This window comes from Bradyrhizobium sp. CW1, from assembly GCF_023100665.1.
Taxonomy (GTDB): domain Bacteria; phylum Pseudomonadota; class Alphaproteobacteria; order Rhizobiales; family Xanthobacteraceae; genus Bradyrhizobium; species Bradyrhizobium canariense_D.
On record NZ_CP064684.1, the window covers coordinates 3,196,456 to 3,250,412 of the forward strand.

Consider the following 53,957-nt stretch of genomic DNA (forward strand, 5'->3'; position numbering starts at 1 on the left):
GCTCGCAGTCGATCCGACGATCTGACTTGCCATGATGGAGGAAGAAGCTTGTCCCAGCGCGCAGGCCTTCACGTCATGGGCGAAGTCAGTGACCTTCTCGCCCTCCATCTTGAGGTCGACCTTGACGGTCGACCCGCACAGCTTGGAATGGGCGGTGGCAGTGGCATCGGGATCCGGCAACCGCCCGAGCCGCGGAATATTCCCGGCCAGTTCGATGATCCGCTTGTTATAAATGTCGTTCAGCATGTGATGGAGTCCAGCAGGACCGGCCTTGGCGTGCGCCGTCCACGGCCCTATATAAGGTCGGAACTGGCGGAAAAACAGTCCAGCGCCGCAGCGATGGTGTGATCCAGAACCGTGCTGCCGGCGTTATAATTTGAAGACCTTTTCGCCGAAACTGTTCTCTCAGGCGTCCGGCGGCTCGCCGCCCCGTCTGCCGGTGACACTCCGGCCGCAAGGCCGTCGAACGGAGTCGACATGGACGCTACCATCAAATCCATCCGCCCCAACAAGCCCTCCGATCGGCAGCCCGAGAGCCGTCCGGCGGAGCTCGATCCTTCCGAATTCCTTGCAGCCGCCGTCCGCGCCGACCAGCCGCGCCCGGCGCGCGCCGAGGCCGAGCAGGCGGTGAAGACGCTGCTTGCCTATATCGGCGAGAACACCAACCGCGAGGGACTGCTCGACACGCCGCGCCGCGTGGTCGAGGCTTTCGACGAACTCTATCAGGGCTACCACCAGTGCCCGGCCGAGGTGCTCGATCGCACCTTCGGCGAGACCGCCGGCTATGACGACTTCGTCCTTGTGCGCGACATCGAGTTCACCTCTCAATGCGAGCATCACATGATGCCGTTCTACGGCAAGGCGCACATTGCCTATACGCCGGTGGAACGCGTGGTCGGCCTGTCGAAGCTTGCGCGCCTCACCGACATCTTCGCCCGCCGGCTCCAGACCCAGGAGCACATGACCGCGCAGATCGCGGCAGCGATCGACGAGATCCTCAAGCCGCGCGGCGTTGCCGTGCTGATCGAGGCCGAGCATACCTGCATGTCGGTGCGCGGCGTCGCCAAGCATGGTGCCTCCACCTTCACCAGCCGCTTCACCGGCATGTTCCGCGACAATCCGGCGGAACAGGCGCGTTTTCTGTCCCTGGTGCGAGGCCTGCAGCGCTGACCTCGCGAATAGACCGGCGAGGGCGTTGTGTCCGCTCACTCCCATGAAACCGAGGAAGGTCTCGCCTTCCTTCCGAGATTCGATGCGGCCGGGCTCGTCACGGTCGTCGCGACCGAATTTTCCACCGGCGACGTGCTGATGGTCGCGCACATGAATGACGAGGCGCTGCGCAAGACCATCGCGACCGGCGAAGCCTGGTACTTCAGCCGCTCGCGCAATGCCTTGTGGCGAAAAGGTGAGACCTCAGGTCAGACCCAGCGCGTGCTCGAGATCCGCACCGATTGCGATCAGGATGCGGTCTGGCTGCGCGTCGAGCAGATCGGCGCTGCGTGTCACACCGGCCGCCGGTCCTGCTTCTACCGCAAGGTCGAGGCCGAAGACGGCGGCGCCAGGCTCGTCTTTGTCGATGCGGACAGGCTGTTCGATCCGGACGCGGTGTACAAGAAGTAGTCCTGCCGTCATGCGGAGGGCGGCGCTGGCGGCCCGAATTTACCCCGCATTAACCATATCTGTCCCACGGTGAGACGACAGGGCGTCGAATTGCCGGCGCGCCTCAACGCCATGCGGGCGGGCACTTCATCATGTCGGTCGACAATTCCAGTGTCTCACAGGCGGCGGTCCTTGATCCGTCGCGGGCACGCGTCGCCAGTGCGATCAAGCAGGCCTCGAACGTAGGTGGCGTCAGCTTCCAGTACATGCTGACCACCGCCAAGATGGAATCGGATTTCGATCCCACGGCGGGGGCGACTACGTCATCCGCGCACGGGCTCTACCAGTTCATCGACCAGACCTGGCTTGGCACGGTGAAGGAAGCGGGCACCCAGCTCGGCTATGGCAACTATTCGGACGCCATCACCAGGACGTCGTCGGGCACCTACACCGTCGATGATCCCGCGATGAAGCGGTCGATCATGAAGCTGCGCGACGATCCGGAGGCCGCCTCCAGCATGGCGGCTGCGCTGACGCAGTCGAACAGCTTCAAGCTCACCGGCCTGCTCGGCCGCAGGCCGTCCGACAGCGAACTCTACATGGCGCATTTCATGGGCGTCGGCGGCGCCGCGAAACTGATCGCCAATGCCGAGGACAATCCGCAAGCGGTTGGCGCGCGGTTGTTTCCTAACGCGGCGTCCGCCAATCGCTCGATCTTCTACGCCAAGGACGGCCGCGCGCGCAGCATCTCCGAGGTCTATTCCGTGCTGGATGCACGCTACGCCGGCGCGGCAAATTCGAAAACCACCCGCAGCGCGATGGCGATGTATGGCGGCACGCCGTCGACCACGCAGGTCGCGAGCGCCAACGGCGTACAGCCTGCCGCGCCGCTGATCGACAATGCCGCGTATCTCCAGACCTTTCCGAACACACGCGCGGTGATGCCGGTCAGCGCGACAGCGCCAACGACGATCGCGGACAATGCGCCAATCACGCCGGTGTTTCGCTCGATCTATCAGCCCGGCGACACCACCCAGCCGGTCTCGACGACCGTGCAGAAATTGTGGGGCAACAATGCCTCGCTCACCTCGGTCGCACCCGCGACCTCGGTCCCATCGGCAACGCCCGACCTCCGGCCGCCCCAGCCGCTTGATCTCTTCAGCGATCGCAGCGGCACGTTCTCAAGCTAATACGCACTCCCGTATCTCGGACACGTCGCAGCGTGAACGCTGCTGCGCAGGGCCAGACGTGAACCGGCCGCCTTTGTTCCCTTAACAAAACGTCAATAAAACCAGCCAGTTATGGTGAACGCTTTGTTAAGCGTCGTGGTTTATTTTGTGTTGCAGGTGACAAGCCGTCACCGCTTCGTCTTCGTTGCGTAAGCCGGAAGCACCATGATCGTTCGGCAGTTCATCAATTGGATCAGGACGGCGCCCGCCGGCGAGCGGGCCGAGGCGACGCGGGCACTGGCCCGGGCCTGGTTGATCTCAGACCTTTCCCATGACGACCGTATTGCCGCTGAAGGCGCGCTTCTGATGCTGCTCGACGATCCCTCGCCGCTGGTGCGGCAGGCGATGGCCGAGGCGTTCGCGCGCAGTACCGAAGCGCCGGCGTCGATCGTGCGGGCGCTGTCGGCGGACCAGCCGACCGTCGCGCTGCCCGTGCTCGAACATTCTCCGCTGCTGATCGACGCCGATCTCGTCGACATCGTCGCGACCGGCAACGACGAGGTGCAGTGCGCGGTCGCGCGCCGCATCGCGCTGCCGGTATCGGTCTGCGCCGCCATTGCCGAAGTCGGCTGCGCGGCGGCAGCGCTCGAGCTGATCGAAAATCCTCATGCCGAGCTTGCGCCCTTCTCCTGGGATCGCATCGTCGAGCGTCACGGCCATCTCGCCGCGATCCGCGAGGCGATGCTGGTGCTGGAGGATCTGCCGTCTGCCACGCGCGCCGCGCTGGTGGCCAAACTCTCGGAGACGCTGGCCCAATTCGTCGTAGCCCGGAACTGGCTGACTGCCGACCGCGCCGAGCGCATCGCGACCGAGGCGCGCGACCGCTCCACCATGAACATTGCGGCGCGCTCGCGCGGCGAAGACATGGAAGGGCTTGTTCGGCACCTGCGCATCACCGGCCAGCTCACCGCGGGTCTCATTCTGCGCGCGCTGCTGTCGAGCAATCTCGACCTGTTCGATGCGGCGCTGGCTGAGCTCGCCGAGCTGCCGCTGGCGCGCGTGTCCGCGCTGCTGCACGATCGCGGCGGCAACAGCCTGCACGCGCTGCTCCGCCGCGCCGGGCTTCCCGAGGCGACGTTTGCAGCCTTCCAGGTCGCGCTCGATGCCTGCCACGAGCAGGGCTTCGTCGACAGCGACGACAATGCAGCAAGGCTGCGCCGCCGCATGGTCGAGCGCGTGCTCACCCATTGCGAGACCGACCGCGGCGCGACCGAGCCGCTGATGGTCCTGCTCCGCCGCTTCGCCACCGAATCCGCGCGCGAAGAGGCAAGGCTGTTCTGCGACGAGCTGGTCGCGGACGAGACGGTTGATCCGGTCTATGACGATCTGATTGCGGCGTAACGAGACGTGTAGGGTGGGCAAAAGGCGCATTGCGCCGTGCCCACCGTCTCTCCGCACAATTCATGTCGATTGGTGGGCACGCTTCGCTTTGCCCACCCTACAACACCTCGCGAACGGCGAAGCTACCCCGCCGGCGCGATACTCGGTGCCAGGATCACCTCGAGATGCTCGGGGCGATCGCGGTTGGCGTCGGCGAGATAGTCATCGGCGACCTTGCGCAGGCGCCGGCTGAGTTCGGCGGAGACGCTGATGCTGTCGAGCTTGGTGTTCTCGTGCACGATGGCAAGGATGGCGTTGATGTGGTGCGTGAACAGCTCGGCCGGTACCTTTTCGAGATCGGGCGCGTGCTCGATGACGCGGCACAGGCTCTCGGCTACGCCCGCCGCCGCCGGATAGCCGAAAGTCGCGGCATCGCCCTTGATGTCGTGCGCGGCGCGAAACAACTCGTCGCGCCTGTCCTTGCTGAAGCCGTCGTGCCGGATGGCGACGTAGGCGGCCGACAGCCGGTTGATCTCGGTCGCCATCCAGTCCTTGAACTCGCCAGCAAGGCCCGCGAGCGCCTGTTCGGCGCGGCCGATCGGATCGTCCATGTCTTTGTCTTCGACGCGGCGCAGGACCGACCTCAGCGGGTTGGGCTGCGTGATGATTTGATGCGTGGCGAAGGCCGTGATCTCGATGTCTCTTGCGCTGTTCTTCGCCATGATATCGGCCTCGATCGTGAGAGACGTTGCGCTAGATGGAGGAGCGGGCCTTGTCGAGCAGCGAGGGCTGCTGCAGCACCTCGTGCTTTTCGCCGACGCGGCGCTCGGGGCCCATATAGGCTGAGTTGATGTTGCGGCGGCGGTCCGGGCCGAAATAGGTCTTGGTCTTGATGAAGGGGCGGGGACTGGCGACCACGTTGAGGATGCGCTGGTAGAGCCCCTTGGCCGAGATCGGCTTGGCCAGAAATTCGGTGACGCCGGCATCGCGCGCCACCGTGACGCGGCGCTTCTCGGAATGGCCGGTCAGCATGATGATCGGCGCGTAGGGATTGCCCTTGGATTCCGGCTGCCGGATCATCTGCGCCAGCTCGAGCCCATCGAAGATCGGCATCGCCCAGTCGGTGATGACGATGTCGGGCACGTAATGGCTGTACATTTCCAGCGCCGTGGCGCCGTCCTCGGCCTCGTAGACTTCACGCGCGCCAAAGGAATGCAGCAGCGTGCGCAGGATGCGGCGCATGTGCGGATTGTCGTCGCAGACGAGGAAACGCAGCTTGTTGAAATCGATGCGGAACATGGAGCCCGGGCCGAAGTGGTCAACTTTCGTTAACCATATCTCGCCGGGGGTTAATGAAGGGTTGCGATCGGCAGTCCGACGAGGCGGCTCAGGAGCCGAACTGTTCGCGCAGAATGCGCTCTTCCAGGCTGTGACCGGGGTCGAACAGCATGCGCATCGAGATGGTCTTGTCGGACAGCACCTCGACGCGGCGAACATCGCGCACCTCGTCGTGGTCGGCGACCGCCGCCACGGGGCGCTTGTCGCCCTCCAGCACCTCAATCACGACATAAGCCGTGTTCGGCAGCAGCGCGCCGCGCCAGCGTCGTGGGCGGAAGGCGCTGATCGGCGTCAGCGCCAGCAGCGCGGCATTGATCGGCAGGATCGGTCCCTGGGCGGACAGATTGTAGGCGGTCGAGCCAGCCGGCGTTGCCACCATGATGCCGTCGGCGATCAGCTCGGACATGCGCTCGCGCTCGTCGATCAGGATCCGCAGGCGCGCGGCCTGGTAGGTCTGCCGGAACAGGGCGACCTCGTTGATGGCGTGATGCAGGTGGACGCGGTCGTTGGCATCGGTCGCGCGCATCAGGAGGGGGTGGATTTCTGATTCCTGCGCGGCCTCGAGGCGGGCTCGAAGATCGACGGTCGAGTACTCGTTCATCAGGAAGCCGACGGTGCCGCGGTGCATGCCGTAGATCGGCTTGCCCGTATGCATGTGCTGATGCAGCGTCTGGAGCATGAGCCCGTCGCCGCCGAGTGCGACCACGATGTCGGCGTCCTTCGGATCGCAATTGCCGAAGTCCCTGGTGAGCTGGCCGAAGGCGGCTTGCGCCTCGCTGCTCGGGCTGGCGACGAAGGCGATCTGGTCGTATCGCGCTGGCTTGGTCATGGTTTCCGGGCAGGGCCGCTGGCTCGAGAAAGTTCCGCCGGGCTCGTCTAACGATCTCGACCCCGATTGTCGAGGATGACCACCCTTCACAGCAGTCCGGCAACTGCCCATTCCGATTTGAGGATGAAACCGGGTCGATTTGTGGCCCACCGGGCTCTTCAGGCGCCGCCGGAGCCATGATCCCCCAAACCGTCGCAATTCCGCGCTAGCCTTGCGGTCCGCACCGGTGGTCGTCGCCGGGCAGGGAGAACGACCATGAATATGAATATGCCGGTGCTCCGCCGTGCGACCCTGGTGCTGGCGGTATCGGCATTCGCGCTCGCAGGATTGGCGCGCGCCGACGATCCGCCGCAGCCGCGCGCCGAGGCGGCAGCGCCAGCCGGACAGAAGGGCGGGCGCGGCGGCGCACAAAGCGCGTCGCAGAATGCATCGCCATCCGCCGAGCCGCACCGTCTTCCGTCGGATTCGACCACGAAGCAGAAACTCGATCTTCCCGGCCGCAGCCTCAATTTCGCAGCGACCGCTGGTTCGATCCGCGTGTTCGACGGCAAGGGTGAGCCGGTGGCCGACATCGCCTATACATCCTATGAGCTCGACGGCGCAGACCGTGCGACGCGCCCGGTGACGTTCCTGTTCAATGGCGGGCCCGGTGCGTCGTCGGCATGGCTCCAGTTCGGCGCGGCCGGGCCGTGGCGGCTGCCGCTCGATGGCGAAGCGCTGTCGCCGTCCGCCTCGCCCGAGGTGAAGCCGAACGCGGAGACCTGGCTCGATTTCACCGATCTCGTCTTCATCGACCCCGTCAGCACCGGCTACAGCCGCTTCGTCGCGACCGGCGATGACGCGCGCAAATCGTTCTACTCCGTCGACGGCGACGTCAATTCGATCGCGTTGGTGATCCGCCGCTGGCTCGAGAAGCACGAGCGGCTGACCTCGCCGAAATACGTCGCCGGCGAAAGCTATGGCGGCATTCGCGGGCCGAAGGTGGTGCGCCAGTTGCAGCTCCAGCACGGCGTCGGCGTCAGGGGATTGATCCTGGTGTCGCCGCTCCTGGACTTCCGCGAATTCACCGGCACCAGCCTCCTGCAATATGTCGCGACGCTGCCGAGCTATGTGGCGGTGGCGCGCGCGGCGAAAGGCCCGGTCAAGCGCGCCGATCTCGCCGACGTCGAGGCTTACGCGCGCGGCGAATTCCTGGCCGACCTCGTCAAGGGCGAGGCGGACAAGGAGGCCACCAATCGTCTTGCCGACAAGGTCGCCGAGCTCACCGGCATCGACCAGGCGGTGAGCCGTCGGCTTGCCGGCCGCTTCGACGTCGGCGAATTCCGCCGCGAATTCGACCGCAAGAACGGCAAGGTGACGGGGCGCTACGATGGTTCGGTGCGCGGCTTCGATCCCTATCCGGATTCGAGCAGCTCGCGATTCGGTGATCCCTCCGGCGATGCGCTGCAGGCGCCGCTGACGAGTGCGGCGGTTGACCTGTTGACACACAAGCTCAACTGGCGGCCCGACGGCTCCTACGAGGTGTTGAACGGCGCCGTCGAAGGCCACTGGGATTTCGGCCGCGGCATCAACCCGCCGCAGTCGGTCTCCGAGCTGCGCCAGATCCTCGCCACCGATGCGAAGCTGAACGTGCTGGTCGCGCACGGCCTGTTCGATCTCGCCACCCCCTATTTCGGATCGAAGCGGGTGCTCGACCAGTTGCCGGCCTTCGCAACGCAGCGGGTCAAGTTCGTGGTCTATCCCGGCGGCCACATGTTCTATTCGCGCGACGGCTCGCGGCAGGCTCTTCGGAGCGAAGTCGAGACTCTCATTCGGGAGTAGGCCGTCGCGTGCGCGGCTTGTATCTTCGTCCGATCTCACGCGCCACGACGGCCGCAGGCTTGATGTTGGCGCCCGCGATCCAGACGTCACTGACCTTGCCGCGCTTGTCGCGGACGCGGCGGACCGGCTCGCCGTGGCTGGAGTAGCCGGCGGCCCAGGCGAGCTTGCCGGTGTCGCGGCCGGTGACCTCGATCTCGGCGGCGTCCATGAACGGGTTGTTGAACTGGGGATTGGCGACCAGCACGCGGTTGCCGACCGGCACGAGGTCGTTCGCGCCCCAGATCGTCCACCAACGGCCGGTCCAGTCGCGCACGCGGCGGTCGGGTGCACCACGGGACTGGAAGACGCGCAGGATCTGCATCGCGCCGTCCATCCAGAACGGGGCCGCGCCGTCGATGGAGTTGCTGAGGATGCTGATCGCGAGCTCGCAAGCGGGGATGGAGCAGGTCCTGGAGATGTAACCTTGAAAGCCGCCGCCATGGCCCAACCAATCCCAGCCGTCGGTTTTGCCGGCGTTGACGCCGAGGCCGTAATAGGCCTCGAAGCTTTGCGGCACGCGCCAATGGTTTCGCGTCATCTCGCGGCGGCTTGCGACCGATAGCACGCTCTTTTTCGCATTGGGCGCGAGCTGCGCGTAGAAGCGGGCGGTATCGGCGGCGGTCGCGATGAAGCCGGCGGCGGAGGCCATCGCGTGCGCGGGATTGTCGCCGGGGATCACGCATCGCGCTCCGTACGGCAGCTTGCGAGTGTGGCCGCGCGCGAACGACGCGCCCTTGGGAAGCGGCGCGTCCGGCTCGGTCTCGCGCAGGCCCGCAGGTTCGATGATCTCGCGCTTGATCCAGACCGGGTAGGGCTCCTTCGTCACGGCCTCGATGACGAGACCGATCAGCCCAAAGCCGTGATTGGAATATTTGAAGCGTGTGCCCGGCTCGATTGCGGTCGGCCGCTTCAATTCCGCGAGCAGCTCGCTCGCGTCGAGATAGGGACGGCTGTCGATGAACTGGCCGGAATCGGCGCCGTCGCGCGTCAGTCCCGCGCTGTGCGAGAGCACTTGCGCAATCGTCGTTTCGGCGACGCGCGGATGCAGGCCGGCGACATATTGGCCGATGGGATCGTCGAGCCGGAGCTTGCGCTGCTCGCGCAGCTTCATGACGCCGGCCGAGGTGAAGCTCTTCGAGTGCGAGGCGATGCGGAAGCGGTGGCGCGGGGTGAGCTTCTCGCCGGTGTCGAGATTGGCGAGGCCGAACGCATGCTCGGCAACCACCTCGCCGCGATGGACGAAGGCAACCATGACGCCCGGCTGCTGGATTGTGGTGTGCTGGAATTCAATCCAGGAGCCGATGTAGTCGATCGCGGATCGCAGCCACTTGTCCATTGCGCACCGATTTACCAGGAGAGTGTTTGATGCGAGAGGCTAACCGAGAACGCAGAACGGGCACAACCCTGAGGTTGTGCCCGTTCGTCCCATTCGGAGATGCGATGTTCTGTTCTTAATAGACCAGCGTCGCTCCGGTCGGCTTGTCGAGCGCGGCGGCGAGCGAGCGATATTCGGAGCTGTCGGTGCCGGCGAGCGAGGCGAGCTTGTTCAGGTGATACTGCGCCTGCTCGCGGTTGCCCTGCTCGAGCTGCCAGAGGCCATAATACTGCCAGGTGCGGACGTGGTTCGGATCGTCCTTCAGCGCGAGCTCGTAATAGACCTTCGACGACTGGTAGTCGCCGAGCTTGCGATAGGAGTAGCCGATCAGATTGGCGACGTCGGCGACGTCGTCGCACTTGAGCGACTTCAGCTGGCCGATCGCGCCGGTGTAGTCGTGATTGTCATAGATCGTGGTGTAGGCGGTGCGATAGGCAGCAAGGAATTTCGGATCGCTGACCGAGGAGCTCTTCTTCTTGCCCTTCTTGGTCGAGGTGTCGGATTTCGGTGGCGAGGAGGGCTCATCGCTGCCGGCGGCATAGGCGCTGGTCAGCACCGGCGCCGCTGCCAACGACAAGGCGACAAGTCCCGGCACAAGAAGCATTGAGAGTTTGCGCATATAAGTTCTCCGGTATGGAACGTGGCGATCCTACACGATTGCCCAAAGACCGGAACACCCATCAGGCAAAAACATTCCCGGCATCCTGGCCTAGGGCGGATGACAAACTTGTCATCCAGATGAACGGGAGCCTGCTGTGGGCTTCAGATTGGGTTCAGTGCGAGCCTCCTAGCATTACAGTTGCTTTTTTGATTTGAAGTGGGCGCGTTGAGCGGCAGCCTGGTGAGCTCTGCGCCAGAAGGACCATGCGATGATGTGTGCGGGTTGAATCCGCTTCCGCGCAAGTCTGATAGCAATGCGGCGGATTTCCTGGATTGACCAACGGATCAGTGGTGGGGTGGTTATGTTTTGGCTTTTGCCGGGGGGCGCCGTTTCGTTTTTTTGGGCGGTGGCGGATTAGCGCGATGTCGGATCGCGGCCATCATGGCGAAGGCGAGCATCACCAAGGACACATGACGGTGCCAGCCATGCCAGGATCTGCTCTCGTTGTGATCGAGCCCGAACTCGTTTTTCGCCGTTTCAAAGCTGTCCTCGATCGCCCATCGATGGCCTTCGACCGCGACCAGCGTTTCAATGGCTGTTCCCGCTGGGCACCAGGTGGTGAAGAAGGCGAGGTCATCATCGGCAATGCGACGACGGATCAGTAGACCGCGTGTCCACAAACCGTCATTTGCACTGTTGGACTGCTCGGCCTCGAGATCCGCCAATTCGAGATAACACCAATCGTGCAGCCGCGGTCCTTTGGTTCCGGCTCCCGCCGACAGGCGCTTCCAGTCGGATGAGCGCCGCGTCCGGGCGAGGTCTGCAGCCGTACCGGCGACCGGCGGTCGCTTGCCCCAGGATCGAAACACATGAGCGCTGCTGACCCCAAGCACGTAGCCTTTGCCTGCCCGACGTAGTTGCTGTTCGATGTTGCCAACACCGTAGACGGTATCACCGGCAACCCACTTGAATGGTACAGACCCGGCTATCGCGCGTGCGATCATTCTCGTCGCAAGCTTTGGTTTGGTCGCAAAGCCGACATCGGCAGGCACATATGTGGCTTCCAGACGATCTGGATCGTCGGTCCATTCCTTCGGAAGATACAACGCGCGATCGATGAACGCATGGCCATGACGCGAAACGTAGGCAGCGAAGACGCCGATCTGGCAGTTCGTGATCTTTCCTGCCGAACCAGTGTATTGCCGCGCCACTCCGCATGACGCTTTGCCCTGTTTGAGAAAACCGGTCTCGTCGATCACGAGCACCGCATCGTCATCCGCCAAATGCTCGATGACATAGTCGTGCACGATATCGCGCAGGGCATCAGCGTCCCAGTCTCCACGACCCAGAATCGCCTGCTGCCGCCATGGGCCGGGATCGCCAGCCGCCTCCGCGCGCATCCAACCGGTCTTGCGCTGCTCATCTCCGAGCAGACCTTCCAGGAACAGACCTGCATTCGTCGCAACACGCTCTTGCGTGAACAACGGACGTATCCGTTGCTTGATCTCTCGAAGCGACGCCGCCCACAACGCAAGCGTCGCCTCAACCGACGCGGCCCGCGCCCACGACATTCGAATCATGGTTGCCCATGGATTCAGAAGCCCGCAACAAAAGCAACTGTAATGCTAGGCTCCAACTTACGATCAAAGGGTTGGCGAGAGGGCGCCCGCCTCAAGATCCTTCCAAGAGGAGACCAGCCATGTTGAAGACCATTTCCGCAGCCTTGCTCGCAGCCTCCGTGATCGCAGCCCCGGCCTTCGCAGCCGAGACCACCGCGACCACGCCGGTGATCAAGGCAGACCAGAGCCAGACCAAGGTGTCGACCACCGCCGCGAAACCCGATGCCGGCCTCAAGGCCAACGTCAAGGCTTCGGACGTCAAGGCTTCGGACGTCAAGGCTTCGGACGTCAAGGCTTCGGACGTCAAGGCTTCGGACGTCAAGGCTTCGGACGTCAAGGCTTCGGACGTCAAGGCCGATGCCAAGGTGGACACCAAGTCGAAGGCGATGAACGCCAACGCCGCCGTCACACCGGACGAGCACAAGACCGTGCGCAAGCATCGCCACCACCACAAGCATCTGTCAGCGAAGAAGTCGCTGAAGACGCAGCCGGACGTCACCAAGCCGGCGACGATGGAGAAGCGCAGCTAACGACTGAGCCTGCGCGGCGGCGTCCTAGCATTGCCCCGGCCGCCGCGTGAGGAATTCAGGCCCGGCCCGTTCGTCACGCCTTGCGCGAAAGCTCGAGGTGCTGGCGGCGGGCCGGTATGACCATGCTGAAGCCCGCGAGCAACGTCCCAGATTTGGCGGCCGCAAACAAAACCTCGAAAACAACCCCATGCACAGTAGCGGGTCGTAAATAAATCAATGGTTTAAGGGGTGGCGTATTTGCGGATTTTACGAATCCGTTTGACTCGTCGGGCAAAACACCTGTAGACATGCATCATTGCAACCTTGGGGCTGGAACGTCTCCGAGACTGATCGAGCGGAGAGCGTAAGCGGTGCGGCGACTAGCGGAACGCGCAGTGAGCTTGGCGTTGATGCTGGCACTGCCGCTGGCGCTCACGGGATGTTTCGGCAGCGATGGTGACCGTCCAACCCTGATGGAGGGGACCCAGGCCGGAGGTCCACAACCGTTCCCGGATAATTTCCGTGGCGACACGCTGGCCTTGATGCGCAGCTATCTGAACAATCCCGTCGGCGTGCGTGACGCCAGCATGGCCGAGCCGGCGCAGCGCGAAGTCGGAGGCCGCCAGTTCTACGTCAGTTGCCTGCACTTCACCCCACGCGAGACCGACGGCACCTACAAGGCCATGAGGGAGCGCGCCGTGATCTTCGTCAACGGCCGGGCGGACCGCGTCGTCGATCGCGCCAGCGAGCTGTGCGCGGGCGCGGTTTACGTACCCTTTCCGGAACTTGAAAAGATGACGCGGTAGCGCAAAGCCCACCTTCATCGCTTGGTGATAGACAAAGCCCGCCGGAGCTGCCGGATCACATTTCGGGGAGCTTTGAACGGGGTGGTTTCGCGTTGCGACTAATCGTTACGGAAGGTTTTGTTTCCGACGGAAAAAACCGTCGGCACGCGCCTGTCGGACGGAACAAAATCGCGCTGTTGCCGCTCCGTCACAGTAACGAACGATCAACGTTCCGGCATCGCCTCGAAGCAACCCAATTCACGCCACGTTGTTTCCTGAGTGTCGAATTGAAAGAACGGGGATAATCATGAAGAGGATTTTGCTGGGCGCGGTTGCCCTGCTTGCGCTGGCTGCGCCGGCTGCCGCAGCCGACATGCAGGCGCGCACCTACACCAAGGCTCCGGCCTACACGCCGCCGCAGGTGATCTACAACTGGACCGGCTTCTACATCGGTGGCCATGTCGGCGGCGCCTTTGCCGGCGACAGCAGCTTCCAGTCGAGCGACGCGCGCTTCCTCGGCGGTGTTCAGGGCGGCTTCGACTACCAGTTCGCGCCCAATTGGGTCATGGGTGTCGAGGCCCAGTATTCCTGGCTGCCGACCAACAACGGCGGCGCTACGTTCCCGCTGGGCACGCAGGTGACCTCCAATACCGACCAGCTCGGCTCGGTGACCGGTCGCATCGGCTACACTTGGGGACCGGCGCTGCTTTACGCGAAGGGCGGTTATGCCTGGCGCAATGGCGGTCTTGGCGTCAATGTCGCCGGCGTCCCGCAGCCCTTCACCGTCACCGGCAACAGCAAGGACGGCTATACCGTTGGCGCTGGCCTCGAATACATGTTCGCGCCGAACTGGTCGGCCAAGGCCGAGTACCAATATTACAACTTCGGCAACACGACGATCACCTCCGGTCCGGCTGACGTCGTCGGCGTCCGCGGCCGGGAGGACGAGCATACCGTCAAGGTCGGCGTGAATTACCGCTTCGGCTGGGGCGGTCCGGCAGCCTCGCGCTACTGACGCGCCACCAGCGACCCACGACCTGACAAAGGCCGGCTCTCGCCGGCCTTTCGTTTGCCCAGCCCTCGTTCGCAAGTCCTTTGTTTGCATCGCGTCAACCATCTGGCGCGTCATTTGCAGGCAAACGTTCTGGCGGGCGCTTTCTCACGCGCGTCATGGAGCTCGGGTAAAGCAAAAATAATTTTTGCAGCTTACGGAACTCGCGCGCCGGAACGCGTTATATGACAATTACCGGGCTGGTGGGACGACGGACATGCGTATCTTGGTGTCGGCTGTGGTGCTCTCGTGCTTCGTCAGTTTGCCGTGCGCTGCCCAAACAATCCTCAAATCCGAGCCTCTGATGCTGGCACCCTACGAGGTGGCCTTCGTCAAGGACGCCTCGTGCTCCTCCGGTAAGGTGCTGAAGGTCACCGGCGCGATCCGTGGGCTGCATCGCCGGAAGGCCTGCGTGGCTCTGGCGGGCGAGCAGGCGTCACTGGCCACCGCGACCCCCTAAGCTTTTCCTGAGCTCTGGCTTCCCCTTCGATTCCTCTTTAGGAATTCAGCTCAAGCTCCATCCTCGCTTGGCGATCAGCCTCGGCCTTGTTCCGGGCCGGGTCCTCGCCCTGTGCGGCCCGGCACGGCTTGATCTCGTAATCGTTGTCGAGCACCCGGCGTGGCCCGGGACGGTTGTCATCCGCAGTTACGTCCACGACGAGGCCACTTCGCTGCGCGAGCCTCCAGACGTCGGACTCGTCAGGATAGGCCTTGCTGATCTGGGCATCGTTGCAGAACAGGGCGTAGGGCATTGTTCCCGCTCCTGGAAAGCGCATTAACGAATTTGACGGGGTAGGGGTTCCGCTCGCCGGTCGATCACGCGGCCGTGATCAGGGCCGCCGGGTCCTGAGTCCTTAACGAGTCCTGAATCCCGAAAAAAAGAATCCACGGGACTCATTTGGCGGAATCAGCGGATGTTTTCGGTCATGACGACGGACCTGAAAACCTCTTGCGGGCACATGCTGCTGCCCCTCACGCTGGCCCTGTTCGGCGCCTGCGCGGCCAATCTCTGGCTAGTGTGGTCCTGGCTTTAGGCCAGCGACGGGAGATCCGGCTTTACTTGTCAGCCGGTGGACGGGAGGAGGGCTCGCGGATGGCGGCCCGCAATTTAGTCAGGGTGGCCGCGCAATATTCCTCGCGCTCCCGCTCGAACCGCTCCTGATGCTTGCGGAAATTGGCGATGCGGGCCTGTATTTCGGTGCGGACGTCGTGGCTCGCCACCCGGGGCGAAGGGAGAGGTAACGGCTGCGGCGGAGCGGCCTTAAGTGGCTCGGTCCCGATGATGGTGTTGACGGGGGCGATCTGCACCGACGCGGCCACTGTCGCCGTCGGGATCTCCGGTGGATGCAATTCATCCTTTTTGCCGGTTACCGATTGGACGAAAGCCATTGTCTGCGCGATCAGCGCGTCGCGTTCCGCGATCCACTTCATGGTGCACCCCTGTTGGCGCCATTCCAGCAAAGCTGGCCGGCCGAATCAAGAAGGTGTTGGGTGGGGATTGCATATTTTTCCCGGCCGCCCGACAGTGGGGAATGGATGCCAAAGCAGACCATTCAGCCGAAGCCGAGGGCTTGAGGCTCGTCCGCGCGTTCCTATCGCTGCCGCCCGACAAACGGGCGGAGGTGATCGCGTTCGTTGAGGAGTTGGCCCGCGCCAAACGCCGTCCGGAGGAGGGCGCCGACGTCTCGCCGGGGTGAGCGCTAGCGCTCCCGCGGATTGAGGTTGGGCTCGAACGGCGCCCCGACCACCCGAACCGGCGTCGGCGTGGTCCCGTCTATTGCTACCGTTTCAGCCCGCTGCTTTGCCGGAGCCGGCCAGGGAGCCTGTTCGAACAGCGCAACAGCCCCGGCCAAGGCGCTACAGCACAGCGTCACCGTGGCCAGCAGAAACATGTTTCGATTTTCTTCCCTGATCCGCATGGGTCGACAACGGCCGACGCCCTTGACGGGTTCCGCCTGACCATGCCCGGATCGCTCCCCAAACTGCCGGCGGGACGCGATCGGGACATGGCCAGGACAAATCTTCAAAGACAAATCTTCAAAAACCACGGATCGAGGTCGTCTCACGGCAGCGCAGATCGAGGTTGAGAAGCAAGCCGCCCATCAGCGCAAGCGCGATATGGTCAACCTTGCCGACGGCTTTGAGCGCGCAGCCGGCGAGATCAAGACGGTGGGCGCGGCGTCCACCGAGCTTGAAGCGTCGTCCTCGACGCTGGCCAAGTGCTTTCCACGGCCAAGATGCTGGTGAGCGACAGCAACCGGCTGGGTGGCACAAACTCCGGCGGCACGGCGCCCCGGCAAGCAGCTGATTTATTGCGGCAGCAAGAGGGACATCGCGATCGCGAACAGGAAGCCCGTTGCGACGATCGCCGCGACAGCACCCGCGGTGATCTTGGCGATCTCTCGGCTGGTATAGGGACGCATGGGATGCGCATGCTACCTCATGTTGAACTCTGATCCAATCTGTGGTCAGTAGCCGCGCCCGAAATGCGTGCGGCCAACGTCCATTCCCGAAGGTCGATCCATGAACGAGGATATCAGCGACGGCTGGACCGCGTCCGCGGCTGCTTGGATCGTCGAGCAGGGTGAAGACGGCGACTATGGTCGCCGCTTCGTGCTGGACGCGCCGATGCGAGCGCGGATCGAAGGGCGCGGCTTCCGCAATGCGCTCGACGTTGGCTGCGGCGAGGGGCGCTTCTGTCGCATCATGCAGCGCGCCGGCATCCGCACCACCGGCATCGACCCGACCGAAGCGCTGCTCGCGCGTGCCATGAAATTGGACCCGCAGGGCGACTACCGGCTTGGCCGAGCTGAAACAATGGAGATCGAAGCGCCATTTGATCTGGTCGTCAGCTATCTCAGCCTGGTCGACATGCCCCATCTCGGTGCGGCGATCGGGAAGATCGTGGCAGCGCTGCGGCCGGGCGGTACGCTGCTGATTGCCAATCTGACCAGCTTCAACACCGCGGGTCCGCCCGACGGCTGGACGCGTGACGGCGACGGCGCCTTGCGCTTCAACATCGATCATTACATGGAGGAGCGGCCGACTTGGGTGACTTGGCGCGGCATCCGAATTCTGAACTGGCATCGTCCGCTCAGCACCTACATGACGCTGCTACTCGATCAGGGGCTCCTGTTGCGCCTTTTCGTCGAGCCGCAGCCCAGCGGCGGCGACCCCGACAGGAATGCCTTTCATCGCCGGGTGCCTTACTTCCACATCATGGAGTGGCAGAAACCGGTTTGAGGATGGATGAGATTCGGATGGAACGCATGACCACAGTGTTCACAACGTAATCTTAAGGTCCGGACGATGATCTCCAAGCGCCCACCCGTGCTCGCCCATGAGCGGTTCACCGCCGACCGCGAGAATTTTGTCGGCCTCGATCTGGCCGCGCGGTTCGAGCGCATCGAGAAGACCAACCTGTGGGGTGCGGCCAGTTCGGTGTCGGGCCTCGGCTCGGAGGATCCCGCGACCGTCGCGGTCCGCGAGATGCTTCCTGCACTGCTGCAACGGCTCGGCGCGCGCTCGCTGCTCGATGCGCCCTGCGGCGACGCGGGGTGGATCGGCCGCCTGAAGCTGCATCTCGACTACACCGGCATCGACATCGTGCCGTCGCTGATCGCGGCCAATCGCAAGCGCGTGGCTGGCGGTGAGTTGTCAGGCCGGTTTCTCGTTGCCGACATCACGCGCGATGCACTGCCGCGCGCCGATGTGGTGCTGTGCCGGGACTGCCTGGTGCATTTGAGTTTCGACAACATCGTCCGCGCCGTCGCGAACTTTCGCGCCAGCGGCGCACGTTTCCTGCTGGTCACGACGTTTCCCGAATGGGACGACAATCGCGATTGCGAGGACGGCGACTGGCGGGCGCTGAACATGGAGAAGGCGCCGTTCGACTGGCCGGCGCCGCGCGAGCTGATCAACGAGCGTTGCGAAGAGGGCAGTGGCGGCTGGCGCGACAAGAGCCTCGGGCTGTGGCGGCTCGATGAACTGCCCGATCGTGTCCTCACTGCCCGGGGGATATGACGGACGCGGGCGGCACGTCCGTTGCGTGAGTGATTGCTCTCGCGCTATACTTTGGGTTGCATGATGCCGTCTCGCATTGCGGTGACGATGTTGGAGCACGCCATGAGACCGAGTGTTGTCGCCGTCGCCATGCTGGTCTGGTGCTGCGCGCCCGCGTTGGCGCAGCAGGACGTCGCTGCGCTCTACGCAAGCCACTGCGCGCAATGTCACGATGGCGGTGATGGCCAGAGCCGTGTGCCAGGCCGCGGTGCCATGCAGGCGATGTCTTTCGATCATGTGCTGGGAACGCTGACTTCTGGAAGCATGGCGGCGATGGCGAGGGACCGCAGCGACTCGGAACGGCGCGCGATTGCCGCCTTTGTCACCGGCAAGGCCGCGGTGGGCGACAATGCAGTCGATGCGGAGGGACGCTGCACGCAGCAGGTCAATTTCTTTCCGCAGCCGCTCGATGGTCCGCGCTGGAATGGATGGGGCGTCGACGCTGCCAACAGCCGCTTCCAGTCGACCGAAATGGCCGGCCTCACCGCGGAAGAGGTACCGCGCCTGCGGTTGAAATGGGCTTATGCCTTTCCCGGCGCCTCGGTGTCGTTTGCGCCGCCGACCATCGTGGGCGGTCTGCTGTTTATCGGCGGCACTGACCGCAAGGTGCACGCGCTCGACGCGCGAAGCGGCTGCACGAGGTGGACGCTGCCGACCGATGCCGCGGTGCGCGGGGCGATCAGCTTCGGGCCGCTTCCCGGCACCGATCAGTTCGCGATCTTCTTCGGTGACCTGCGCGCCAATGCCTATGCGGTGAACGCACTGACTGGCGCGCTGATCTGGAAGACGAAGGTCGAGGAGCATCCGGCAGCGCGCATCACTGGCGCGCCGACGCTGCATTCCGGCGTGCTCTATATCCCGGTCTCCTCGCTGGAGGAGGCCGCCGGTTCGCAGGCCAGTTACGAATGCTGTACCTTCCGCGGCAGCGTGGTCGCGCTCGAGGCAGTGACCGGCAAGCCGGTGTGGCAGGCCTACACGATCCCCGAGGTGGCGCATCCGACCGGCAAGAATGCGAGAGGCACGCAGCTGTTCGGCCCGTCCGGCGCGGCGGTGTGGTCGGCACCGACGATTGATCCGAAACGCAACGCCGTCTACGTCGCGACCAGCAATTCCTATTCGAATCCACCCGCCGCAACCGCCGATGCGGTCCTCGCTTTCGAGCTTGCGACAGGTAAGCTGCTCTGGAAGCAGCAGGCGACGCCGAGCGACGCCTTCATCGTCGCGTGCTTCGGCGCGGACAAGACCAATTGTCCTGAAGATCACGGGCCCGACCACGATTTTGGCCAGTCGCCGATCCTCGTGACCTTGCGTGACGGCAGGCGCGTTCTTGCCATCGCGCAGAAGTCCGGCGTCGTGCACGCGCTCGATCCTGATGATGGCGGCAAGATCCTGTGGCAGACGCGGATCGGGAAGGGCGGTGCGCTCGGCGGCAGCGAGTGGGGCTCGGCCGCCGACCAGGATCGCATCTATGTCGCGAACTCCGACGTGCGGTTCCTGCGCGATGGTACGCGGCGGCTCGATGCCACCCAAGGCGGCGGTCTGTTCGGCCTCGACCTCGCCAGTGGGAAAATTGCGATGGAAGTATCTCCTGTCGGCTGTGGCGATCGCCTCCAATGCAGCCCTGCGCTGTCGGCTGCCGTGAGCCTGATCCCCGGCGTCGTGTTTTCCGGCGGCGTCAGCGGCTTTCTGCGCCTACGCGACGGCCGACGGAAAGCTGTTGTGGGAATACGACACGGCGCGAGACTATACGACGGTGAACCCCCTCGGCGGAGGCTAGCTTCGCCACGACGCTGGCGCACGCCTACAAGGTTTCCGCCACTTACCGAAAGGGCACAACCGCCTCTAACGCGAACGTCGTCGGATCGATCGCGTCGTCTCTTTCGCCCGCGACGCTCGGCCTGCCGGCGAACTCGACGACGGTCAATGCGACAAACTCGGACGTGTTCGCCGGTGAAGGCGCGACATCCTATGTGGCGTTGCGCATCCCGGCGGCGACAATCTCCGGGACGGTCATTCTCAATTCGGTCTCGATCAAAGAGTGCCTTCCCTTCAAGGGCTATAATCTGGCCGCTGCGGCTGGCTATATCTCTGGTATCACTCCGGCTGCCGCCAGCGGAAACAAGGTCCTCAAAGAGCTGTATGGCAGCGGCGAGCGAAATCGCATTCGTCTGGTGTGGGACGCGACCAAGCACCTCCATCTGATCGTGACCTATGGCGGCTCGACCGCAGCCGACCTTGATCTTGGACTTGTCGATGTTCTGACGCCGTACACCATCGACTGGACCGCCGCGACAAACCGATTTGCGGCGCGGTTGAACACGGGCGCTTCGCTGGTCGACAGCGTAGGCCAGATGCCAGGCGTCGGCGCGCTCGACATCGCGCGCAGTCCAACATCGGGCGAAACATTCGACGGCACGATCTCGCGATGGACGCTGTTCGCGACCGAGCGACTGCCGCCCGACGTCTTCTTTCTTGAAGGTGACAGCTATCCGGCCGGTGTCTCCGGCGTCTCGATTACCGGGTCGCTGGCGGCCGCATCCGGCCGGGGAGCCTTCACGACGGCGGTTGGCGGGTCCGACCTTCAGACTGAGGTCGCGCGCGTGCTGACGCACCTCGATCTCACCGGCGCGGTCTATATCCATTGGGATGGAGACGCGAACAACTGGATCGATGTCGCCACGACGATGAGTTATTACGCCCAGCTCGTCGCTTCGCTGAAAACCAGCAAGTTCATCATCATCCCGCCGTGTCGCCGGAACAACAAGACCGCTGGCGATAATGCTGGAACGCTGCAAATTCAGTAGGCCATCGCGGCGGCTTATCCGAACAACTATTACGACGCGCAGGCGTTCTTGGCGACGCTGGCGAACGGCACGACAGACAACGCGGACGTTGCTGCGGGCTATATTCCGACTAGTCTGCTGCAGGGCGATTTGGTGCATCTTCAAGGGACGCCGATGAACTCTCTGGCGGCTAATCTCCACAGCACCAAGATCCAAGCCAATGGCTGGTAGAATTTTCCGACCTTCCGTCTCAGTTGCGCTTTGAGCACCCAAGATAGTACGGTGAGTAGCTGGCCGATGAACGTTGTGGTCAGCTCGGAGGCCAGAAGTCGGTGCGCTATATCTATCTGGATGAAGCGGGAACGTCGGCAAAAGAGCCGGTTTCGGTCGTTGCTGGAATAATCGTTCATGCCGATCAGCAGTATGTGCTTGCTGAACAGCGGCTACAGCAATTGCTGCAGATGGTTCCTCCGGAACTACGAGGAGACTTCGTCTTTCACGCGAAATCGGTATGGGGCGATCATTCGTTGCGAGAGGCGTGGCCCTTCGAGGATCGCCTAGAATACCTCAAGCGAATGATGGCTATCCCTCGCGAACTTGGTCTTGCCGTCACGATCGGAATTGTACGGCGAAGTTGGGAGATCCCGTCGATCGTCGCAATGCCGAAGGAGAAGTTCCAGCATTTGATGGCGTTTTTCCACTGCATTGCAAAGGCGGATAAGTATATTCGAGATTACGCGGGCGAATTTGAAGTGGCGACTGTGGTGGCCGAAGACGTTGACGGTGTAAAAGAGCACATGAGGCTTGTGTTGAAAGCTCTCAGAGATCCGCAATTTACAGAGGCAATGCAATTAGGCCCCGAGCACCTTAAGCCAACGCAGGAAGAACTAAGTCGCGGCATGAGTCTTCAGGAAGCAGTTCATAAGATCGAGCGAGTAAGAGACACTGTTCATTTTGTCTCGAAAGCGGATGGTCCTTTGCTCCAGCTTGCCGACGCCTGTGCTTTCGCGTTTCGGCGGCTCTTCGCAGAGCAATCTCACGGAAAGGAATTTGTAAGGGCCGTTTTAGGCGATGACTTGATCATGGAAGACTGGAGCGGCCCAGGTTCAAGCGGCGCCTTCTTCTGGCACCCAAAACGCTTTAAGCCAACTTCCCGCTTTCTGCCGGTTTGGACGGTGCAATTTTCGTAGGCTCTTCCGAGCGCCAATCTGGGAGGGCGTTCACTCCCTTCAGGGGCGTGGAAGTCAGCTAAGGGCCACAGGCAGACTTCGCCGCCACGGGCTCAGCGTGGTCGACGTCAGGAGCTCCTGCGCAATAGCGCGTAAGCCGAACAAGAGAATAGGAGAGCTACGTTGCTGCCGGAGCGGGTGCCGGCTGTGACGCTGGACCGGCGCTTTCTGCGCTTGCGTTGTGATCAGCCCCGAGATTGCGGCGATATCGGTTGAGCGGTCGCTCAATGCTCAGGTAACTGCCCGCAGCCGCGATGACTGAAAAGCCCAGTACGATTGGAGCGGTCAGGTACCAGGGCATCAACTCTCTAAGATAAAAAGCTGCGGGATAGTGCCAGAGATACATCCCGTAAGAGATGACACCGATGCCGACCAAGGGCGGCGCTGACAAGATCGAGTTGACCCAGGAGCTTTGTGTTGAGGCTGAGATCACCAAACAGAGACCGGCCACATGAGCCAGAGGCGTTATGACGACAAGGGACCAGGGGGCGCCCCAGTAGCCGATAGAGAGACAGACAACGAGCGCCGTCCAGCCGCCGACGCCCGCTGCATCGGCCGCGCGCTTCGAGATTGGCGCTCTGTTTTGCAGGAACATCGACAGCATGGAGCCGCACACCAGCCCGCCGAAGCGCGTATCAAAGCGATAATAGGTAGCGTCCCATCCCATGTTTTCATATTCGAAGATGCGCCACGCGCTGCCAAGCAGGTAGAGCGCCAAGAGACCGTACAGACTCCAACGGAGATCGATGCGAGCCAACACCAGGATTGCCAGCGGCCAGATAAGGTAGAAGTGCTCTTCAACCGAAAGCGACCACATGTGAACGAGCACGTTCGGACTATGCCAAAAGGCCTGCGAATAGTCGGCGAGATAGAAGGCTGCTAGTCCGGCGTCCCGGATGTGCGAGATGACCTCATATTGCGGCCAAAGCCATGGGGCGACCAAAACATATGCGCTCAAGCATACTAGGAGAGCCGGCGCGAGGCGAAGGAATCTGCGCAGATAAAAACGTGGCAGCACGATTCGTCCGGTTGCGTCTAATTCGTCAACAAGGAGTCGGGTAATCAGGAAGCCACTAAGGACAAAGAATATATCGACGCCAAAATAGCCTTGGCGGAACGCGGGAACGCGGCAGTGCCCCAGAATGACAAGGCCAATCGCCAGGGCCCGCAGTCCATCGAATGCGGGATTGTATTGATTTCGGAGTGCCAACCGAGCCTCCAGGCAAATCGCGGCGCCGCCGCATTGGGTTGTTATTGTTGAAGTGCCACGTTCAAGGACGTTTCTTCGCGCCTTGAAGGAACTGGCATTCCGACGCAAGTAAAGGTTGAATAGATTGCGAATTCCCTAACGTTACAACCTAAACTAGCACCTCTACTACTTTCGTCGGGAAGTGCGCGTTGAAACAAAGCCGATCCGTCGGTCCGCTATGGGTCTTGTCATAAGCGGACTAACAGTTCGCTCCCTTCAAGGAACCGACCGCACGCTGGTTAGTTCGTCATCATGATGACGGGAGGTCGATGATGAGACTAGTAGTCCACGTTGAAGATGGGAGTGCCGGCAGGCAAGTCGGGCATTCCGATTTTTTGGATGATGCCATGCTCCAGGGCAAAGCTAGCGTCTTTGACCATCGGATGCTCGAGGAACTTGATCGCCTCGATCTCCGTATCCGTAAATTTCGTGCGCTCCTTGAAAATGCGAAGGTATAGCTCGCGCTCCATGTCGACAATTTGGACGTGGTCCTGCATTTGAATTCGGTGGAGGTTCACCGGTTTGTCGTAGAACCAACTCAAATTGTGAAAATGGAAATAGGAGTGCTCGCAGCAAAAGCGCTCTTCCCCTGCTAAAAACAGGATGTTGCCAGCGGATGCGATCTGCCCCATGTTGATCGTAATCAATTTTGCGGGCAGCACACGCAGCAGATTGTAGAGAGAGAAAGCTTCTTCGATCGACCCTCCTTCGCTGCTAAGCATGAGATAGATCGTGTCATACAGAGCGCCGCTTTGAACCGGCTGCCCATTGCCGAAATTGCATAGGACGTTGCGTAAGATTTTCGTGGCCGGATAATTTGTTGGCCCGTGAAAAACAAGAGCGACCGCCGCCATCTAATACCTCCGCTTCGAAAGCGGGCAGTATGACAATCCTACTCGTTTAAGTCGAGTCCACTCCAAGGGCGTGCCGAACCGATCTCGCCCTGCGAGTTTTATGGCTCAAGTGGTATTTTGCAGGTTGCGCAGTGGAAGGTGCGACCAAATTTGTTCGTAACGACCTCGAAGCCCTCGGGGACCTTGAGGAATTCGTTGTTAAATTGACTAACCTCGATGAGCTCAGCGTCGCCGGTATTGCCACAAAGGGGGCACCGTAGGTGTTCTATCCAAGTTTCCATCGCCCAAACGTTTCACGATGGCGCACGACAATCTGGTCAATTTTGATCACTCCATGAAATCTGATTGGTCCACCCCCTTCAGGGGCGTGGAGTTCAGCTAAGGGCCCGAGCAGAAGTGCGCTAAAAGGGCCGCCACCTAAGGCCCGCTTTATCATGGGATATTGCGCGTGGCTGGAAACCAGATGATCCTCTGCTCGCCATGGAAGAACGATGAACGCCGCGCCCGCGACGAAGCCAAGGAAGCTGTGCATAAGGTACGACTGGAGGCGGAACTGCTTAGGTCTGCCATCGCTGAAACGCGGGCGCGGATTGAGGAAAGCCGCGAACTCCTTGCGCGGGCCTCGCGTGTCAAACGCCCCTTGGCGCCCTTGGCGGAAGCACACTGACGAAGTTAATCCATCCGGCCGCGGAGCTTCCGTTCCAGCTCGCGCTGATCGTCGGCATATTCCCCAGCTACTAGGCGAGCTTCAGCGGTACGTCGGATTTCCTCAGCGCTTCGGGCGAGGTCCTCGTAGTTCTTGGCAACAGTGCGAAGCGCATCTCGCGCTTCGGGATACTCGCAATTGTCCGCCTTAGCGCGAAACTCGTCCGCACGTTTCCGCCAGTACTTCGGCGAGTGCATGCGCTCGATGCCCATGGCCAATCCCCTGAATTGGTTTTGCAGGTTAACGGATTGTAGGCTTAAGGGTTCGGGCACGGCAAGTGGCCGGAGAACCAACCAGGGTCGCGGCCTTCGGCCGGCGCCTTCCATGACGCGCTCAGGAAGATGTCGGCCAAGCGCGGAGGCGATCGAGCCAGCAAAAAAAGGACCCCAGCTTCAGGGCGGTGAAGCTGGGGCTGTTGAGCTGCCTTGGCGAAGCAGCTGCCCCCTTGGGGAGGGGCACGGGAAAACTTGGCAATCGGCAAGTCGTTCCTAGCGGGACGAAAATGAGCCCCAGCTCCCGGGGGCAATGGGGAAGAGCTGGGGCCCGACTGCGTTGCTCAATTGGGCGTTGGGAAAACTTAGTAGCCGGCGAGACGTTCCAGTTGCTGTTCCGGCGGCAAATGTTTTAGCGGCCTCTGTCATCCTTGCCGTTGGGGCTGCCATCGCCACCGCCATTTCCCCAGCCATTGTTGCCGTGGTGGTGCTCATGGTGATCATGGTGGACGGCCCCCGCACCAGAGTGCGCAATCGCATCGGATGTGAGGGAGGTCGAGAGCAGTAGCGTGATGGCTGGAGGTGTCACGGCGGCGAACTTTCCGCAGGTCTTCAGAAATTCACGGCGGTCATCCTGGTCATCCATGGGTTCTCTCCGGGGCTGGCGGAAGTATTAAATACGCTAAACCAAATTAAATCACTTTAAATATGTTAATGGTCTCGGTCACGAACTGCGACCATAAGTTTCGAGACCAGCTGTTCGCTCTTCGCTACTCCCCTCACGGATATCGGCTCGCTCACTTCAAGCGAGCCGAACCGATCAGCGCCGTCCCGGGCAATCAGCGCATGGAGAGGTTTTAGGAAGAAGCCCACCATCCGTCGGGGAATGGCTCCAGCAAGCAATCGACTAGGTTGTCGTTATCAGGGGGGCCGATAGCTCCTGCATTCCTGCTTGGTGGCGCGTGGCGACGGAGACGGACAGACATGGCGCTCGGTTTACGACATCGAAGGCGGCGCGAGGCAGGATGTGTGAAGCGTAGTGGGGGCACACCGCGGGCGCTGCGCTCTGCTTCTTCGACCAGACCTCGAAGATCTTCCAATTCTGATAGCTGAGAAATGAGTTCGTGAAGTCGTTCGGCACAAAGGATTGCGCGAGAGTTTCGCATAAATGTCCTCCCCAGCACGAAAAGCACTATCAGGACGGCTTAAGAGCAAATAGCTCGGGTAAAAGCGGAAAACTATCATTGGTTTATATTTGATTTCAACACGTCAGGCTCACTGCCCCAAGAGAGCGATTTCGCTCCCTTAGGCTGTGGCGCTGCACGATCGAAATCGTTAGCGACTTCGGCGAAATCGCAGGCCCTCTGCGCGCCGGTGCGCGGCTTGACACCAAAGGAACAATGATGCGGTCGATCGTAACAGTGGCATCGCCAGCGTCCGACACGGCGCTGACGACGCTTGCGCGGGTCAAGCTCGAGCTCGGCATCCCGACCGGGATCACGAGCAGCGACGAGATCCTGCAGAACAAGATCGACGAGGCCTCAGACGATATCGAGGCCGCGCTCGGCTTCCGCCTGGTGCGGGAGACCGCGGTCGAGACCTTCTGGCACGAGCAGTATGACGTCGCGCCGGAGAAGCTTGTTCTTGACCGGACGCCCGTGGCCGCGATTGCGAGCGTGGTCGTCGACGGGGTCACGATCGACGCCTCCACCTATCGGGTCGATCCGAACACGGGTGAGCTGTTTGCACTCTGCAATGGCTATCCGAGCGTCTGGGTGTTCTGCCGGAGCGTCGTCGTGACCTATGGTGGTGGCTATATCCTGCCGCCGGCGAGCAACCGGACTTTGCCGAAGGGCATCGAGGGCGCGTGCGTGGCGCTGGTGTCGAGCTTCTGGGCGGCGCGGGGGCGGGATCCGACGCTGCGGTCGGAGGAGATCCCGGATCTGATCAGCGCGACGTATTGGGTCGGCGCCGTCGGCGAAGACGGCGAGCTGCCGCCCGATATTGTCACCAAGCTGGCGCCGTTCCGCAGGGCGATCGCATGACGCCGGAGATGGCAAGGCAGCGCTACGCGATCGCGCTCAGCCGCTTCGGCCAGGTGACGATCCGCCGCTATTACGGCGCGGGCAGTCCGCGGGCGCACTATGAGAAGATCTGCCGCGGCCGCGAACTGCAGTATCAGCCGAACGAGATCGTCGGGCCGATCCTGCAGGGCGACTGGAAGATCATCCTGCTCGCCGAGGATCTCGAGAGCGGGGCCGTCAGCCTGCCGCTGGTGTCGACGGACAAGGCGATCGTGCGCGGCAAGGAGCTGACCATTGCCGGCATCGACGACAAGACCCGTCGGTTCGGCGACGTTCTGGTCGCCTATGTGCTGCAAGTGAGGGGCTGAGCGAGGGGATGAGCACCACCGAAGCCCAGGCCCGAGCCGCGGTCCGTGCGCAGTTGCCCGGGAGCGCGTTCGCTTTCCCGATCTATTGGCAGGGCGACGATGCGCCGACCTTGCCGGACACGCCGGCGGCGTTCGCGTTCGTCGTGTTCAACAACGAGGGCTCCGGCGGGCGGCCAGCGGCCTTCGGCGGCGGCCGCGGCCGCAATCTGTTCCGTAACCGTGCCCTGGTCGAGGCTTATGTGTTCTCGCCGATCGGCGCGGAGAGCGGCGCCGATGCCGCCTCAGGCCGGGCAGAGCTGATCGCGGCGCGGCTGCGCGGGTTTCGCGACAACGATATAAGCGTGTTCAGCGCCGACGTGATCTTCATCGGCCCGGGATCATCGATCTCGGTGCCCGGCGTGACGGCGCCGAACAACTACCAGTGTGCCGTTGCCGAAATTTCCTTGACATTCGACCAGATCGGCTAACGCCGCAACCGCACCGTCGCGACGACGGCGCATTCCATCGCGAAAGGAATCTGCCATGAGCTTGGCCGAAGGCGTATCAGCCAGTATCCGCTACAAAGCCTATTCGACCGGCGTCATCACGTCGAACGTCGAGCCGGTGCCGGCGGTCGATCCTGCCGTCACAGGCGGCCAGATCCTGCGGCGCGTCTCGTCGTCGCTGAAGCTCGCCAAGGACACCTATCAGTCGAACGAAGTCCGCACCGATCGGCAGATCTCGGACTTCCGTCATGGCAAGCGCAGCGTCACGGGTTCGATCACGGGCGAGCTCTCGCCGGCGACCTGGTTCGACTTCATCGAGGCGTCCTGCCGGGGCACCAAGTCGGCTGCATTGATCGCGTTGGGCCCCTCGGCGCTGACCAGCATTGCCGCCGACAATGCCACCAGCAAGTTCATTGCCGCCGGCGGCGACCCGGTGGCGCTCGGCTGGCGCATCGGCGACATCCTGCGCGCGACCAACCTGTCGGATCCCGACAACAATGCGAAGAATTTTCTGTTGACCGCGTTTGGCGGCACCAGCAATCGCAATATCTCGGTCTACCCCGCGCCGGATACGATGACGGCGGACACGTCGTTCTCGCTGACGAACACGGGCAAGTCGGTCTACGTGCCGTCATCGGGCTTCGTGTCGCGCAAATGGGGCATCGAAATCTACAACTCCGATATCGACGTCTCGCGCCTCTTCACGGAATGTCGTGCTGCCGGCTTCACCATGGACCTTCCCGCCAGCGGCATGGCGACGATGGAAGTGCCGTTCATGGGCCGCAACATGGTTGTCGGCTCCGGCGCCTCGGCGCCGTTCTACACCTCGCCTGGGGCCGAAACCACGACTGGCCTGATCGCGGCTGTGAACGGTCTGCTGATGGTGGGAGGATCGGCAGTCGGCGTCGTCACGGGCCTCAACATCAAGATGGAGCTGAGTCCGTCGGGTGATGCCGTGGTCGGACAGAACTTCGTGCCCGAGATCTTCCTTGGCCGGGCCAACGTGACCGGCCAGGCTACGGCATTCTTCCAGGACACCACGTTGATCAACGACTACATCAACGAAAGCCAGGTCTCGATCCTCGCCTATCTGACGACGACGTCGGCGGTGAATTCGCCTGCGATCTCGGTCTACCTGCCGCGGGTCAAGTTCGGCGATGCGGACGTCGCGACCTCGGGCGAGGGCGGGCAGGCCATCACGATGCCGTTCCAGGCATTGAAAGCCGATGGGACCAATCCCGGCGACGAGGCGACCACGATCCGCATCGTCGACACCCAGGCGACCTAACCGATATCCACAGTTCCCCGCCGCACACGGGGATCCTCGCACGGGCGGGCCGCAGTGATGCGCCCTGACCGGGCGGTGACGTCACCGAGCGGCCTCGCTGGCGGGCGAGGCCGTTCACCCTTCCGCCAAAGGAAATCAGCATGTCGAATAAGTTTGGGTCTCTGGTCGCCGACGTATCGAAGGCGTTTTGCGTCGAGATCGTCGATCCCGTGACTGAAGAGGTCATTCGCGACAAAGCCGGCAATCCTATGTTCATTGCCATCTGGGCTGCCGACAGTGCGCGCGCGCGGGACTTTGGAAAAGCCAAGCGGAAGGAGCTGGCGCTTCGCGTCAAGCAGTCGCGCAACGGCAAGGTCGAACCTGACGATGCGCTCGAGGCGAACATCGCGTTCTGTGCCGCGCTGACCGATGGCTGGTACCTAGTCGATCGTGTGACGGGCGAACCGATCGACGTCCCCTGCACGCCGGAGAATGCGGCGGATCTCTACAGCTCGTTGGGCGCCGGTTGGATCTTCATTCAGCCCTGGACGGAGGCCAACTCCGCGGTAAATTTTTTGCCGAAGCCGTCGAAGCCCTCTGTCGATACGCCGAAGCCGTCTTCCGAGGCGGAAGGCGCCTAGACGACGGCGCGTCGCTTGCGGACCACGAGGCGTCCGCCGCGAGGCAATTGGCACTCCTCGGGAAGAAGAGCCAGGCAAAAGCGGTACAGCCCGACCTGCCGGAATTCCCGTGGGAGCTCGATTACCTCTGGGGCTTCTTCAACGAACTCTCTTACGGACTGAAGTCGGACGGCATGGGTCCGGTGATGGCGTCATGGCAGGACGTCCAGGCATGGTCGGCAGCAATGCATGTCGATCTGGAGCCGTGGGAGAAGAAGGTGCTGGTCCGATTGGCATGGATCAACGCCGGCATACAATCGGAGAAAAAGCCAGTTGGCAGTCAAAACCAGAATTGATCCGGTCAGTAAGGATATCGAGCTCTTGATCTCCAGCGCGTTGTCGCCGGCCGCACAGAGCGTTGCAGTTGCAAAATATGCGCAGGCTCAGATCGATGCTGGTGATGCCGCTAACAGGCGAGTTCTCGGCCGAGTGCCGCCGCGGACTATCACAGTCGATGGTCGTCCGAGTGCGCCGCTTGAAAGCGTTAACGCGTCGCATGGGTCGATCATCGTTGAATGGGAGCTGGTTTCCGATGTGCTGGTATGGATCGGTGACACCCTGAAGGATCGGTCTCCGCATGTGTCGGGGGACTTCAAGGATGGATGGACGCTTCTTGCCGACGGCGAGGTGATCGAGGCCGGCGCGCAGACCCCAAACGCGACCGAGTTTACGTTCGTGAACGTCGTCCCATATGCGCGAAAGATCGAGGTCGGAAAGACCGAGAGCGGCCGTGACTTCGTCGTGCAGTTGCCGAACCGTATTGCTGAGCGGACCGCCAGGGATGCTCAGGCTCGCTTCGGCAACATCGCGAGAATCCGTTCCGTCTGGATATCCCTGTCGAACGCTTACACGCTGAAAAACGATCAGGCGTCGCGGTCGTTCACCGGCGGAAAACTGCGAATCAGCAAGAAGCAGCGCCACGATCGTGTGGCCGGCAGCGACATCACCTATCCAGCCATCCTCGTTTTTTTGAAGGCGAAATAAATGGCCGATATCCAGGAAGCTGTCAGGCGACTGACGATTCAAACCACGGCACCCGGTGCTGACGCGGCGGCGAAGTCGCTTGCTGACGTCTCGAAGGCAATGGATGGCGTCACCGTGTCGTCATCGTCGACCGAAAAGGCGACCCTCTCGCTCGACCAGAAATTTGCCAGCCTCGAGAAACGCTACGTCGCCGGCGTCGCCGCGCAGGCTCAGTATGAGAAGACACAGCGGCTGGTCAACCAGGCAGTGGCGCAGAATCCCGCGCTGCAGGACCGCGCCAATGCGATCCTCTCCGCGGCGAAGGATCGCCATGATCAGCTTACGAACTCGCAGAAGGCGCTGGGCATCGTCACCAGCGACCTGAATGCGCGGGTGCAGGCCTCCGCCGGCTCATTCGGCGTCGTCGGCAATGCGTTGACGGCGCTTGGACCTTATGGGTTGGCGGCTGCGGCCACGATCGGAACGCTGGTCGGTGCGCTCAATTTCGCGTCGGACGCCGCCCACCATTTGGCCGACAAGGCGAAGTCGCTGCGGGAATTCGCGGAATCGACTGGCCTGACGACGCAGCAGGTGCAGGCTCTGAGTTCAGAGGCGGGCAAGTTTGGCATCGACAGCGATACGCTCTCGGGTGGATTGCAGAAGTTCACGGCAGGCTTTCAGCAGCTGCGGCTTGGCACCGGCGATCTCTTGACCCAGATCCGGCGCATCAATCCGGCTCTCGCCGATCAGATCCAGGGCGCGCAGGATGCAGCGACAGCATTCACGCTGTTCGGCCGGGCGGTGGCGCAGACAGACAACATCTTCCAGCGCAATGCGCTTCTGAAGGCTGGGCTCGGCAAGGGCAGCGCGATCTTCGGATCGTTCTTCGAGACCGCGCCGGATGTGTCCGCGTTGACCAACGCCTTCGCCACAGCAGGCAAGGGTATCGACGACAATATGATCAAGAAGCTGGCACAGCTTCAGGTCGAAATCGATAAGACCAATAGCGCGGCCAGCAAGACGTTTGCCAGCATCTTCGCCGTGCCCGTTCTCGAGGGCGAAAAGCAATATGCAAGTTTGCTGCTCGAGATCGCCAAGGCGATGAAGGAGATCTCGCAGTATAAATTCCCCGAGGCGCCGGATTGGGTCAAATCCGCTGCGGGGATCGCGGGGAAGGCCGCCCTAAACATCGTGCCGCAAATCGGAATGGCGGTCGAAGGGGCGGGGTACATCAGGTCGGGCGTGTCGAAGCTCGCAGCGGCGAATGATGCGCGGTCGAGCTCGATGGCAAATTTCCAGTCGCCGGCGAACTCGTATTCGGCGTTTCAGGCGCCGGGCGCAGCGGCCAATTCCAATTCCGCTTCGGCCGGGCTGACGCTGGATGCACAGGCTGCCAAGCTCAAGGACCTGGTTGGCGTGCTCGGTTCTGCGGCTACGCCGGCGCAGCGCCTGGCTGCAAATATCGCCGAACTCGGCGTCAAGGCCAGAGATGCTGGCCTCGGCGAGGACGTGCTTGCGAAGGCAACGTCAGGCTTGAGGCTTGAGAACGCGATCGCGCTTCAGTCTCAGCATAATTCCGCGCTCGGCGCGGCAGCATCGACCGCAGATGTGCTGAAGCTGAAGACACTCGAATTGGCGAGGGCGCAGCAGCAAGGGGCCGGGCTCACACAGGCTCAGATCGATAATCAGAAGCGTCTCACGGTCGAACAGAACCTCGGAATCACTCAGATCAAGGCCAGCGCGGACGCCTATACGCTCGAGGCGCAGACCATCGGTATGACTACCGGAGACGCCGTTGCCTTCGCCGCCGTTCAAAACAAGATCAACGAGGCGCGGCGGAACGGCCAGGTCCTGACTCAGGACAATATCGACGCCATCACGCGCGAGGCCCAGTCGCTGGGCAGGGCCGCGAAATCTGCTGAAACGCTTCGGTTTGGCTACGACACCTTGACCAGCCTTGGGCAGAGCTTCAGTCAGAATCTGCGCAACGGACAGAACGCGTGGGACGCCTTCAAAAATGCCGGTCTTACAGCATTGGGATCGATCGCCGACCGTCTCGCGAAGATGGCAACCGACAATTTGTGGAGTGCTGCATTCGGCGGCAGTTCAAGCGGCGGGGGAATCTTGGGCTTGCTGGGCCTTGGCGGAGGATCCGGTGCAGCCAATGCCAATGGATCTATCTTTGGCGCGGTTGGCCCAACCTCCGTTGGCGGCGCGCCTCTTGTCGGACTGCACAGCGGCGGCATCGTGGGCTCGGAGGCGACGTTCACACGCAACGTCGTCGATATGTCGGCGTTCTCGCGTGCGCATCGTTACCATACGGGCGGCATCGCTGGTGATGAGGTGCCGATCATCGCCAAGCGTGGAGAGGGCGTGTTCACGCAGGGGCAGATGGCGGCCTTGGGGCGCGGTGGCGGCGAGGGATCGAGCGGCGTCCATGTGTCGGTAGGCGTCACCGTCGACGACGACGGCAAGCTGCAGGCCTATGTCAAGAACGTGTCGCAGGCGACGACAGTGCAGGGCATCGGCGCCTACGCGGCCAGTCCCAAATTCGTCGAGCACGTCGGCGCGGCGTCCAGCAAGGCGAGGTCGCGGCGGCTGTGAGCATTTCCTTTCCGCGCACCGACATCCTGACCCCGTTCCTGTTCGCGAGTCAGTCGCTGCGGCTGTCCTCGCGTCAGGAATTGTCCCGCATGGCGAGCGGCATCACCATAGGCAAGGACTTTGGTCCTGCTCTGTGGTTTGCCGATTACACCACGGTCGCGCTGCCAAACGACGACGCGCTGACCCTCGAGGCCAAGCTGAATTCGCTGGACGGCATCATCGGCACCTTCGAGGCCGGCGACATCCGCCGTCCCTATCCGAAAGCGCACGAAGACGGTGTGTTCGGCGACACCGGCATAATCCACTCGGTCAACGCCAACAACAAAGCGCTCAGTCTCTCGGGTCTCGATGCCGGCATGACGCTGTCGGTCGGCGATTATCTATCGTTCGATTACGGCGGCGCGCGGGCCTTGCACCAGGTGGTCGAGGGTGTCGTTGCTAGTGGCGCGGGACTGACCTCGGAATTCGAGGTTCGTCCTCATATTCGATCGGGCTGGAGCCTCAGTGCTGCCATCAAGCTGAACCTACCGAAAGGTGTTTTCATCCTGATTCCGGATTCGGTCGCGTCCGCGACGGCCAGTCCTTTGGATAGCATCATCTCCTTCAAGGCAGTCCAGTACCTCGCATGACCCGTTCCATCGCAACTGACAATTATACCGCACTGTCGGCCCGCAAGCTGATCTCGCGCGACTTCGTCTGGTTCATCGTCCGTGACCTCGTCACGGGCAATCCGGTTACGGACGGCTACTGGTCGGACGTCGGCACCATCTCTGCTGATGTGATCGACCCCGAAACTGGCAGCACGGTGACGCGAAGCTTCGTTGGGGCATCCAGGCTGATTTCCATCTCGGATGTTCCGGTCGTCTCAAATCTGACCGTTCAAACCGTCTCGATCACGCTGGCGCAGGTGGCGTCGCGCGTGAACGATCTCATTCGCGGCTATGACTGCAAGCAAGGCAAGGTGCAGGTGTTCCGCGGGTTGTTCGATGCCTCGACGCGGGTGATGGTCGCGCCGGCGTTCCCGCGTTTCGCTGGCACCATCGACGAGGCGCCGGTCACGACGCCGAAAGAAGGTGAGGCGGGCGATGTCACGCTGACCTGCACCGGCAATACCCAAGAGCTGACCCGGTCGAACTCCGACACGCGCTCAGACGCCTCGCAAAAGCTGCGCGACCCCGATGATGATTTCTTTATTCACGCGGCCACAGTCGCCGACTGGCAGCAATATTGGGGCAAGTCTCCTGGTACACTCGGCATCACGGGTGGATCACCGAGCCCGATAGATATCGCCCGCGCTGGCGGGTTTTTCTGATGATCAAGCCAGCCACGGAAACCGACATTCCGGCAATGATCGAATTGTTCCTCACCCAGCACGCCGCAATGGGCTGCGCGTGGGACGTTGATACCGATGTGTTGGCAGGCACACTTTATCAGGCCGTTCAATCACCCGGCGCTTGGCTGTGTCTGACTGGCGACGACTGCTTGTTGCTCGCCGCTTGCTTCGAAAGCCAAGTGGGCGCGGGCAAGGTCGCTACGGAATTGTGCATGTGCGCCTCAGCCGGCCGGCTCGATGAGTTGATTGATCGATATGAGGAATGGGCCCGCGCAAAAGGATGCCGGGCGGCATCGCTTTCCTGCGATCGGCGCTTCGCAACGTTTGAGCGGCTCTATCGCCGATACGGCTATTCACCCTCTGAAATGACGATGAGCAAAGTTCTGTAGATGCCAATCTTTACGGCAATCGGGCTCGCCATCGCCGGCAGCGCCGGCTTTTTTGCCAGCGCCATTACCTTCGGCCTCGAGCTGGCTGCCTCGGTCGGGCTTTCCTACGCCGTCAAGGCGCTCGCGGGGAAGCCACAGCAGGCCAGCGATACGTTCGGCGTGCAGGGCAAGCTCGCCGGCGGCGGCGACGTGCCGCGCTCGTTCGGGCTTGGCTATCACGTCACCGCCGGCTCGCTGGTCTACGCCAACACCTGGGGCAACGGTTACGACACGCCGAACGCCTTCCTGACCCAGGTGATTGCGCTGTCCGACCTGCCGGGCGAGCGCCTGGTCGGGCTGTGGGTCAACGGCGCCAAGGTGACGCTGGTCGACGGCGATGCCAGCGCGTCGTCGCTCGGCTCCGGCTCGATAGGTTATGCCGTCCCGGAATTCATCCGGCCGCACAACGGCGAGGGCGCACCGTCGCCGCATCTCTATGTGAAATACTACGACGGCACGCAGACTGAAGCCGACGCCTTCACCATCCAGGCATCCTCGACCGAGCGGCCCTATGGTTACAGCCATGTCGGCAAGGGCGTCTGCTATCTCGTCGTCCACGCCTTCAACGACGAGAATTTGTGGTCCGGTTTTCCGACGATCAAGGCCGAGCTGTCGGGCCTGCCGCTTTATGATCCGTCCAGGGATTCCAGCGTCGGCGGCTCCGGCGCGCATCGTTATGCGGATCCCTCGACCTGGGGCGGCGACGGCGACGATTTCCCGGCGGTGCAGGTCTACAATTTGCTGCGCGGCTTCTCCTACGGCGGCACCTGGCTCTATGGCCTGCAGAACACCACGGCGGCGCGGCTGCCGGTCTCCAACTGGATCGCGCAGATCGACAAATGCCGCGCCACAGTGATCGGCACCAGTGGCGCTGAGCCGACCTATCGCACCGGCGGCCAGATCAATGTCAGCGCGCAGCCGGTCAACGCGATCGAGGCGATCCTGACCGGATGCCAGGGCCGGCTCTCGGAAATCGGCGGCTTCTACAAGATCCACCTCGGCGCGCCCGACTCGCCGACCTTCACCTTCTCCGACGACGACATCCTCTCGAGCGAGCCGCAGACCTACCGTCCGTTCTTTTCGCTGGCCGACAGCGTCAACGGGATCCAGGCCACCTATCCGGATCCGGCGCAGGGCTGGAACACCGCGACGGCCCCGGCCTATTACCGCACCGACCTCGAGGCGCGTGACGGCGATCGCCGTCTGATGGCGAGCCCGGCGTTCGATTTCGTGCCCTATCCGGAACAGGCGCAGCGGCTGCAAAAGTCGGCCATCGAGGAAGCGCAGCGCGCCCGCACGCATAGCCTGACCTTGCCGCCGGCGTTCTGGGTGGTCGAGCCCGGCGACGTCGGCGAATGGACCTCGGCCCGCAACGGCTACAGCGCCAAGCAGTTTCGGGTCGACCAGGCCGTCGATCGCGCCAATCTCGACGTGGCGCTCAGCCTGACCGAGGTCGATCCGTCCGATTACGACTGGAACACTGGCACCGATTTCACGCCTGTGACCGGCGGCGGCACCATCTCCAATCCGCCGGCGCCGCAGGCGATCGACAGCTTTGACGCGCAGCCCTACACGCTGGTCGACAGCGACGGCATCGGCCGCCGGCCGGCGATCCTGATCAGCTGGGGCGTGCAGCCGGGGATCTCGGCCGTGCAATTCGAGGTGCGGCTGGCCTCGGACGGCTCCAGCGTGACGCGCGGCCGCAGCGACCGGCCGACCGCGGGCAATCTCATCATCACGCAATCGATCCTGCCGGCGCTCCATTACCAGGTCCGCGGCCAGTTCGTGCCGTCGTCACCGCGCGATATGCTGTGGTCGGCCTGGATCGATGTCACCACGCCGGACGTCAAGTTCTCGCTGTCGGATTTTGACGCGGCCCTGACGGCGACGGTCACGACGTTGCGGGACTCGCTACAGGACCAGATCAACTACGTCCTCACCCGGATGGCGTCGATCGGCTCCGACATTGCGGCGCTGGCGCCGCTCGACAAGCAGGAATTGCGCACGCAGCTGTCGGCCCGCTCGGCGGCGGCATTCGCCGAGATCGATGACGTCCGGACCGTCGCGGTCACGACCGAGGCGGCGTTCGCCTCGTTCTCGACGGTTGCGACCGCATCGTTCGGCTCGACCACGGCGTTCGTCAGCCAGACCGCGACCGCGATCGCGACCTATGACGGCTGGGGCGCCGCGCAATATGCCGTCACGCTCAACGTCAACGGCTACGCCTCCGGCTTCAACCTGGTCAATGGCGGCTCCGGCGTCTCGACCTTCACGGTCATCGCCGACAAATTCCAGATCCAGCTGCCGGGCTACAACGGCAATGCGCCGCTGCCGGTGTTCACGGTCGGCACCGTCAACGGCGTCGCAGCCGTCGGCATCAACGGCGCCAACATGTATCTCGACGGCACGCTCAATGCGCGCGCGATCGTGACGGGGTCGATCACGGCGGCAAAGATCGCGACGGGCGAGATTACGTCGGCCTCCGGCGTCATCGGCGCACTGAGTGTGCAGTCGCTGAGCATTGCCGACAATGCCGCCACGGTGCCGGCCGTGCAGACGCTCGGGTCTTCCATCAGCATCGCGACAACCGGAACGACGTTCCTTAGCTTCAACCTGAGTGTCGACACGACGGGACTGTCCGGCAAGCCCGTTACCATCTATGCGAGCACCACTTACAAATTCACCGTGGCGGGTGGGCTTACCGGCACCGAAAACACCACATGGCAACTTTTAATTAACGGCTCGCAGGTCGATGGCTTTCCGATCGTCATGGCGGCAAACCAGACTCTGATTGGATCGATGTCGGGCGCCATCACAGTCACGGGCACGGGCGGCGTCATGACCATTCCCGTTTCCGTAAGGGGTTTTGCGGGTGGTGGCGCGGATAGCGTCGCTGCTGGCGCATGTCTCTTTGCACAGGCGGCAAAACGATGATCATCCACTATGACACGACGACCGGACAAGTCATGTCCTATGGCTGGGGATCCGATCACGGCGACGGCTTCGAGACCAGCCATCTGCCGGGCTGCAAGGTGCTGGTCGTCGACAACCAACCAATTGACGCGCGGACGCAGCGGGTCGATCCGGTCGCATTGACGATCGTCGCCAAGGATGAGCCGTATCCGCTGCCGGATCGGATCGCAGAGGTACGCGATATGGTTCGCGCCGAACTGACTATCTCCGACAAGTTCATGCTGCCGGATTATCCGATCTCTGATCCCGATCGTGCCGCCTGGGCCGCCTATCGCAAGGCGCTGCGCGACGCCTCCAAGGGCAACGGCACGGCGGCCGCCATGCTCGCCGCTATCCCGGCGCGGCCGGACGGCTCGACGCTGACGCTCAACATCAATGATCAAAGGTTAACCGAATGACCGCGCTCGTCAGCTATTCCACCGGCACCGTCTCGGTCGCGGCCGGCGGCACCACCGTCACCGGCGTCGGGCCGATCTGGAATGACGGCAGTGCCAAGCCCGGGGACATTTTCCAGATCGGCAATTTTCAGTCGGTGATCTCCGACGTCACCGACGCGACGCATCTGGTGATCCCGCCCTGGGGCGGCGGCGCGCAGGCGGGCGTCGCTTACAAGATCTGGCAGGTCTCGCCGCAGCGCTTCGCCGGCGCCGAGGCGATGGCGACCGTCAATCGCCTGGTGATCGCGCTCAACGCGCGCGAGATCCCGGTTATCGTCAGCGACGACGAGACCGTTCCGGATCCCTCGCTCGGCGAGGAAGACCAGACCGCGATCCAGCCGCTGACAGGCAAGGTCTGGGTGATGAGTGGCGGCGTCTGGACTTTTCTCGGCATTTACCGCGGGTTTCGGTTCACGGGTCCTTACAGCGGCGCGACGACCTATTATGTCGGCGACGTCGCGTCAAATGCGGGCGCCTCCTATGTGTGGATCAATCCGACGCCGGGATCTGGCCATGCCCCGCCGAACGCGACCTATTGGGACGTGTCGGGATCGCCAGGTGCGACCGGCGCCGGCTATGGCGGTACGTCGACAACGTCGCTTGCCATTTCCGTGGCGTCGAAAGTGTTCACGACGCAGGCGGGGCTGGCCTACACCAACGGCGCGCGCGTGCGAGCCAGCTCGGCGGCGAACACGTCGAACTGGATGGAAGGGCTCGCGACCTATAGCGCCACGACGCTGACCATTGCGGTCGACAAGATCAACGGCAGCGGCACACTAGCCGACTGGAATTTGAACGTGGTCGGTCAGCCTGGTGCCGGGGATCTGTCGAGCGCGAACAACCTGTCGGATTTGGCGAGCGCTGCGACGGCCGCGACAAATCTCGGCGTGGTTCGGTACGCTGCGGCGCAGACGCTGACGGCGGCGCAGCAAGCACAGGCGCGTGCCAACATCAACGTCACCAAAAAGAACTACATCATCAATGGCGGCATGCAAGTGTCGCAAGAGAATGGCGCGACCGCATCAGCGGCGAGCGGGTATTTTCCTGTCGACCAGTTTTCGGTAAATTTTACAACTGGTGGCTCTTTAAGCACCGCGCAGGTTGCCAGCCCCACGCCGGGAGGCTCGCCTAACCGCCTTCGCGTAACCGTTACAGCTACCGATACTTCGATAGCTGTTGGCGATCTGCTCTGTGTCGAGACGAGACTTGAGGGGCTTCGGATTGCGGATTTGCGTGCGGGTAGCGCTTCGGCAAAAACCATTACGTTGCAATTCGGAGTGAAGGCACCTGCAGGAACGTATTGCCTCGGTTTTCGAAATGGGACTCCCGACCGGAGCTACGTCGCAGAGTTTACCATCACCGGAGGTGAAGCGAACACCGATGTGGTTAAGAGCGTGACGTTCCAGCTTGATACATCGGGGACTTGGTTAACAACCAACGGGCTTGGTATGGTCATTGATTGGACCTTGATGGCAGGTACCAGTTACCAGATGACGCCGAATACATGGGCGGGTGCTTCTTCTGGCATTTCTTCGCCTAGCCAGTCCAACTTCATGAGCACCAATGGCAACGTGTTCGAGTTGTTTGATGTCGGTTTGTACGAAGGTGTAGCGGCCCCATCGTTTCAGCTTCCTGACTTCGTCAGCGAGCTTGCTCTCTGTCAGCGCTACTGGGAAAAAACCTACGACTACGCTACCGCAGTTGGCAGCGTAAGCTTCGCTGGGATGTACCAGGTAGGGCTTACTTTGACGTCAGCTACGTTCGACAACGCTAGTGGCCACGTCATCATGGTGCCTTATAGGCCGAAACGGGCGTCGCCTACGGTAACGATCTACTCGCCAAATACAGGCGCAAGCGGGAAGAATGCTGACTTCTCAGGGAGCGCTGACATGACTGCGAGCGTCGCAAATTTTGGCATGAACTGTGCCCGCATTTCGGCAAATGCCTTCGGTGTGAGCCGAGTGATTTCGCTTGCCGTGCATGCAACCATGAACGCGAGAATGTAATCATGTCTGACTATCAGCTCACCGAAACCGACACTGTCATCCGCGTGGCTGACAATGCCTGCATCCCGAATGATCTGGCAAACACCGATCGACAATTTTATGAGGCGTGGCTTGCGGCAGGCGGCGAGCCTCTGCCCTATGTTGCTCCGCCCGCGCCAGTGCCGACCTCCTGCACCAAGCTTGGCCTGAAGCGCGCCTTCGACGAACTCGGGCGATGGAGCGCAGTCAAGGCCGCGATTGCATCCAACCCAGACACGCAAGAGGAATGGAATTTGGCGGTTGAAATCAAACGCACGGATAGGTTGGTACAGGGCATGATTGCCGCTCTTAGCCTGACACCGGAACAGGTTGATAATCTGCTCATTCGCGCCAACGCATTGGTCTAGTGCCCTTCAACACTTGACCCGAACGAAATATTGATAGGCAGCTTCTAACGCTTCATCGCGCACTCATTTGCGAGCGGCCGTACCTTGCTCGGATAGTGCCCCGGCCATTGCCCCTCGACGTCGAGCGAAGTCTCATTGTCTGCGACCTTGGCGAATGTCGCCTTCATCGCGCGAACCGTGATGCCGCCTCCGTGCGTTTCGAGCGTGATCTCCACGGCGTCGCCGAGATCGGTCAAGCGAAAACTGCCCGGCGCGAGGGGGTCGAGCGCGCGATAAACGCAAGCGGGATATTTTGCTGCGGTTGGGCCGCAGCGCCGGTTGCGCCGAGCAGAGCTGCGGCGACAAGCACGATCCTCATAGCGACGATCTCCATTTTTTACTGCCGGCCACTCTTAAGGGCCACAACCGAACCGAGCAAGAGGATCCGACAATGGCGCCTTCCATCGCGGCCGTCTGGCCGAAAGACACGCAGGCCGCGCGCAATACGTTCTATGGCGACCCCGGCAAGGGCGAGATCGCGCCAGATGGTGCCGGTCGTGCCGCCGTTCGCGATGTATTACGAAGGCAAGCGGGTCAAGGCGATCTCGTTTCATCGGAGGGCGGCGCCGGCGCTGCTCGCCGCACTCAATGAGATCTGGGATTATTGCCAGCACGACCAGGCCAGGATCGACGCGGCCGGCGTCTCGAAATATGCCGGCGCCTATAACCATCGCCTGGTGCGCGGATCCAAAACCAAATGGTCGAACCACGCCTATGCGGCGGCGATCGATCTCAACGCCGAGGAAAACGGCCTCTATGCCAAGGGCAACATGCCGCAATTCGTGATCGATGCGTTCTGTCGCCAGGGCGCGATGTGGGGCGGTTGGTATACGGGCCGCAAGGATCCGATGCATTTTGAATTCGTCGACAATGGCGGCCGCAAGCCAAAATCGCCGGCGCCGATCTTTGGCCGTCCGGAGCCGCTGCTGCATGCCGTGACCGGCGCGCCGGCCGACGAGCTCGAGGACGATCCGCCGGCGCCGGCCGCGCCCGCGTCACCGCCGGCGAACGTGCAGCCGCTCGATCCGGGCGTGCGCGGCGATCCCGTGCTGCACGACGTGCAGCGCCGGCTCAAGGCGCGGCGCTATTCGCCCGGCGTGCTCGATGGTCTCTGGGGCAGCGGCACCAGCGGCGCGCTCAGTGGATTCATGAATGACCGCGGCCTGACGCTGCCGCTGCCCTCGTCGCTCGAGACATTCCACGGCATCGCCGACCAGGTCCGCGCCGAGCTCGACAAGGCCGAGGCCGAGATCCAACCGGACGGCAGCATCGGCTGGTATCGTCCGGTCAGCGTCGCGCGCGCCAACGCGGATCCTCACGTGATGGCGCAGCTTGCGCCGGAGCTCGCGCCGGTCAGGCGCAATTTCGTCGCTGCGATCTGGGCCTCGATCGTCGCCGGCGCCGGCGCCGCCTGGGAAACCGTCAGCGACTACGCTTCCGAGGCCTGGGATTTTTTCACGGATCATCGCGACATCGTCGACGATCATCCCGGCCTGGTGTCGACTGCGTGGCACCATGTCGCCGCGCTGCCGTCGGAGGTGTGGTGGCTGCTCGGCGCCGCCGGCCTGGCTTTCATCGCTTTCAATTCCTGGCGCGCGATCAAGACGTCGACGCTCGCCGTGACATCGGGGGAACGGCAATGATGTATCTGAAAGGCGCTCTGGCGCTGCTGCAGGCGTCGGGCCTGGTGACCAAGCTGATCGTGGCGGGTTCGCTGGCGCTGGCCGTGCTCGGCGCTTACGGCGTCTGGCATCACAAGGTTTATCGCGCCGGCTATGACCGCGCGCTCGCCGACATTGCCGCCGAGGACGCTCGCGCGATCGCGTCGGCGACCGAATTGCGCTCGACCTGGCTCGCCTGTCGCAAGGCTGGCCGCCGCTGGATGCAGAGCGAGGGGAAGTGCGCATGATCAGATTTGCATTGATCGGACTGCTGATGCTGCTGCTTGCCGGCTGCGCCAGCAAGGGGCCGGCCTCGATCGCTGGCGGTGAGTGTCGCATTTTCGAGCGGCCGCAATACGAGGTGCGCGGCAAGCGCGACTATGATCAGGACTGGATCGACAGCCAGGTCGAGGGCGGTGTCGGTGGCTGCCACTGGAAGCGTCCCGCGGCGCGGCCGGCGTCGATCGACGCGGCGCCTGGGCATAAGGCTGCGCCCGCGCCGGTCAAGCGCAAGAGCTTCGTGCGCCGGATCCGCGATCGCGTGCTGCCGCCGAAGGTGGAGATCCCCGCCGCGCCGGCGGCGATCGCGCCGGCTCCTGCTGCGGCATCTGAGCCAGCGCCGGCAGCAGCTCCACCGGCGCCGCGGCCACCGCGCAGCGCGATCGAGAAGCTGCTGCAGCCGCGCGACGACGATTGAGCTCGAATGAATCTGCTCAGCTACTATCTCGAGGGCCGCCGGTTCGAGTGGCTCATCACCATCGCCATGCTGTGGCTGGCGGGTGCGACGTTCGTCTCGCCGGAAATCCTGCGGGCGTCGGCATTCCAGTGGATCACGCTGGTGATGTCGCCGTGGTTTACGGCCTGCTGCCTGTTCGCAATCGGGTGGGCGCGGCTGGTCGGGCTGCTGCTCAATGGTCACCAGGTGAGGGGACGCCGGGTGGGTCCGATGATCCGGGCGGTGACCGCGGCGTCGTGTGCGGTGGTGTGGGTGCAATTTGATCTGGCGCTGATCCAGCTGTCGGTCAGCCAGGGCTTCATGTCGCCCGGGGTGCCGTTCTGGTCGATGTTCGTGCTGGGCGAGCTCGACGTGGCTTATCGGGTGGTGGCGAATGGAAGAACTGCTTAAGGCGCTGGGGCCGTGGCCCGTGGCGCAGGGCATCGTGATCGGTCTCTTGGTTGCTGCGGCGGGGTTCTGGGCAATCCGCAGGGGTCTGCAGGACAACCAGCGCACGCGCGCCGATGACGGCGAGGCTCGCGTCGTCCGCATCGAGGAGGTCCTCACGGTCCGCGTCGAAGAGACTCTTCCTGTCCGCGTGGAGCATACCGACGAGGAGAAGCGTTGGCAGTGGGAAGCTTACAAGCAACTCGGCCACCTCGAGACCAACAGCTTCCAGATGGTGAAGCACAGCGAAGACTCGGTCGAGCTGCTGCGCGAGATCCTGAAGAGCATCAATCGGCTCGCCGACGTCCGCTGGAATAGCAGGCAGTAACCAACTCCCGACCATCCACCACAGAAGGACGATCCAATGTATCTCCGCCTCATCCTGGCGGCGCTGTGCTGCGCCATGTTCGCCGGCCACGCCGATGCTCGCCCACGACACGTTCGAGCCGTCCTGGTCGACCCGGGTTGCAACGTCATCTTTCCCTGCGAAGGCGTCGTCAGTTCGCCGCGTGGCGAGCGCGTCGTCAAGGCCATGGGCGGCTTCGGCGTGGCCCGTAAGATCTATCGCCCGCGCGCCATGGCGCCAACGTTGCAGAGAGAGGCAACCATCGTCGGCCATCCTGCGGGCTGTCCTTCGCGCGCCTTCTGCGGCTGCGGCGCGGCCGTGCGCGTGTTCGGAAGTCCCGTGCGATCGCTGTGGCTGGCGGCGGCCTGGTTCAAATTCCCGCGCGCGGCGCCCGGCGCCGGTATGGTCGCGGTGCGCCGGCATCATGTCTTTGTGCTCGAGCAGCACCTCGGCGGCAGCAAATGGCAGGTCTATGACGCCAACTCGGGCGGCCACGCCACGCGGCTGCATGCGCGCTCGATCGCCGGCTATGTGATCGTCAATCCTTCCGCGGCGCATGCCGCAGGCACGCTGCTCCATGGAGGCGCGTCATGAGCGGTCGGCGCGCCGTGGGCCGCGACATTCTCATGACGCTGATGATTGCTGCACCGATGCTGATGTGTCTCGCCGTCGCCGCCATCGCCGCGCTCGGCCTAGTTTGAAAGGGGCACTGCGATGGCGGCTTACACCCTGTTTGCGCTTGCAACGCTGGTCGTCGTGCTCGGTCTGGTGATGGCACATAAGGCCCGCACGGGGCCGCAATCGACGCTGGCCTCGCTGCTGGTCGCGGTCGGAATCCTGCTGGCGTTCGCGGGCGCAGCGTTTGCCCGCGACGATGGCCGCTACGCCAACTCGGCTCTCAAGCCCTGGTTCGACGGCTTGCGCAGCGGCAAGGGCCCGTGTTGCTCGGACGCTGATGGCTATGCGCTCGCCGAGTGTCGATTGGCAAAGCGCGGGCGTGCGGTACCGCGTGCGGATCCCGCGCTCGAACGACCCGGCCGACAAGAACGTCATGGTCTGGGTCGACGTGCCTGACGACGCCGTGCTCACTGAGCCAAACCGCGCTGGCCGCACCATGGTGTGGCCGATCTGGGTTATCAGGGGCCAACCATTCGCTGCTTCAAGCCGGGGTCGATGACGTGAGGCGCTTGCTCTGTTTGATCTTCGGTCATCGCCCCAAGTTCAGCACGTGGCAAAAGATGCCGCGTTGGTGGTCGCGCCATTGTGGTGGCGCCCGCTGGTCTCGATCCTGCGAATGCACTCGCTGCGGCAGGCTCCTGCAGCTGCAGCGCGTCCATCGTGAGCGGCGACCGCTGAACGTTGCATGACCGCTATCCGCAAGCGCGTGTTTTACTATCTCGAGGCCGCGCGCGAGCAAGGGGCTTTCCTTGTCTCCGGAATCTTCTGCGGTCTCGATGCCGACGACATCGCGGACGAGATCGCGCGGGATTGGGACGCCGGCGACCGCGACGGGAAAATGTTGTGGCGACCAGGTGAGAGCAAACCGGAAGCCTCCGACATCGCGCCGCACGTCGAGGCTTGGCTGATCCGCACGGTTGAAGATGGGGGACAAGGATGAAGCTCGCACCGACATTGCTCACGTTTGAAGAATATCGTGCGCTCGGCGACAAGGCCGTTGCTGATGGCATGTGGCGCAACGATAAGCGCGTCTTCCTGCCCGGGATGGGCTGGTTCAATGACTGGTATCTCGATCGAGATCTCGGCCGGGATTTCCTTTCGCCGCACTACTATCGCGACTGGGCGGGGAAGCGTCCGCCGATCGAGCTCGTCTGCCCCAACGGCGAGATCTGGTGCATCGATCGCAAGTCGTCGAACGGGGATGGCTGGCAGGTGACGGGAGAGTGGCCGAACATCACCTGTTCGCCCTCGATCATCGCCGGCGACTATCACGGCTGGCTGCGCAACGGCGAGTTCACGGCCGACATCGACGGCAAGAGCTGGCCCATCCCGAACATTGGTCCCGACTACGGCCGCGGCGCGAAATCAGATGAAGCTTGATCCCGAGTTCATCGAGATCCCAAAGACGCGGCTGTGGTCGCCGGACGACGCGGAGAAGCGGATCTTCTGGGCCCGACGCTTTGTCACCGAGTTTGCCGGCATATCGCGAGGGCTGGGGTATGGCGTGTTTCACGGTGGCAGTCTGATCCGCGACATTGACCTGATCGCGATGCCTTGGCGCGATGCCGGGCCGAAAAATCTTGACCACGTGCATTACGTGCTCGAGCTCTGCCACTGTTTGCCCCTGCGCATGGGCAACCATGGAGAATTGCTGTTCGGCCACCGGTGGTACGCGCTCTGGCACGTCGACCATCCCGATCATCAGATTGATCTCAAGATTGTGCTCCCCGCGCAAGCCCAACCGAGTGATCGATAGCCAAGGGTGAGGGGACCTCGACGTCCTCTGTCGTATCAAACCTCCAAAAAACTCAAGCCCGGTGCGGGGTGCCCCTCGCGCCGGGCTTTTCTATTTATGCGCTTCCATCACCCGCGACATAGCCGGGTGCGTTCGGTTCTTTACCTTGATCCAGTCTTTCGATCGGCCGGCGCTGTAGCGGCGATCGCGGCGTTTCGACACCAGGCCCTCGAGGCCCATGCGGGCGGCGGCGCCGAACAGCTGGGTGCCGATCTCGCCGGGCTCGAAGGGCGCGACGAACATGCCGTCCGGCCGGCCGCGTAACAGCCGCGCCAGATTTGTCTTGCGCATCGACAGCGGCAGCTGCCGCAGATCCTCGCCGCCGAGCGCGAGGACGTCGAAGGCGTAGAGCTGTACCTCGTCGTCGTGCTTGCGCGAATGCAGCGCGTTGAAGTCGGAGACGCCGTCGACGCCGAGCACGACGGCCTCGCCGTCGATGACGAATTGCTGCTCGCGGTTCTTCAGCGCAGCTTGGACGATCCATGGAAATCGGTCGGTCCAGTTGTGGCCGTTTTTGGTGATGAGCCGCACGGTCTTGCCCTGGCGCTCGACGCGCAGGCGGTAACCGTCATATTAGACTTCGTGGATCCAGTCAGGGCCGATGGGCACGGCCTTTGCTGCCGTGGGCAGGCAGAACTCGAACGCTTTCAGCATGGCAGACAGATAGGGGGCGGCGCGGCGTTTTTGGAGTCTGGTCCCCGGATATTGGCAGTCATCCGCTTTCCTGTGGAACTCCTCCGCACGCACAAGCCAGTATTTCGGTGGGTGCATACGCTCCACGCCCACAGGCCAATCCCTCAACTGGGCCGCTCAGTTTCTTAATGGAGGTTAAGTGCGCTCAGTCCCGAATGCACGTTAAAACAGCAAGGCAGGCCACTGTCTCAAATCAAACTAGGCCACTTCGCAAACAGGCCAGCGTCCGGCCGTCATCAGCCGGAGCGATCAACCGGAGCGATCAAGAAGCGGCGATAGGAACGATACCCATCAGCCACGCTTGGTTCTGCATGCGTTTCAGACGCATGAGGTTATCGGTCGGTAGCCGGGAGCGGCCTCAGCCCTAGGTCGTGCCACCTTGGCCTGGGGCCGTTCTTTGGCCTGAGAGCGCTGCGATGACGGCGAGACTTCATCCCAGCTGGGCCGCGATTTATCGAACACTGAGCGACGGACTCCCGAGATGCCACTTACCTCTGACCCATCTGGCGCGTTCGATGCCAGGAACAACGAAGCGTTGTTCTTTGCGATGTTCGCGGGCGACCACCGCATTGATTGTCGAGTGGATATAGCCGCCCTGCGCGATCGCGCTGCGGCAGACGGAACCAGCCCAAGCGACGTTATCGAGACGTTCAAGAGACATCGCTCGACCATTGAGCGGATCGCCAGTGAACAATACGACACCGGCGCAACGATGCCCGTGGTGCGAACGCATCAGCTTACGCCGCTGTAGCGCGTTCGGCCTTCCTGTCTAGGGTCAGCGAAGGCTCGATTTTGGCGGCTGCAGCCTCGCCAATATCCTGCCGTCGGCAGCTCTGACGGTAATTGCCTGCTTGAGCATGGCCGCCATTTTTTTCCCAATCCGCAAAGCTTCTAGCCCGTCCTCGGCATCCAAGGCCATGATCGAGCTTTCTGGACAAGCGACCTCACCGCATTCCCGCGGACGTCCGGGGTCAACAGGATAGTTCTTCAGGGCACCGCTCCCTCGGTTTATAGGCCACTGTTGCCGTATGCGGGCCGACCGGGACGGCGGAGAAACGGCCCCGGCTTCAGCGGGCTGGAGATTATAGGCCGGGGCCGCTCCGGCAGCTCGGATGAGCGAGCGAGACAACAAACCAACTACCGAGAGCAGGTTCCTAACGGAGCGTCAGCAGGTCCTCGCGGCGACCACGTGTGCTGTCTTGTGTGAACTCACACACAGCAGCGTGATTCCCCTCCGCGAGTGCAACAAAACGGCCCCAGCGGGACCGGGGGGCCAAGGGGCTGGGGCCGCCATTCCGCACCGGACGTAATCGGCGGTAAGCAGTCCGGTGGGCTAAACCAAGCTCCTTCGGAACTCATGGTTCCAATCAGAATCCCAGTTTCCCGAACGAAGTGGCCCCAGCTCTTGGGGGAATGGGCATTGCGAGCTGGGGCCGGGACACACCCTCGGGGAAGGGCTGCCGGGAAAACGTCGCAGCCGCAACGGCGTTCCAATTCCCATCAGCGAGTGTTCGCTTACAGCATCAGCCAGGACAGCCCGGCGATCATGACCAAAAACCCGGTAACCGTTGTCACTACGAAACCATATTCAACTCTGTCCACGACGCTCTCCTTATCCGCCGGGAACAGATTGCGCTGTCTTGGGACCAGCCGTCGTCAACATTCGTGAATCGGGCGTGTCCTAATTTACCAAAATGGGTGTCCTACTTAGGACAGTACCGGCGTGCGCTACCGATGCCACGGCCGGCGCCGACCCTGGATCTCGCGGGCCTTGCTGATCTGATCATAGCCGATCTGGCCGTGCAGATTCTCCCATGCGGTTCGGAAGCGGGCCTTGGCCTCGGAGAGGCTGCGGGCGCCGCCCCGGTGCTCGTCGCGCTGCGGCACGTTCGGCAGGAAGGCCGTCCAGGACCAGCCGCCTTGGCCGCCGATACTGATTGAGCGGAGTATGCGGCCGATCACGAGATCGTCCCAGATCACCTCGTAATCGTCGGGTGCGGTTTCGCCGCCGATCACGGTGCGGCGCATGGTGAGGTCGTCGGGCATGTGAGAACGAATAGAGAATTTTTCCTCACCCGAAAAGGGTGTTCAAAAGGTGAGAAAACCACGCCGTTTTTTATCAACGGAATCGGCGAGCCTAAGTCAGTACTTGCGCGCGCAGCTGACGACCTTTTCTCATCGAACCTATTCCCAGCGGCCACTCAGCTTCGTCCGCGCGGCGATCGTCGTCTCGATCTCTTGCACCATCTCTCCGAGCCGTTCAGCGAGCCGTTCGAACAGCGCGCGCGTCTGCCTGTCGGGCGATGTTCTTGCCAGTCGAGCACAATATTCCACCTCCGCCCGAAACTTCTCGAGCTGCGCAATCAATTCTTCCCTATCGGTACGTCCCCGACCAAACGGCCCCAGGGCGAAAGCTCTAGCGCCTGGCGCTCAGGCCGGGCACCTGGAAAATTTCCCAGGGTCCAAGCTCTACGGTTGCGTCGCAGAGGAAAGCCGGGATGAATGCGAGTCGGACCGCACGGCTGCGACGACTAGCGGGGGACCACGATGGCGACAATGGACGACTTCCGGGAGGAACTTGAGGCTCAGATTGCCAGGGCGGCCAGGCAGGGCCGTTCTCACGTCGAGATCAATGCCGGCGAGCTGCACCGCGTCGTCAGCCCAGACGAGAACCTGCACTCAATGGCGTGCGAGGCAATGCGGCAGTTGCAAAACGTCGGCGACCAGGTAGTCCATGCGCCACCAGCCGGCGATGGACCTTCCTTCACGATCCGCTACATGCTTCCGCGATCGCAGGCGGGGGTGTTTTAAGGCATGCGCCCGCCGCGCTGGGGAACGAGACCTCGGCGGACGGCATTGGCTCCCATGGACGACAGAAAGTGGATCGCCATCATGGTCGCCTCGATGCTGCTCCTGGTCGCCGTCGCAGCACTCCTTGTGCAGCGGTCGGGCTTGGTGGCGGACACCCACGCGTTGATGAGTCGCTAGCGCGGAGCGCTCGCTACCAGAAACCAAAGGCTGCGGGCACTTGCACGCCTGCAGCGAACGACCCACGCCTCGTTGGCGAATACCCATCGTTCATCGACGCCAGGTGGCGCCACCTGCCCGCGAGTTGATTACCCTATTGAAATGCAAGTGTACGACGGCCCCTCTTGCAGGTGAATCGCGAGAAACCTCCCTGCGATGTCCTTCCGGATCTGTGCCGAGGAATGTCTAGGCTGGCTGAGATTTCCTGCACTGTGAATTAGGAGGCCAGCGACAATCCGCTTGAGTAGAACTGTGATGTTCACTCTTCTCGCATAGCGTCGCCCCTCATCGGAAGAGAGGCCTTTGATTTCTTCGACAAGATCGAGCAGCCCTGCTTTTAGGTCGTAGCTTCCTTGGTCGAGCAATGCCGGATGAGCCAGGAAAGCAAGGACGGTGATTTCAAAGTCTTTGTATGTCCAGGCGGAGCGGCTGCAGGCGCCATCATTCAAGACCTGCTCGCATACGAGGACCTGCACATTCGAAATCCGATGGAAGATGACTTTGCCGCCGCAATAGCCGCACGAGCATAGGTCACCGAAGATATTAGCGAGATCATTTCCTTTTCGCCCGCGATGCGCCAAATTCTGCTGGCGGGCTGCCTGTGCAGCATCGAAAGTCGCCTTGTCTATGGCTGCAGGGTAGTAGTCGGAAATGGGAGGGCCGCTCGGGATACCCTTCTTATGACCTGCGGCGAAGGACTTCGGCTGGTGCTCGCCGTAGGTCGCTCGGTTCCTGAGCATTGAGTCTATGGTGGTGTTGTCCCAGTTGAGCGCTCGGGTGAAGGTCGGCACCTTTAGTTGGTCGAGATAATTTGCGATGGCGTAGCTGCCCATCCCGCCGATCGCGAGTTCGAAAATCTTTCGCACGGTTTCGGCACGGTCCGGCAGAAACACGAAAGACAACCGGTCGTCAGTGAGGCCGAGCCAACTTGGCGCCGCTGAGATCTTTTTGCTTACCTTAGACATAGAATCCTGGGTCCCGAGTGGGTGGCCGCGCGAGCGAAGCGGACACTCGATTCGCCCTTAAGTGCAAATAATTCCCACCTTCAAACGCACTGGAGGAGCATGTTCCCGGGGGTGAACCCGTCCTCACACGAAGTACTCACGCAGCTGTGAGAGATCGAAAGTCCAGAAATTGCAATTACTTACGCGAACATCACCTTCGGCAAGATGCGTGATTTTTGTGCAACACCTGTCTGAAAACAAGCTTTCACGGCCCATTTCGGAGCGTTCTCTTGTTGTGTGTGCACGGACCATCGATCATGGTGACTGAGCGACGGAGGGGGGCATCCCGAGGTCGTCCCGTCTTAGGTGGTTCGCTTAAGTCCCTCGCGTTCAGCGGGTGTGTCCGAAGGCGCGAAGCGACTAAGCGGTGAATTTAAGGGACAAGGGAACCAACCTTAGGGTGTCTTCACCCAGCGGATCCGGAACCTTCCCTATGGCAAACTTGGAGGTTTAACATGAAGTTGGTTAAGAGCCTTTTGCTCGGTTCCGCGGCGGGTCTGCTCGCTGTTGGCGGAGCGCAGGCAGCCGATCTCCCCGTGAAGGCCAAAGCGGTCGAATACGTGAAGATCTGCTCCCTGTACGGTGCGGGTTTCTACTACATCCCCGGCACTGACACCTGCATCAAGCTGGGTGGTTATCTGCGCGCTGAAGTCGCGTTGGCAACCAACGGCGACTATGCAGCGAACATGACCGGTGTTGGTGCGGCGCACAATCGTCTAAGCAACTACTACACCATCCGCTCCCGTGAAGATCTCAACATCGACACGCGCACCGCGACCGAGTACGGCGTCGTCCGTACCTTCTTCGACGGCGTCTTCTCGTGGACGACAGGCGGCTACACCGGCGCTGGCACTGGCGTAACCACCGGCGGAACCGCGTATGATGGCAGCAACCCGGCAGGTTCGGGGTCCGGTCAGGTCTCCGGCGGCTCGCTCGGCGTGTACTACGCCTTCATCCAGTTCGCTGGCTTCACGATGGGTAAGGCAGTCTCGCAGTTCGACGCGCCCTGGACCAACTACCCCGCCAACAACTTCGACAGCCTCGTCGGCGGCGGCGGCACGGTCACTGGTGTGAACCAGTTCACCTATACCGCTGACTTCGGTCAGGGCATCACGGCTGCGTTCTCGGCGCAGGATCAGGTTGCCTATATGCAGGCTGGCAACGTCAACCTCGGCGTCCCCGGTACTGTGCTGGGTGGTTCTGCGGCGACCGCTGCTGGTATCCTCGGCGGCGCTTATGGCCTCAACAACACTGGTGGATCTCGCTCGCCAGACTTGATTGCCATGCTCCGCGTCGATCAGGCTTGGGGTCTGTTCCAGGCTTCGGTTGCTGCGCATGACAACCACGCTGGTTACTATGGCGCCTTCGAAACGTCGGGTCATCCTGAAGACAAGTGGGGCTGGGCTGCTCAGCTGGCCTTGTCGATCAAGAACATCCCGACCGGCGCGGGTGACACGATCAACATCCAGGGCGTCTACACCGACGGTGCGACCCGCTACAACTTCCAGCCGACGTCGAGCGCTGGAACTTGGTCTGCTTTCGGCAGCTCTGGTCTGGCAGGCGCTTATCAGAGCATCGGCATTGCCAGCGCTCCTGATACGGTGTTCGTGACCGGCGGCGGCCAGGAGACGATCAAGACGTGGGGCATGCGTGGTGGTTACACCCACAACTGGGACCCCTACTGGAACTCGTCGATCTATGGTGCTTGGGCTCAAGTGAACTACTCGGGTGCAGCTGCTGCTGGTGTTTGCGCGAACTTCTTCGGGACGCTCGGGACCACGGCAGGCACGACTTGTAACCCGAACTTCAACATCGCCCAGCTCGGCTTCGTCACTCGCTGGACCCCGGTGAAGAACCTGACCTTCTCAGGTGACTTCAACTGGACCCATCTGGACCAAAAGTACTCTGGTGCGGTGGTTATCCCCGCTGCTGGTTTGGCGGCTGTTGCCAAGCCGCCGGGCACTTACGAGTTCAAGGATCAGGACAGCTTCACGCTGCTGCTCCGCGCTCAGCGCAACTGGTAAGTTCGGTTTAAAAACCTAACCTCCAAGAGCCCTCGGCGGGAAACCGCCGGGGGCTTCTTGTATTGTTGATAGATGGTGGAAGTTATGGCTCTCGATCAGGTCCATCACCCGCAGCGACCAGAGGTGGTTGAACAAATCGTACGGGTGGTTCGATCCCTCGACTTCTTGATTTCCGAGGTTCAGGCCAAATGGGCAAGCGCGCTGAGCCTTACGGTGCCGCAATGGAACATGTTCGTCATTGTTGCAGAATCCCATGAGCACGGTGGTCTGCCAGTGAAGTCCGTTGCTGAAGCAATGCGGGTGAACTCCTCGTTTGTCGTCAACCAGTCGAGACCGTTGGAACAGCTCGGTCTAATCCGTCGGA

Annotated in this window: 63 protein-coding genes and 2 pseudogenes (2 of these 65 only partly in view); 47 read left to right on the forward strand and 18 right to left on the reverse strand. The window is 62.4% G+C overall.

Annotated features, from left to right (window positions below; genetic code table 11):
- Positions 1-246: the 5' portion of an iron-sulfur cluster assembly scaffold protein gene (locus IVB54_RS15510; protein ID WP_007602629.1), read on the reverse strand. The gene continues 210 nt to the left of window position 1, outside the view; 246 of the gene's 456 nt are visible here — the first part of the coding sequence; the start codon lies at positions 244-246; its stop codon lies beyond the left edge, outside the window.
- A gap of 231 nt (positions 247-477) precedes the next feature.
- On the opposite strand from IVB54_RS15510, the gene folE reads away from it, so the two are divergent.
- From folE to IVB54_RS15530, 4 genes are all read left to right on the forward strand, one after another.
- Positions 478-1,170, forward strand: coding sequence for a GTP cyclohydrolase I FolE (folE, locus tag IVB54_RS15515; RefSeq protein ID WP_007602630.1), 693 nt, complete (start codon positions 478-480; stop codon positions 1,168-1,170).
- A 27-nt stretch (positions 1,171-1,197) separates the two neighbouring features.
- Positions 1,198-1,620: a phosphoribosyl-AMP cyclohydrolase gene (gene hisI / locus IVB54_RS15520; protein ID WP_018455377.1), complete on the forward strand. Its 423-nt coding sequence runs from the start codon at positions 1,198-1,200 to the stop codon at positions 1,618-1,620.
- Positions 1,621-1,751: 131 nt separating this feature from the next.
- Complete coding sequence (locus IVB54_RS15525; protein ID WP_247443702.1) at positions 1,752-2,789, forward strand: lytic transglycosylase domain-containing protein; 1,038 nt, start codon at positions 1,752-1,754, stop codon at positions 2,787-2,789.
- A 204-nt stretch (positions 2,790-2,993) separates the two neighbouring features.
- On the forward strand, positions 2,994-4,169 hold the full coding sequence (locus IVB54_RS15530) for a DUF2336 domain-containing protein (RefSeq protein ID WP_204511586.1): 1,176 nt from the start codon (positions 2,994-2,996) through the stop codon (positions 4,167-4,169).
- Positions 4,170-4,291: 122 nt separating this feature from the next.
- Here the strand turns inward: IVB54_RS15530 and IVB54_RS15535 are convergent, their stop codons facing one another.
- The 3 genes from IVB54_RS15535 to IVB54_RS15545 form a co-directional block, all read right to left on the reverse strand.
- On the reverse strand, positions 4,292-4,870 hold the full coding sequence (locus IVB54_RS15535; protein WP_018455380.1) for an Hpt domain-containing protein: 579 nt from the start codon (positions 4,868-4,870) through the stop codon (positions 4,292-4,294).
- A 31-nt stretch (positions 4,871-4,901) separates the two neighbouring features.
- Positions 4,902-5,447: a response regulator gene (locus IVB54_RS15540; RefSeq protein WP_007611745.1), complete on the reverse strand. Its 546-nt coding sequence runs from the start codon at positions 5,445-5,447 to the stop codon at positions 4,902-4,904.
- A gap of 88 nt (positions 5,448-5,535) precedes the next feature.
- A complete protein-coding gene (locus IVB54_RS15545; RefSeq protein WP_018455381.1) occupies positions 5,536-6,315 on the reverse strand; it encodes an NAD kinase in 780 nt (259 codons plus the stop codon).
- 255 nt (positions 6,316-6,570) lie between these two features.
- Here IVB54_RS15545 and IVB54_RS15550 point away from each other — a divergent pair, with 255 nt between their 5' ends.
- Positions 6,571-8,136, forward strand: coding sequence for a peptidase S10 (locus tag IVB54_RS15550; protein WP_247335690.1), 1,566 nt, complete (start codon positions 6,571-6,573; stop codon positions 8,134-8,136).
- Here IVB54_RS15550 and IVB54_RS15555 read toward each other — a convergent pair.
- The 3 genes from IVB54_RS15555 to IVB54_RS15565 form a co-directional block, all read right to left on the reverse strand.
- A complete protein-coding gene (locus IVB54_RS15555; protein WP_247456175.1) occupies positions 8,123-9,511 on the reverse strand; it encodes a serine hydrolase domain-containing protein in 1,389 nt (462 codons plus the stop codon). The genes IVB54_RS15550 and IVB54_RS15555 overlap by 14 nt on opposite strands.
- A gap of 115 nt (positions 9,512-9,626) precedes the next feature.
- Positions 9,627-10,169, reverse strand: coding sequence for a tetratricopeptide repeat protein (locus IVB54_RS15560; RefSeq protein WP_247335697.1), 543 nt, complete (start codon positions 10,167-10,169; stop codon positions 9,627-9,629).
- Positions 10,170-10,510: 341 nt separating this feature from the next.
- Positions 10,511-11,731 (reverse strand): IS701 family transposase, encoded by a 1,221-nt coding sequence (locus tag IVB54_RS15565; RefSeq protein ID WP_247285483.1) that lies wholly within the window; start codon positions 11,729-11,731, stop codon positions 10,511-10,513.
- A gap of 119 nt (positions 11,732-11,850) precedes the next feature.
- On the opposite strand from IVB54_RS15565, the gene IVB54_RS15570 reads away from it, so the two are divergent.
- The 4 genes from IVB54_RS15570 (at position 11,851) to IVB54_RS15585 (ending at position 14,575) form a co-directional block, all read left to right on the forward strand.
- The gene (locus tag IVB54_RS15570) at positions 11,851-12,300 is read left to right on the forward strand and encodes a hypothetical protein (protein ID WP_247777331.1); all 450 of its coding nucleotides are present in this window, start codon (positions 11,851-11,853) and stop codon (positions 12,298-12,300) included.
- Between the two features lie 389 nt (positions 12,301-12,689).
- On the forward strand, positions 12,690-13,085 hold the full coding sequence (locus tag IVB54_RS15575; RefSeq protein WP_018455387.1) for a hypothetical protein: 396 nt from the start codon (positions 12,690-12,692) through the stop codon (positions 13,083-13,085).
- A gap of 286 nt (positions 13,086-13,371) precedes the next feature.
- Positions 13,372-14,079: an outer membrane protein gene (locus IVB54_RS15580; protein ID WP_018455388.1), complete on the forward strand. Its 708-nt coding sequence runs from the start codon at positions 13,372-13,374 to the stop codon at positions 14,077-14,079.
- Between the two features lie 253 nt (positions 14,080-14,332).
- Positions 14,333-14,575, forward strand: coding sequence for a hypothetical protein (locus IVB54_RS15585; RefSeq protein ID WP_018455389.1), 243 nt, complete (start codon positions 14,333-14,335; stop codon positions 14,573-14,575).
- Between the two features lie 37 nt (positions 14,576-14,612).
- Here the strand turns inward: IVB54_RS15585 and IVB54_RS15590 are convergent, their stop codons facing one another.
- Both IVB54_RS15590 and IVB54_RS15595 read right to left on the reverse strand, forming a co-directional pair.
- A complete protein-coding gene (locus IVB54_RS15590) occupies positions 14,613-14,867 on the reverse strand; it encodes a hypothetical protein (protein ID WP_018455390.1) in 255 nt (84 codons plus the stop codon).
- Between the two features lie 304 nt (positions 14,868-15,171).
- On the reverse strand, positions 15,172-15,546 hold the full coding sequence (locus tag IVB54_RS15595) for a hypothetical protein (protein ID WP_247443695.1): 375 nt from the start codon (positions 15,544-15,546) through the stop codon (positions 15,172-15,174).
- Positions 15,547-15,647: 101 nt separating this feature from the next.
- On the opposite strand from IVB54_RS15595, the gene IVB54_RS15600 reads away from it, so the two are divergent.
- From IVB54_RS15600 to IVB54_RS15630, 7 genes are all read left to right on the forward strand, one after another.
- Positions 15,648-15,812, forward strand: a complete 165-nt coding sequence (locus IVB54_RS15600) for a hypothetical protein (RefSeq protein ID WP_007602663.1) — start codon at positions 15,648-15,650, stop codon at positions 15,810-15,812.
- Positions 15,813-16,638: 826 nt separating this feature from the next.
- Positions 16,639-17,358, forward strand: coding sequence for a class I SAM-dependent methyltransferase (locus tag IVB54_RS15605; protein WP_085351158.1), 720 nt, complete (start codon positions 16,639-16,641; stop codon positions 17,356-17,358).
- Positions 17,359-17,424: 66 nt separating this feature from the next.
- Positions 17,425-18,138, forward strand: a complete 714-nt coding sequence (locus IVB54_RS15610; protein WP_085384992.1) for a class I SAM-dependent methyltransferase — start codon at positions 17,425-17,427, stop codon at positions 18,136-18,138.
- A gap of 102 nt (positions 18,139-18,240) precedes the next feature.
- A complete protein-coding gene (locus IVB54_RS15615) occupies positions 18,241-20,379 on the forward strand; it encodes a PQQ-binding-like beta-propeller repeat protein (protein WP_247777332.1) in 2,139 nt (712 codons plus the stop codon).
- Positions 20,349-20,981: a hypothetical protein gene (locus IVB54_RS15620; protein WP_247777333.1), complete on the forward strand. Its 633-nt coding sequence runs from the start codon at positions 20,349-20,351 to the stop codon at positions 20,979-20,981. The genes IVB54_RS15615 and IVB54_RS15620 overlap by 31 nt, the downstream gene beginning before the upstream one ends.
- A 48-nt stretch (positions 20,982-21,029) precedes the next feature.
- Positions 21,030-21,191, forward strand: coding sequence for a hypothetical protein (locus IVB54_RS15625; protein WP_247777334.1), 162 nt, complete (start codon positions 21,030-21,032; stop codon positions 21,189-21,191).
- Between the two features lie 101 nt (positions 21,192-21,292).
- Positions 21,293-22,150 (forward strand): DUF3800 domain-containing protein, encoded by an 858-nt coding sequence (locus IVB54_RS15630; RefSeq protein ID WP_247777335.1) that lies wholly within the window; start codon positions 21,293-21,295, stop codon positions 22,148-22,150.
- 157 nt (positions 22,151-22,307) lie between these two features.
- Here the strand turns inward: IVB54_RS15630 and IVB54_RS15635 are convergent, their stop codons facing one another.
- Positions 22,308-23,399 (reverse strand): acyltransferase, encoded by a 1,092-nt coding sequence (locus IVB54_RS15635; RefSeq protein WP_247777336.1) that lies wholly within the window; start codon positions 23,397-23,399, stop codon positions 22,308-22,310.
- A gap of 317 nt (positions 23,400-23,716) precedes the next feature.
- On the reverse strand, positions 23,717-24,292 hold the full coding sequence (locus IVB54_RS15640; RefSeq protein ID WP_247777337.1) for an ATP-dependent Clp protease proteolytic subunit: 576 nt from the start codon (positions 24,290-24,292) through the stop codon (positions 23,717-23,719).
- Positions 24,293-24,740: 448 nt separating this feature from the next.
- On the opposite strand from IVB54_RS15640, the gene IVB54_RS15645 reads away from it, so the two are divergent.
- Positions 24,741-24,959: a hypothetical protein gene (locus IVB54_RS15645; RefSeq protein WP_247777338.1), complete on the forward strand. Its 219-nt coding sequence runs from the start codon at positions 24,741-24,743 to the stop codon at positions 24,957-24,959.
- Positions 24,960-24,964: 5 nt separating this feature from the next.
- On the opposite strand, the gene IVB54_RS15650 is transcribed toward IVB54_RS15645, so the two are convergent.
- On the reverse strand, positions 24,965-25,210 hold the full coding sequence (locus IVB54_RS15650; protein WP_247541749.1) for a hypothetical protein: 246 nt from the start codon (positions 25,208-25,210) through the stop codon (positions 24,965-24,967).
- 412 nt (positions 25,211-25,622) lie between these two features.
- Entirely contained in the window at positions 25,623-25,856 is a 234-nt protein-coding gene (locus tag IVB54_RS15655; protein WP_247541750.1) for a hypothetical protein, read from the reverse strand.
- Between the two features lie 775 nt (positions 25,857-26,631).
- Between IVB54_RS15655 and IVB54_RS15660 the strand changes: the two genes are divergently transcribed.
- The 15 genes from IVB54_RS15660 (at position 26,632) to IVB54_RS15730 (ending at position 41,164) form a co-directional block, all read left to right on the forward strand.
- A complete protein-coding gene (locus IVB54_RS15660; protein ID WP_247777339.1) occupies positions 26,632-27,255 on the forward strand; it encodes a phage head-tail connector protein in 624 nt (207 codons plus the stop codon).
- Positions 27,252-27,602 (forward strand): hypothetical protein, encoded by a 351-nt coding sequence (locus IVB54_RS15665; protein ID WP_247777340.1) that lies wholly within the window; start codon positions 27,252-27,254, stop codon positions 27,600-27,602. The genes IVB54_RS15660 and IVB54_RS15665 overlap by 4 nt, the downstream gene beginning before the upstream one ends.
- An 8-nt stretch (positions 27,603-27,610) precedes the next feature.
- Positions 27,611-28,069, forward strand: a complete 459-nt coding sequence (locus tag IVB54_RS15670; RefSeq protein ID WP_247777341.1) for a hypothetical protein — start codon at positions 27,611-27,613, stop codon at positions 28,067-28,069.
- A gap of 55 nt (positions 28,070-28,124) precedes the next feature.
- The gene (locus IVB54_RS15675; protein WP_247411249.1) at positions 28,125-29,375 is read left to right on the forward strand and encodes a phage tail tube protein; all 1,251 of its coding nucleotides are present in this window, start codon (positions 28,125-28,127) and stop codon (positions 29,373-29,375) included.
- Between the two features lie 140 nt (positions 29,376-29,515).
- A complete protein-coding gene (locus IVB54_RS15680) occupies positions 29,516-29,995 on the forward strand; it encodes a hypothetical protein (protein WP_247411251.1) in 480 nt (159 codons plus the stop codon).
- Positions 29,996-30,042: 47 nt separating this feature from the next.
- A complete protein-coding gene (locus IVB54_RS15685; protein WP_247411253.1) occupies positions 30,043-30,330 on the forward strand; it encodes a hypothetical protein in 288 nt (95 codons plus the stop codon).
- Positions 30,308-31,018 (forward strand): hypothetical protein, encoded by a 711-nt coding sequence (locus IVB54_RS15690; protein WP_247411269.1) that lies wholly within the window; start codon positions 30,308-30,310, stop codon positions 31,016-31,018. Before IVB54_RS15685 ends, IVB54_RS15690 begins: the two co-directional genes overlap by 23 nt.
- The gene (locus IVB54_RS15695; protein WP_247411271.1) at positions 31,019-33,601 is read left to right on the forward strand and encodes a hypothetical protein; all 2,583 of its coding nucleotides are present in this window, start codon (positions 31,019-31,021) and stop codon (positions 33,599-33,601) included.
- A gap of 89 nt (positions 33,602-33,690) precedes the next feature.
- Positions 33,691-34,230, forward strand: coding sequence for a hypothetical protein (locus IVB54_RS15700; RefSeq protein ID WP_247777342.1), 540 nt, complete (start codon positions 33,691-33,693; stop codon positions 34,228-34,230).
- Positions 34,227-34,913: a hypothetical protein gene (locus IVB54_RS15705; protein WP_247777343.1), complete on the forward strand. Its 687-nt coding sequence runs from the start codon at positions 34,227-34,229 to the stop codon at positions 34,911-34,913. The genes IVB54_RS15700 and IVB54_RS15705 overlap by 4 nt, the downstream gene beginning before the upstream one ends.
- Positions 34,913-35,323 (forward strand): hypothetical protein, encoded by a 411-nt coding sequence (locus IVB54_RS15710; RefSeq protein WP_247411279.1) that lies wholly within the window; start codon positions 34,913-34,915, stop codon positions 35,321-35,323. Before IVB54_RS15705 ends, IVB54_RS15710 begins: the two co-directional genes overlap by 1 nt.
- A complete protein-coding gene (locus IVB54_RS15715; protein WP_247411282.1) occupies positions 35,324-38,296 on the forward strand; it encodes a phage tail protein in 2,973 nt (990 codons plus the stop codon).
- Positions 38,293-38,733: a phage tail assembly chaperone gene (locus IVB54_RS15720; RefSeq protein WP_247411284.1), complete on the forward strand. Its 441-nt coding sequence runs from the start codon at positions 38,293-38,295 to the stop codon at positions 38,731-38,733. The genes IVB54_RS15715 and IVB54_RS15720 overlap by 4 nt, the downstream gene beginning before the upstream one ends.
- A complete protein-coding gene (locus IVB54_RS15725) occupies positions 38,730-40,778 on the forward strand; it encodes a hypothetical protein (protein ID WP_247777344.1) in 2,049 nt (682 codons plus the stop codon). The genes IVB54_RS15720 and IVB54_RS15725 overlap by 4 nt, the downstream gene beginning before the upstream one ends.
- A 2-nt stretch (positions 40,779-40,780) precedes the next feature.
- A complete protein-coding gene (locus IVB54_RS15730; RefSeq protein ID WP_247777345.1) occupies positions 40,781-41,164 on the forward strand; it encodes a hypothetical protein in 384 nt (127 codons plus the stop codon).
- Between the two features lie 44 nt (positions 41,165-41,208).
- Here IVB54_RS15730 and IVB54_RS15735 read toward each other — a convergent pair whose 3' ends face one another.
- Complete coding sequence (locus tag IVB54_RS15735; protein WP_247777346.1) at positions 41,209-41,400, reverse strand: hypothetical protein; 192 nt, start codon at positions 41,398-41,400, stop codon at positions 41,209-41,211.
- 255 nt (positions 41,401-41,655) lie between these two features.
- Here IVB54_RS15735 and IVB54_RS15740 point away from each other — a divergent pair, with 255 nt between their 5' ends.
- From IVB54_RS15740 to IVB54_RS15785, 10 genes and pseudogenes are all read left to right on the forward strand, one after another.
- Entirely contained in the window at positions 41,656-42,846 is a 1,191-nt protein-coding gene (locus IVB54_RS15740) for a M15 family metallopeptidase (protein ID WP_247777347.1), read from the forward strand.
- Positions 42,843-43,112: a hypothetical protein gene (locus IVB54_RS15745; RefSeq protein ID WP_247411299.1), complete on the forward strand. Its 270-nt coding sequence runs from the start codon at positions 42,843-42,845 to the stop codon at positions 43,110-43,112. The genes IVB54_RS15740 and IVB54_RS15745 overlap by 4 nt, the downstream gene beginning before the upstream one ends.
- Positions 43,109-43,561: a hypothetical protein gene (locus tag IVB54_RS15750; protein WP_247777348.1), complete on the forward strand. Its 453-nt coding sequence runs from the start codon at positions 43,109-43,111 to the stop codon at positions 43,559-43,561. The genes IVB54_RS15745 and IVB54_RS15750 overlap by 4 nt, the downstream gene beginning before the upstream one ends.
- 6 nt (positions 43,562-43,567) lie before the next feature.
- A complete protein-coding gene (locus IVB54_RS15755) occupies positions 43,568-43,990 on the forward strand; it encodes a hypothetical protein (protein ID WP_247411305.1) in 423 nt (140 codons plus the stop codon).
- Positions 43,974-44,354, forward strand: a complete 381-nt coding sequence (locus IVB54_RS15760; RefSeq protein WP_247377447.1) for a hypothetical protein — start codon at positions 43,974-43,976, stop codon at positions 44,352-44,354. The genes IVB54_RS15755 and IVB54_RS15760 overlap by 17 nt, the downstream gene beginning before the upstream one ends.
- A gap of 36 nt (positions 44,355-44,390) precedes the next feature.
- Positions 44,391-44,966: a hypothetical protein gene (locus IVB54_RS15765; RefSeq protein ID WP_247411307.1), complete on the forward strand. Its 576-nt coding sequence runs from the start codon at positions 44,391-44,393 to the stop codon at positions 44,964-44,966.
- Between the two features lie 177 nt (positions 44,967-45,143).
- Positions 45,144-45,554, forward strand: a pseudogene (locus tag IVB54_RS15770) (hypothetical protein).
- Between the two features lie 181 nt (positions 45,555-45,735).
- On the forward strand, positions 45,736-45,990 hold the full coding sequence (locus tag IVB54_RS15775) for a hypothetical protein (RefSeq protein WP_247411310.1): 255 nt from the start codon (positions 45,736-45,738) through the stop codon (positions 45,988-45,990).
- On the forward strand, positions 45,987-46,430 hold the full coding sequence (locus IVB54_RS15780) for a hypothetical protein (protein WP_247411313.1): 444 nt from the start codon (positions 45,987-45,989) through the stop codon (positions 46,428-46,430). Before IVB54_RS15775 ends, IVB54_RS15780 begins: the two co-directional genes overlap by 4 nt.
- A complete protein-coding gene (locus IVB54_RS15785; protein ID WP_247411316.1) occupies positions 46,420-46,806 on the forward strand; it encodes a hypothetical protein in 387 nt (128 codons plus the stop codon). The genes IVB54_RS15780 and IVB54_RS15785 overlap by 11 nt, the downstream gene beginning before the upstream one ends.
- A 90-nt stretch (positions 46,807-46,896) precedes the next feature.
- Here IVB54_RS15785 and IVB54_RS15790 read toward each other — a convergent pair.
- Positions 46,897-47,406, reverse strand: a pseudogene (locus IVB54_RS15790) (DNA ligase); the annotation flags it as partial.
- 613 nt (positions 47,407-48,019) lie between these two features.
- Here IVB54_RS15790 and IVB54_RS15795 point away from each other — a divergent pair.
- Positions 48,020-48,289, forward strand: a complete 270-nt coding sequence (locus IVB54_RS15795) for a DUF1488 family protein (protein ID WP_247777349.1) — start codon at positions 48,020-48,022, stop codon at positions 48,287-48,289.
- A gap of 24 nt (positions 48,290-48,313) precedes the next feature.
- Here IVB54_RS15795 and IVB54_RS15800 read toward each other — a convergent pair whose 3' ends face one another.
- Both IVB54_RS15800 and IVB54_RS15805 read right to left on the reverse strand, forming a co-directional pair.
- Positions 48,314-48,457: a hypothetical protein gene (locus tag IVB54_RS15800; protein WP_247777350.1), complete on the reverse strand. Its 144-nt coding sequence runs from the start codon at positions 48,455-48,457 to the stop codon at positions 48,314-48,316.
- 809 nt (positions 48,458-49,266) lie between these two features.
- A complete protein-coding gene (locus IVB54_RS15805; RefSeq protein WP_247777351.1) occupies positions 49,267-49,584 on the reverse strand; it encodes a hypothetical protein in 318 nt (105 codons plus the stop codon).
- Between the two features lie 501 nt (positions 49,585-50,085).
- Here IVB54_RS15805 and IVB54_RS15810 point away from each other — a divergent pair.
- Together IVB54_RS15810 and IVB54_RS41450 are read left to right on the forward strand one after the other, a co-directional pair.
- Positions 50,086-50,349: a hypothetical protein gene (locus IVB54_RS15810; RefSeq protein ID WP_247541799.1), complete on the forward strand. Its 264-nt coding sequence runs from the start codon at positions 50,086-50,088 to the stop codon at positions 50,347-50,349.
- Positions 50,350-50,403: 54 nt separating this feature from the next.
- A complete protein-coding gene (locus IVB54_RS41450) occupies positions 50,404-50,526 on the forward strand; it encodes a hypothetical protein (protein ID WP_256465324.1) in 123 nt (40 codons plus the stop codon).
- Positions 50,527-50,654: 128 nt separating this feature from the next.
- On the opposite strand, the gene IVB54_RS15815 is transcribed toward IVB54_RS41450, so the two are convergent.
- Positions 50,655-51,530, reverse strand: coding sequence for a recombinase family protein (locus IVB54_RS15815; protein ID WP_247411323.1), 876 nt, complete (start codon positions 51,528-51,530; stop codon positions 50,655-50,657).
- A gap of 494 nt (positions 51,531-52,024) precedes the next feature.
- Here IVB54_RS15815 and IVB54_RS15820 point away from each other — a divergent pair, with 494 nt between their 5' ends.
- Positions 52,025-53,593 carry a porin gene (locus IVB54_RS15820; protein ID WP_247411324.1) on the forward strand — a complete coding sequence of 523 codons (1,569 nt, stop codon included), beginning with the start codon at positions 52,025-52,027 and terminating at the stop codon, positions 53,591-53,593.
- A gap of 84 nt (positions 53,594-53,677) precedes the next feature.
- Positions 53,678-53,957, forward strand: partial view of a MarR family transcriptional regulator gene (locus IVB54_RS15825; protein ID WP_247411326.1) — the 5' portion only. Its footprint extends 212 nt past the window's final position; only the first 280 of its 492 coding nucleotides appear in the window; its start codon is at positions 53,678-53,680; the stop codon falls past the right edge of the window.

Bases quoted from the DNA above. Each gene is read 5' to 3' on its own strand.
- folE (WP_007602630.1), top strand. From the start codon at position 478: ATGGACGCTACCATCAAATCCATCCGCCCCAACAAGCCCTCCGATCGG.
- IVB54_RS15525 (WP_247443702.1), top strand. From the start codon at position 1,752: ATGTCGGTCGACAATTCCAGTGTCTCACAGGCGGCGGTCCTTGATCCG.
- IVB54_RS15530 (WP_204511586.1), top strand. From the start codon at position 2,994: ATGATCGTTCGGCAGTTCATCAATTGGATCAGGACGGCGCCCGCCGGC.
- IVB54_RS15535 (WP_018455380.1), bottom strand. From the start codon at position 4,870: ATGGCGAAGAACAGCGCAAGAGACATCGAGATCACGGCCTTCGCCACG.
- IVB54_RS15540 (WP_007611745.1), bottom strand. From the start codon at position 5,447: ATGTTCCGCATCGATTTCAACAAGCTGCGTTTCCTCGTCTGCGACGAC.
- IVB54_RS15545 (WP_018455381.1), bottom strand. From the start codon at position 6,315: ATGACCAAGCCAGCGCGATACGACCAGATCGCCTTCGTCGCCAGCCCG.
- IVB54_RS15550 (WP_247335690.1), top strand. From the start codon at position 6,571: ATGAATATGAATATGCCGGTGCTCCGCCGTGCGACCCTGGTGCTGGCG.
- IVB54_RS15555 (WP_247456175.1), bottom strand. From the start codon at position 9,511: ATGGACAAGTGGCTGCGATCCGCGATCGACTACATCGGCTCCTGGATT.
- IVB54_RS15560 (WP_247335697.1), bottom strand. From the start codon at position 10,169: ATGCGCAAACTCTCAATGCTTCTTGTGCCGGGACTTGTCGCCTTGTCG.
- IVB54_RS15565 (WP_247285483.1), bottom strand. From the start codon at position 11,731: ATGATTCGAATGTCGTGGGCGCGGGCCGCGTCGGTTGAGGCGACGCTT.
- IVB54_RS15570 (WP_247777331.1), top strand. From the start codon at position 11,851: ATGTTGAAGACCATTTCCGCAGCCTTGCTCGCAGCCTCCGTGATCGCA.
- IVB54_RS15575 (WP_018455387.1), top strand. From the start codon at position 12,690: ATGCTGGCACTGCCGCTGGCGCTCACGGGATGTTTCGGCAGCGATGGT.
- IVB54_RS15580 (WP_018455388.1), top strand. From the start codon at position 13,372: ATGAAGAGGATTTTGCTGGGCGCGGTTGCCCTGCTTGCGCTGGCTGCG.
- IVB54_RS15585 (WP_018455389.1), top strand. From the start codon at position 14,333: ATGCGTATCTTGGTGTCGGCTGTGGTGCTCTCGTGCTTCGTCAGTTTG.
- IVB54_RS15590 (WP_018455390.1), bottom strand. From the start codon at position 14,867: ATGCCCTACGCCCTGTTCTGCAACGATGCCCAGATCAGCAAGGCCTAT.
- IVB54_RS15595 (WP_247443695.1), bottom strand. From the start codon at position 15,546: ATGAAGTGGATCGCGGAACGCGACGCGCTGATCGCGCAGACAATGGCT.
- IVB54_RS15600 (WP_007602663.1), top strand. From the start codon at position 15,648: ATGGATGCCAAAGCAGACCATTCAGCCGAAGCCGAGGGCTTGAGGCTC.
- IVB54_RS15605 (WP_085351158.1), top strand. From the start codon at position 16,639: ATGAACGAGGATATCAGCGACGGCTGGACCGCGTCCGCGGCTGCTTGG.
- IVB54_RS15610 (WP_085384992.1), top strand. From the start codon at position 17,425: ATGATCTCCAAGCGCCCACCCGTGCTCGCCCATGAGCGGTTCACCGCC.
- IVB54_RS15615 (WP_247777332.1), top strand. From the start codon at position 18,241: ATGAGACCGAGTGTTGTCGCCGTCGCCATGCTGGTCTGGTGCTGCGCG.
- IVB54_RS15640 (WP_247777337.1), bottom strand. From the start codon at position 24,292: ATGGCGGCGGTCGCTCTTGTTTTTCACGGGCCAACAAATTATCCGGCC.
- IVB54_RS15650 (WP_247541749.1), bottom strand. From the start codon at position 25,210: ATGGGCATCGAGCGCATGCACTCGCCGAAGTACTGGCGGAAACGTGCG.
- IVB54_RS15655 (WP_247541750.1), bottom strand. From the start codon at position 25,856: ATGGATGACCAGGATGACCGCCGTGAATTTCTGAAGACCTGCGGAAAG.
- IVB54_RS15665 (WP_247777340.1), top strand. From the start codon at position 27,252: ATGACGCCGGAGATGGCAAGGCAGCGCTACGCGATCGCGCTCAGCCGC.
- IVB54_RS15670 (WP_247777341.1), top strand. From the start codon at position 27,611: ATGAGCACCACCGAAGCCCAGGCCCGAGCCGCGGTCCGTGCGCAGTTG.
- IVB54_RS15675 (WP_247411249.1), top strand. From the start codon at position 28,125: ATGAGCTTGGCCGAAGGCGTATCAGCCAGTATCCGCTACAAAGCCTAT.
- IVB54_RS15680 (WP_247411251.1), top strand. From the start codon at position 29,516: ATGTCGAATAAGTTTGGGTCTCTGGTCGCCGACGTATCGAAGGCGTTT.
- IVB54_RS15695 (WP_247411271.1), top strand. From the start codon at position 31,019: ATGGCCGATATCCAGGAAGCTGTCAGGCGACTGACGATTCAAACCACG.
- IVB54_RS15700 (WP_247777342.1), top strand. From the start codon at position 33,691: ATGGCGAGCGGCATCACCATAGGCAAGGACTTTGGTCCTGCTCTGTGG.
- IVB54_RS15705 (WP_247777343.1), top strand. From the start codon at position 34,227: ATGACCCGTTCCATCGCAACTGACAATTATACCGCACTGTCGGCCCGC.
- IVB54_RS15710 (WP_247411279.1), top strand. From the start codon at position 34,913: ATGATCAAGCCAGCCACGGAAACCGACATTCCGGCAATGATCGAATTG.
- IVB54_RS15715 (WP_247411282.1), top strand. From the start codon at position 35,324: ATGCCAATCTTTACGGCAATCGGGCTCGCCATCGCCGGCAGCGCCGGC.
- IVB54_RS15720 (WP_247411284.1), top strand. From the start codon at position 38,293: ATGATCATCCACTATGACACGACGACCGGACAAGTCATGTCCTATGGC.
- IVB54_RS15725 (WP_247777344.1), top strand. From the start codon at position 38,730: ATGACCGCGCTCGTCAGCTATTCCACCGGCACCGTCTCGGTCGCGGCC.
- IVB54_RS15730 (WP_247777345.1), top strand. From the start codon at position 40,781: ATGTCTGACTATCAGCTCACCGAAACCGACACTGTCATCCGCGTGGCT.
- IVB54_RS15740 (WP_247777347.1), top strand. From the start codon at position 41,656: ATGGCGACCCCGGCAAGGGCGAGATCGCGCCAGATGGTGCCGGTCGTG.
- IVB54_RS15745 (WP_247411299.1), top strand. From the start codon at position 42,843: ATGATGTATCTGAAAGGCGCTCTGGCGCTGCTGCAGGCGTCGGGCCTG.
- IVB54_RS15750 (WP_247777348.1), top strand. From the start codon at position 43,109: ATGATCAGATTTGCATTGATCGGACTGCTGATGCTGCTGCTTGCCGGC.
- IVB54_RS15755 (WP_247411305.1), top strand. From the start codon at position 43,568: ATGAATCTGCTCAGCTACTATCTCGAGGGCCGCCGGTTCGAGTGGCTC.
- IVB54_RS15760 (WP_247377447.1), top strand. From the start codon at position 43,974: ATGGAAGAACTGCTTAAGGCGCTGGGGCCGTGGCCCGTGGCGCAGGGC.
- IVB54_RS15765 (WP_247411307.1), top strand. From the start codon at position 44,391: ATGTATCTCCGCCTCATCCTGGCGGCGCTGTGCTGCGCCATGTTCGCC.
- IVB54_RS15775 (WP_247411310.1), top strand. From the start codon at position 45,736: ATGACCGCTATCCGCAAGCGCGTGTTTTACTATCTCGAGGCCGCGCGC.
- IVB54_RS15780 (WP_247411313.1), top strand. From the start codon at position 45,987: ATGAAGCTCGCACCGACATTGCTCACGTTTGAAGAATATCGTGCGCTC.
- IVB54_RS15785 (WP_247411316.1), top strand. From the start codon at position 46,420: ATGAAGCTTGATCCCGAGTTCATCGAGATCCCAAAGACGCGGCTGTGG.
- IVB54_RS15795 (WP_247777349.1), top strand. From the start codon at position 48,020: ATGCCACTTACCTCTGACCCATCTGGCGCGTTCGATGCCAGGAACAAC.
- IVB54_RS15800 (WP_247777350.1), bottom strand. From the start codon at position 48,457: ATGGCCTTGGATGCCGAGGACGGGCTAGAAGCTTTGCGGATTGGGAAA.
- IVB54_RS15805 (WP_247777351.1), bottom strand. From the start codon at position 49,584: ATGCCCGACGACCTCACCATGCGCCGCACCGTGATCGGCGGCGAAACC.
- IVB54_RS15810 (WP_247541799.1), top strand. From the start codon at position 50,086: ATGGCGACAATGGACGACTTCCGGGAGGAACTTGAGGCTCAGATTGCC.
- IVB54_RS41450 (WP_256465324.1), top strand. From the start codon at position 50,404: ATGGACGACAGAAAGTGGATCGCCATCATGGTCGCCTCGATGCTGCTC.
- IVB54_RS15815 (WP_247411323.1), bottom strand. From the start codon at position 51,530: ATGTCTAAGGTAAGCAAAAAGATCTCAGCGGCGCCAAGTTGGCTCGGC.
- IVB54_RS15820 (WP_247411324.1), top strand. From the start codon at position 52,025: ATGAAGTTGGTTAAGAGCCTTTTGCTCGGTTCCGCGGCGGGTCTGCTC.